The 57671-nt window shown below is 33.0% G+C and carries 55 protein-coding genes, 1 other RNA gene, 1 pseudogene, 1 riboswitch and 3 other annotated features (1 of these 61 running past the window's edge); of the genes and pseudogenes, 3 read left to right on the forward strand and 54 right to left on the reverse strand.

Annotated features, from left to right (window positions below; translation table 11 throughout):
• Nucleotides 1-127: 127 nt before the first annotated feature.
• Entirely contained in the window at nt 128-550 is a 423-nt protein-coding gene (gene cymR, locus CD127_RS06410; protein ID WP_103297199.1) for a cysteine metabolism transcriptional regulator CymR, read from the reverse strand.
• Between the two features lie 85 nt (nt 551-635).
• Between cymR and CD127_RS06415 the strand changes: the two genes are divergently transcribed.
• Nucleotides 636-1904, forward strand: a complete 1269-nt coding sequence (locus CD127_RS06415) for a replication-associated recombination protein A (protein ID WP_103366167.1) — start codon at nt 636-638, stop codon at nt 1902-1904.
• A gap of 60 nt (nt 1905-1964) precedes the next feature.
• Here CD127_RS06415 and CD127_RS06420 read toward each other — a convergent pair whose 3' ends face one another.
• From CD127_RS06420 to CD127_RS06535, 24 genes are all read right to left on the reverse strand, one after another.
• Nucleotides 1965-2741, reverse strand: a complete 777-nt coding sequence (locus CD127_RS06420; RefSeq protein ID WP_103297197.1) for a tRNA threonylcarbamoyladenosine dehydratase — start codon at nt 2739-2741, stop codon at nt 1965-1967.
• An 88-nt stretch (nt 2742-2829) separates the two neighbouring features.
• A non-coding RNA gene (gene ssrS, locus CD127_RS06425) (6S RNA) lies at nt 2830-3020 on the reverse strand.
• Nucleotides 3021-3252: 232 nt separating this feature from the next.
• A complete protein-coding gene (aspS, locus tag CD127_RS06430) occupies nt 3253-5019 on the reverse strand; it encodes an aspartate--tRNA ligase (RefSeq protein ID WP_103297196.1) in 1767 nt (588 codons plus the stop codon).
• A gap of 17 nt (nt 5020-5036) precedes the next feature.
• Nucleotides 5037-6299: a histidine--tRNA ligase gene (gene hisS / locus CD127_RS06435; RefSeq protein WP_103366168.1), complete on the reverse strand. Its 1263-nt coding sequence runs from the start codon at nt 6297-6299 to the stop codon at nt 5037-5039.
• Nucleotides 6300-6666: 367 nt separating this feature from the next.
• Entirely contained in the window at nt 6667-7542 is an 876-nt protein-coding gene (locus tag CD127_RS06440) for an N-acetylmuramoyl-L-alanine amidase (protein ID WP_103366169.1), read from the reverse strand.
• Nucleotides 7539-7991 (reverse strand): D-aminoacyl-tRNA deacylase, encoded by a 453-nt coding sequence (gene dtd / locus CD127_RS06445; protein ID WP_103297193.1) that lies wholly within the window; start codon nt 7989-7991, stop codon nt 7539-7541. Before dtd ends, CD127_RS06440 begins: the two co-directional genes overlap by 4 nt.
• Before the next feature lie 16 nt (nt 7992-8007).
• Nucleotides 8008-10197 carry a RelA/SpoT family protein gene (locus CD127_RS06450; protein ID WP_103297192.1) on the reverse strand — a complete coding sequence of 730 codons (2190 nt, stop codon included), beginning with the start codon at nt 10195-10197 and terminating at the stop codon, nt 8008-8010.
• Between the two features lie 381 nt (nt 10198-10578).
• Nucleotides 10579-11097 carry an adenine phosphoribosyltransferase gene (locus CD127_RS06455; protein WP_103297191.1) on the reverse strand — a complete coding sequence of 173 codons (519 nt, stop codon included), beginning with the start codon at nt 11095-11097 and terminating at the stop codon, nt 10579-10581.
• A gap of 21 nt (nt 11098-11118) precedes the next feature.
• Entirely contained in the window at nt 11119-13392 is a 2274-nt protein-coding gene (gene recJ / locus CD127_RS06460; protein WP_103366170.1) for a single-stranded-DNA-specific exonuclease RecJ, read from the reverse strand.
• A gap of 155 nt (nt 13393-13547) precedes the next feature.
• The gene (secDF, locus tag CD127_RS06465; protein ID WP_103366171.1) at nt 13548-15833 is read right to left on the reverse strand and encodes a protein translocase subunit SecDF; all 2286 of its coding nucleotides are present in this window, start codon (nt 15831-15833) and stop codon (nt 13548-13550) included.
• Nucleotides 15834-16458: 625 nt separating this feature from the next.
• Nucleotides 16459-16719, reverse strand: coding sequence for a preprotein translocase subunit YajC (yajC, locus tag CD127_RS06470; protein WP_103298268.1), 261 nt, complete (start codon nt 16717-16719; stop codon nt 16459-16461).
• Nucleotides 16720-16734: 15 nt separating this feature from the next.
• Nucleotides 16735-17874, reverse strand: coding sequence for a tRNA guanosine(34) transglycosylase Tgt (tgt, locus tag CD127_RS06475; RefSeq protein ID WP_103366172.1), 1140 nt, complete (start codon nt 17872-17874; stop codon nt 16735-16737).
• Between the two features lie 19 nt (nt 17875-17893).
• The gene (gene queA / locus CD127_RS06480; RefSeq protein WP_103366173.1) at nt 17894-18919 is read right to left on the reverse strand and encodes a tRNA preQ1(34) S-adenosylmethionine ribosyltransferase-isomerase QueA; all 1026 of its coding nucleotides are present in this window, start codon (nt 18917-18919) and stop codon (nt 17894-17896) included.
• A gap of 10 nt (nt 18920-18929) precedes the next feature.
• Complete coding sequence (gene ruvB, locus CD127_RS06485) at nt 18930-19925, reverse strand: Holliday junction branch migration DNA helicase RuvB (RefSeq protein ID WP_103328454.1); 996 nt, start codon at nt 19923-19925, stop codon at nt 18930-18932.
• Between the two features lie 57 nt (nt 19926-19982).
• A complete protein-coding gene (gene ruvA, locus CD127_RS06490; protein ID WP_103366174.1) occupies nt 19983-20588 on the reverse strand; it encodes a Holliday junction branch migration protein RuvA in 606 nt (201 codons plus the stop codon).
• 12 nt (nt 20589-20600) lie between these two features.
• Nucleotides 20601-21056 carry an ACT domain-containing protein gene (locus tag CD127_RS06495; protein ID WP_103328456.1) on the reverse strand — a complete coding sequence of 152 codons (456 nt, stop codon included), beginning with the start codon at nt 21054-21056 and terminating at the stop codon, nt 20601-20603.
• Nucleotides 21057-21067: 11 nt separating this feature from the next.
• On the reverse strand, nt 21068-22360 hold the full coding sequence (gene obgE, locus CD127_RS06500; protein ID WP_103366175.1) for a GTPase ObgE: 1293 nt from the start codon (nt 22358-22360) through the stop codon (nt 21068-21070).
• A gap of 138 nt (nt 22361-22498) precedes the next feature.
• Complete coding sequence (gene rpmA / locus CD127_RS06505) at nt 22499-22783, reverse strand: 50S ribosomal protein L27 (RefSeq protein ID WP_011275573.1); 285 nt, start codon at nt 22781-22783, stop codon at nt 22499-22501.
• 11 nt (nt 22784-22794) lie between these two features.
• The gene (locus tag CD127_RS06510; protein ID WP_103298261.1) at nt 22795-23115 is read right to left on the reverse strand and encodes a ribosomal-processing cysteine protease Prp; all 321 of its coding nucleotides are present in this window, start codon (nt 23113-23115) and stop codon (nt 22795-22797) included.
• Between the two features lie 5 nt (nt 23116-23120).
• Nucleotides 23121-23429, reverse strand: a complete 309-nt coding sequence (gene rplU, locus CD127_RS06515) for a 50S ribosomal protein L21 (protein WP_002448968.1) — start codon at nt 23427-23429, stop codon at nt 23121-23123.
• 12 nt (nt 23430-23441) lie between these two features.
• Nucleotides 23442-23520 (reverse strand) — a sequence feature (ribosomal protein L21 leader region).
• Nucleotides 23521-23553: 33 nt separating this feature from the next.
• Nucleotides 23554-24075 (reverse strand): rod shape-determining protein MreD, encoded by a 522-nt coding sequence (gene mreD / locus CD127_RS06520; RefSeq protein ID WP_103366176.1) that lies wholly within the window; start codon nt 24073-24075, stop codon nt 23554-23556.
• Between the two features lie 2 nt (nt 24076-24077).
• Nucleotides 24078-24911 (reverse strand): rod shape-determining protein MreC, encoded by an 834-nt coding sequence (gene mreC / locus CD127_RS06525; RefSeq protein WP_103366177.1) that lies wholly within the window; start codon nt 24909-24911, stop codon nt 24078-24080.
• A gap of 204 nt (nt 24912-25115) precedes the next feature.
• Nucleotides 25116-25247: a hypothetical protein gene (locus CD127_RS12920; RefSeq protein WP_103298258.1), complete on the reverse strand. Its 132-nt coding sequence runs from the start codon at nt 25245-25247 to the stop codon at nt 25116-25118.
• Between the two features lie 90 nt (nt 25248-25337).
• The gene (locus CD127_RS06535; RefSeq protein WP_103366178.1) at nt 25338-25808 is read right to left on the reverse strand and encodes a DUF4930 family protein; all 471 of its coding nucleotides are present in this window, start codon (nt 25806-25808) and stop codon (nt 25338-25340) included.
• Nucleotides 25809-25980: 172 nt separating this feature from the next.
• Here CD127_RS06535 and CD127_RS06540 point away from each other — a divergent pair, with 172 nt between their 5' ends.
• Nucleotides 25981-26160, forward strand: coding sequence for a hypothetical protein (locus CD127_RS06540; protein WP_103298256.1), 180 nt, complete (start codon nt 25981-25983; stop codon nt 26158-26160).
• A gap of 59 nt (nt 26161-26219) precedes the next feature.
• On the opposite strand, the gene CD127_RS06545 is transcribed toward CD127_RS06540, so the two are convergent.
• The 5 genes and pseudogenes from CD127_RS06545 to CD127_RS06565 all read right to left on the reverse strand — a co-directional run bounded on the left by CD127_RS06545 (nt 26220) and on the right by CD127_RS06565 (nt 32075).
• Nucleotides 26220-26501 carry a hypothetical protein gene (locus tag CD127_RS06545; RefSeq protein ID WP_103366179.1) on the reverse strand — a complete coding sequence of 94 codons (282 nt, stop codon included), beginning with the start codon at nt 26499-26501 and terminating at the stop codon, nt 26220-26222.
• A gap of 80 nt (nt 26502-26581) precedes the next feature.
• Nucleotides 26582-27259, reverse strand: a pseudogene (gene radC / locus CD127_RS06550) (RadC family protein).
• A gap of 13 nt (nt 27260-27272) precedes the next feature.
• A complete protein-coding gene (locus tag CD127_RS12970; protein ID WP_103366180.1) occupies nt 27273-27962 on the reverse strand; it encodes a prepilin peptidase in 690 nt (229 codons plus the stop codon).
• A 211-nt stretch (nt 27963-28173) separates the two neighbouring features.
• Complete coding sequence (locus CD127_RS06560; RefSeq protein ID WP_103366181.1) at nt 28174-29433, reverse strand: bifunctional folylpolyglutamate synthase/dihydrofolate synthase; 1260 nt, start codon at nt 29431-29433, stop codon at nt 28174-28176.
• 11 nt (nt 29434-29444) lie between these two features.
• Nucleotides 29445-32075, reverse strand: a complete 2631-nt coding sequence (locus CD127_RS06565) for a valine--tRNA ligase (RefSeq protein WP_103366182.1) — start codon at nt 32073-32075, stop codon at nt 29445-29447.
• A gap of 40 nt (nt 32076-32115) precedes the next feature.
• Nucleotides 32116-32344: a binding site (T-box leader), on the reverse strand.
• A gap of 61 nt (nt 32345-32405) precedes the next feature.
• On the opposite strand from CD127_RS06565, the gene CD127_RS06570 reads away from it, so the two are divergent.
• Nucleotides 32406-32966 carry a DNA-3-methyladenine glycosylase I gene (locus CD127_RS06570; RefSeq protein WP_103366183.1) on the forward strand — a complete coding sequence of 187 codons (561 nt, stop codon included), beginning with the start codon at nt 32406-32408 and terminating at the stop codon, nt 32964-32966.
• A gap of 34 nt (nt 32967-33000) precedes the next feature.
• Here the strand turns inward: CD127_RS06570 and CD127_RS06575 are convergent, their stop codons facing one another.
• From CD127_RS06575 to polA, 24 genes are all read right to left on the reverse strand, one after another.
• Complete coding sequence (locus tag CD127_RS06575) at nt 33001-34062, reverse strand: AbrB family transcriptional regulator (protein ID WP_103366184.1); 1062 nt, start codon at nt 34060-34062, stop codon at nt 33001-33003.
• Nucleotides 34063-34132: 70 nt separating this feature from the next.
• Complete coding sequence (gene hemL / locus CD127_RS06580) at nt 34133-35416, reverse strand: glutamate-1-semialdehyde 2,1-aminomutase (RefSeq protein WP_103298248.1); 1284 nt, start codon at nt 35414-35416, stop codon at nt 34133-34135.
• Nucleotides 35417-35442: 26 nt separating this feature from the next.
• On the reverse strand, nt 35443-36417 hold the full coding sequence (gene hemB / locus CD127_RS06585; protein WP_103366185.1) for a porphobilinogen synthase: 975 nt from the start codon (nt 36415-36417) through the stop codon (nt 35443-35445).
• The gene (locus tag CD127_RS06590; protein WP_103366186.1) at nt 36417-37088 is read right to left on the reverse strand and encodes a uroporphyrinogen-III synthase; all 672 of its coding nucleotides are present in this window, start codon (nt 37086-37088) and stop codon (nt 36417-36419) included. The genes hemB and CD127_RS06590 overlap by 1 nt, the downstream gene beginning before the upstream one ends.
• Before the next feature lie 49 nt (nt 37089-37137).
• Nucleotides 37138-38070, reverse strand: coding sequence for a hydroxymethylbilane synthase (hemC, locus tag CD127_RS06595; RefSeq protein WP_103298245.1), 933 nt, complete (start codon nt 38068-38070; stop codon nt 37138-37140).
• 29 nt (nt 38071-38099) lie between these two features.
• The gene (gene ccsA / locus CD127_RS06600) at nt 38100-38912 is read right to left on the reverse strand and encodes a cytochrome c biogenesis protein (protein WP_103366187.1); all 813 of its coding nucleotides are present in this window, start codon (nt 38910-38912) and stop codon (nt 38100-38102) included.
• A 21-nt stretch (nt 38913-38933) separates the two neighbouring features.
• Nucleotides 38934-40280, reverse strand: a complete 1347-nt coding sequence (gene hemA, locus CD127_RS06605) for a glutamyl-tRNA reductase (RefSeq protein WP_103366188.1) — start codon at nt 40278-40280, stop codon at nt 38934-38936.
• 172 nt (nt 40281-40452) lie between these two features.
• A complete protein-coding gene (yihA, locus tag CD127_RS06610) occupies nt 40453-41040 on the reverse strand; it encodes a ribosome biogenesis GTP-binding protein YihA/YsxC (RefSeq protein ID WP_103329347.1) in 588 nt (195 codons plus the stop codon).
• A gap of 161 nt (nt 41041-41201) precedes the next feature.
• A complete protein-coding gene (clpX, locus tag CD127_RS06615; protein ID WP_103298703.1) occupies nt 41202-42464 on the reverse strand; it encodes an ATP-dependent Clp protease ATP-binding subunit ClpX in 1263 nt (420 codons plus the stop codon).
• A 154-nt stretch (nt 42465-42618) separates the two neighbouring features.
• Nucleotides 42619-43923, reverse strand: coding sequence for a trigger factor (tig, locus tag CD127_RS06620; RefSeq protein WP_103298704.1), 1305 nt, complete (start codon nt 43921-43923; stop codon nt 42619-42621).
• A gap of 163 nt (nt 43924-44086) precedes the next feature.
• Nucleotides 44087-45010 (reverse strand): hypothetical protein, encoded by a 924-nt coding sequence (locus tag CD127_RS06625; RefSeq protein WP_103366189.1) that lies wholly within the window; start codon nt 45008-45010, stop codon nt 44087-44089.
• A 14-nt stretch (nt 45011-45024) separates the two neighbouring features.
• On the reverse strand, nt 45025-45633 hold the full coding sequence (locus CD127_RS06630) for an NUDIX domain-containing protein (protein WP_103298706.1): 609 nt from the start codon (nt 45631-45633) through the stop codon (nt 45025-45027).
• A gap of 222 nt (nt 45634-45855) precedes the next feature.
• Entirely contained in the window at nt 45856-46212 is a 357-nt protein-coding gene (gene rplT / locus CD127_RS06635; RefSeq protein WP_103298707.1) for a 50S ribosomal protein L20, read from the reverse strand.
• A 56-nt stretch (nt 46213-46268) separates the two neighbouring features.
• Entirely contained in the window at nt 46269-46469 is a 201-nt protein-coding gene (gene rpmI / locus CD127_RS06640) for a 50S ribosomal protein L35 (RefSeq protein WP_002448990.1), read from the reverse strand.
• A gap of 27 nt (nt 46470-46496) precedes the next feature.
• Entirely contained in the window at nt 46497-47024 is a 528-nt protein-coding gene (gene infC, locus CD127_RS06645; protein ID WP_103298717.1) for a translation initiation factor IF-3, read from the reverse strand.
• 22 nt (nt 47025-47046) lie between these two features.
• Nucleotides 47047-47174 (reverse strand) — a sequence feature (ribosomal protein L20 leader region).
• A 62-nt stretch (nt 47175-47236) separates the two neighbouring features.
• Nucleotides 47237-48730: an amino acid permease gene (locus CD127_RS06650; protein WP_103366190.1), complete on the reverse strand. Its 1494-nt coding sequence runs from the start codon at nt 48728-48730 to the stop codon at nt 47237-47239.
• A 163-nt stretch (nt 48731-48893) separates the two neighbouring features.
• Nucleotides 48894-49069: riboswitch (Lysine riboswitch) on the reverse strand.
• Between the two features lie 50 nt (nt 49070-49119).
• The gene (gene thrS, locus CD127_RS06655) at nt 49120-51057 is read right to left on the reverse strand and encodes a threonine--tRNA ligase (protein WP_103366191.1); all 1938 of its coding nucleotides are present in this window, start codon (nt 51055-51057) and stop codon (nt 49120-49122) included.
• A 307-nt stretch (nt 51058-51364) separates the two neighbouring features.
• On the reverse strand, nt 51365-52285 hold the full coding sequence (gene dnaI, locus CD127_RS06660; RefSeq protein WP_103366192.1) for a primosomal protein DnaI: 921 nt from the start codon (nt 52283-52285) through the stop codon (nt 51365-51367).
• On the reverse strand, nt 52286-53677 hold the full coding sequence (locus CD127_RS06665; RefSeq protein ID WP_103366193.1) for a replication initiation and membrane attachment family protein: 1392 nt from the start codon (nt 53675-53677) through the stop codon (nt 52286-52288). It abuts the gene before it with no gap.
• Nucleotides 53678-54148, reverse strand: coding sequence for a transcriptional regulator NrdR (gene nrdR, locus CD127_RS06670; RefSeq protein WP_103298712.1), 471 nt, complete (start codon nt 54146-54148; stop codon nt 53678-53680). It lies immediately after the preceding gene.
• Between the two features lie 631 nt (nt 54149-54779).
• Nucleotides 54780-55805 carry a type I glyceraldehyde-3-phosphate dehydrogenase gene (gene gap, locus CD127_RS06675; RefSeq protein ID WP_103298713.1) on the reverse strand — a complete coding sequence of 342 codons (1026 nt, stop codon included), beginning with the start codon at nt 55803-55805 and terminating at the stop codon, nt 54780-54782.
• A gap of 211 nt (nt 55806-56016) precedes the next feature.
• Complete coding sequence (coaE, locus tag CD127_RS06680; protein WP_103366194.1) at nt 56017-56622, reverse strand: dephospho-CoA kinase; 606 nt, start codon at nt 56620-56622, stop codon at nt 56017-56019.
• Nucleotides 56623-56640: 18 nt separating this feature from the next.
• Nucleotides 56641-57513 (reverse strand): bifunctional DNA-formamidopyrimidine glycosylase/DNA-(apurinic or apyrimidinic site) lyase, encoded by an 873-nt coding sequence (gene mutM / locus CD127_RS06685; RefSeq protein ID WP_103366195.1) that lies wholly within the window; start codon nt 57511-57513, stop codon nt 56641-56643.
• A 15-nt stretch (nt 57514-57528) separates the two neighbouring features.
• On the reverse strand, nt 57529-57671 hold the 3' portion of the coding sequence (gene polA, locus CD127_RS06690; RefSeq protein WP_103366196.1) for a DNA polymerase I. The gene runs 2491 nt beyond the window's last position; 143 of the gene's 2634 nt are visible here — the last part of the coding sequence; its start codon lies beyond the right edge, outside the window; it ends in the stop codon at nt 57529-57531.

The following is a 57671-nucleotide window of genomic DNA, read 5'->3' on the forward strand; positions in this document are numbered from 1 at the left end:
TAATTTAATTTAATAACTAATTTATGTTTAATCTACGATAACTAAAATATAACCAAACATTATCGATTGGATGTATTATATAGATACCACGCTTATTTTATAAATAAACGCATTTAACCAAAAAAATTTAAATATAAAACATATATCCATCTAATTTATCATCAGTTTCGATATAATCTGCTAAATATTTTAAAGTTGTATTATCTAATACTTCACGTACGGCATCTCTCATACGAAGCCATAGTTGTTTTTGAGCAGGTGGTTCTGATTCAATACTTTCTACAATTGTTATAGGACCTTCTAATAAACGAATGATATCGCCTGCTGTAATTTCGTCAGCTGGTACTCTTAGTTGATAGCCACCTTTAGCACCACGAACACTTCGAATTAAACCAGCATTTCTTAAAGGGCCTACGAGTTGTTCAAGATATAAGTCGCTCAGACTATTTTCTTCTGCGATTGTTTTTAATGATACACACCCTTGTCCTTCCCTTTTGGCTAGGGATATCATTAAAGTTAACCCATATCTCCCTTTCGTTGATATTTTCATAACATTACCTCTCTTAATTCGAATAATATATATTCCCATTCTAGCATTTTTTCAGTTAAGATAGTAATAGAAAGGTGTGAAAATCATGAGTACTGAACCATTAGCTTCAAGGATGCGCCCTACTAATATAGATGAAATTATTTCGCAACAACATTTAGTAGGACCTAAAGGTATCATTAGACGTATGGTTGAAACCAAACGTTTATCCTCAATGATTTTTTATGGACCTCCTGGAATTGGTAAAACAAGTATCGCTAAAGCTATTTCAGGAAGTACTGAATATAAATTTAGACAACTCAATGCAGTAACTAATACAAAAAAAGATATGCAACTAGTTGTTGAAGAAGCAAAAATGTCTGGTCAAGTCATTTTACTATTAGATGAAATTCATCGTTTAGATAAAGCAAAACAGGATTTTTTATTACCACATCTTGAGAACGGAAAAATTGTATTAATTGGAGCAACTACTTCTAATCCGTATCATGCAATCAATCCTGCTATACGTTCTAGAGCTCAAATATTTGAGTTATATGCTTTAGATGAGAATGACGTTCGTGTAGCCCTTGATAGAGCATTGTCAGATGAAGAACGTGGCTTAAAATTATATAACCCTATTGTTAACGAAGATGCACTTGAATACTTTTCAACTCAAAGTCATGGAGACGTTAGAAGTGCATTAAACGCTTTAGAATTAGCAGTATTAAGTGCTGAAGTAAAAGATAAAGAGCGTCATGTAACGTTATCTGATGCGAAAGATTGCTTACAAAAAGGTGCTTTCGTTAGTGACAAAGATGGGGATATGCACTATGATGTGATGAGTGCTTTTCAAAAATCTATTAGAGGCAGTGATGTGAACGCGGCGTTACATTATTTAGCAAGATTAATTGAAGCTGGAGATTTACCAACGATTGTCAGACGTTTATTAGTCATTAGTTATGAAGATATAGGTCTTGCTTCGCCAAGTGCTGGTCAACGAACACTTGCAGCTATACAAGCAGCTGAACGTTTAGGTTTCCCTGAAGCACGCATACCTCTTAGCCAAGCGGTGATAGAACTTTCATTATCACCAAAGTCTAATTCAGCTATTACATCAATTGATAGCGCCTTAAGTGATATACGTAAAGGCCAAGTTGGTCAAATTCCTGACCATTTAAGAGATGGCCACTATCAAGGTGCGAAAGAATTAGGACGAGCTATTGGCTATAAATATCCTCATAATTATGAAAATGGTTATGTAGTTCAACAATATTTACCAGATAAATTAAAAAACAAAATTTATTACGAACCAAAGACGACATCAAAAAGTGAACAACAATTTAAAGCAGTATACGATAATCTTCGTAATAAAAGATAAAGTAAAAGACTATGAAATATTGAGTGGTGCGATACCTCTCAATTTCATAGTCTTTTTTAATTAAAAATTACCTTTATCTTTAATGCGGCGCACTGGTACATCTTTAAGGATATCGTTTACTACATAACTAGCGCATATTAAACCTACTGTGCTAGGTACAAATGCATTTGAAGATGGAGGCATTTGTCCTTTACGGTTACTAGCATTCGGATCCCCTACTGTTGCTTTTACATCTTCACGTATTACGATAGGACTTTCATCTGAAAATACTACAGGAATACCTTTTTTAATACCCTGACGTTTTAATTTATTTCTAATAATTTTAGCCATAGGATCCATATACGTTTTAGAGATGTCTGCAATTTTGAAACGTGTAGGATCAGTCTTATTCGCAGCGCCCATACTTGAAATGACTTTAATGCCACGTTCTAAACATTCTTTCATTAAATGAACTTTATAAATAATCGTATCACTAGCATCTATAAAGTAATCAATATCATAATTGTTAAATAAGTCTTCGTAAGTTTCTTCAGTATAGAACATATGTAAAGGCGTTACTTTACAATCGGGATTAATTAATTTAATTCTTTCTTCCATAAGCGTTACTTTGCTTTGGCCAATAGTTGTAGTTAAAGCATGAATTTGACGATTGACATTTGTAATATCGACGTCATCTTTATCTATAAGAATAATATGACCAATATTTGTTCGAGCAAGCGCCTCAGCTGCAAATGAACCAACGCCCCCTACTCCTAACACGGCCACTGTTTTATTCTTTAATAAGTCTAAACCTTCTTTACCATATGCTAATTCGTTTCTTGAAAATTGATGTTTCATTTTGAACTCCTTTATCAAACATTACGTTACCATAATATTAACAGAAAAAGACAAATAAAAATACGCAAGACAAAAGTCTTGCGTACCGATAGAGTCCGTAATTGCCGTAGTTATAAAAAGCTTGATCATTCGGCCTGCTATATACAGGTGGGTGCCCTGTTTCTTGTTTTGCAAGTCCTCCTATTGAGGCGTGTGCGCTGCAAGAAAACCTATTGGGCTCCCTGATCAAAAAGTGTTAGGCCCAAATAAAAAGCAAACATACGTACAATACAGATGACTATCTTATATAGATATAATAGCACAAAGCTCAAAATAAAGAAATCCTTAAGAATTGTCAGAAATTCAAACTTATGATAGAAAAATTATTTAAATATTATAAGTTGACATAATATAATTATAGTTGCTTAAAAAAGTAGTAGTTCCTTCTTTTTCTTAATAAAAAAAGACTGCTAATAAAGTATTGAGCTACTCTATTAACAGCCACGTCAAACTTAATATTTAATTATTTAAATTAATGACGAATTCTTAATGATAATTCTTCAAGCTGTTTATCAGAAACTTCTCCAGGTGCGTCTGTAAGCAGACATGTAGCTGAAGCAGTTTTAGGGAATGCAATTGTATCACGTAAGTTAGTGCGATTAGTTAATAACATTACTAAACGGTCTAAACCTAATGCGATACCACCGTGTGGCGGTGCACCATATTTGAATGCATCTAATAAGAAGCCAAATTGTTCTCTAGCTTGTTCTTTAGTAAATCCTAGAACTTCGAACATTTTTTCTTGTAATTGGCTATCTGAGATTCTGATAGATCCCCCACCTAATTCATAACCATTAAGCACGATGTCATAAGCGTTTGCTTCAACGTTTTCAGGTTCTGAATCTAATTTAGCAATATCTTCTTGTTTAGGTGATGTGAATGGATGATGGGCTGCTACATAACGTTTAGCATCTTCATCATATTCTAATAATGGCCAATCAGTTACCCATAAGAAGTTTAATTTAGTTTCGTCAATTAAACCAAGCTCTTTAGCAAGTTTCACACGTAATGCGCCTAAACTTTGAGCAACAACACTTGGTTTATCTGCAACGAACATTACTAAGTCGCCTGCTTTAGCGCCAGTTAATTCTTTTAATGTTGCTACATTTTGGTCTTCGAAGAAACGAGCGATTGGGCCGCTTAAACCGTCTTCTACAACTTTAACCCAAGCTAATCCTTTAGCACCATAAATGTTTACAAACTCAGTTAAACCGTCCATATCTTTACGAGTGTAGTTATCTGCAGCGCCTTCAGCAACAATTGCTTTAACTTCACCATTATTTTCAACAGTATCTTTAAATACTTTGAAATCCATTTCTTTACCTAATTGAGATACATCAATTAATTCCATACCAAAGCGTGTATCCGGTTTATCTGAACCATAACGACGCATTGCTTCAGCGTAAGTCATACGTGGGAATTCGCCTTCTAATTCAATACCTTTAACGTCTTTAACTACTTTACGTAGCATTTCTTCGCCCATTTGAATAATATCTTCTTGATCTACAAAGCTCATTTCGATATCGACTTGAGTAAATTCTGGTTGACGGTCAGCACGTAAGTCTTCGTCACGGAAACATTTAACGATTTGATAGTATTTATCGAAACCACTAATCATTAATAATTGTTTAAATAATTGTGGTGATTGTGGTAACGCGTAAAATTCACCTTCATGTACACGAGATGGTACTAAATAGTCACGAGCACCTTCTGGAGTAGATTTAGTTAATACTGGTGTTTCAATATCAAAGAAACCACTATTATCTAAATATTCACGAATAGAACGTGTTGTTTGATGTCTCATTTTAAATGTTTGAGCTAATTCCGGACGTCTTAAGTCTAAATAACGATATTTTAAACGAATGTTTTCATCAACATTTTGATTTTCTTCGTTAATTGAGAATGGAGGTGTTTCTGCTTTATTAATAATAGTAATATTTGAAACTTGTACTTCTACTTGTCCAGTTTTAATTTTAGGGTTTACAGTTTCTGGGTCACGTTTCGTTACTGTACCTTCAACTTCAACTACATATTCAGAACGTACTGTTTCAGCAACACTTAGTGCTTCTGCAGAGAAATCAGGGTTGAATACGATTTGAACGATACCTTCTCTATCACGTAAGTCAACAAAGATTAATCCACCTAAGTCACGACGATTGTGTACCCATCCTTTTAAAGTTACTTTTTGATCTAATAATTCTTCTGTAACTAATCCACAATAAGTTGTTCTCTTACTCATTTTTTTACTCTCCTTTATTATTTTTCAAAAAAGTTAACAAGTTCATCTAATTTAACAGTTTCTGAGTCACCTGTTGCCATATTTTTTACATCTATTTGATTATTTTCAAGTTCTTGATCGCCTATTACTACTGTATATTTAGCATTTAAACGATCGGCTTGTTTCATTTGACCTTTAATTTTACGGTTTAAATAATCTTTATCAGCTTTAACGCCGTGTTTTCTTAAATTATTTAATAGTTTCACACTATAGCGTTCAGCTTCTTCTCCCATAGTCACTATGAATAAATCAAAATCATCTTCAACATCTAATTCAATGCCTTCTTCTTCGAGTGCTAAAAGTAATCTTTCAATACTTAAAGCGAAACCAATACCAGTTTGACTTGGGCCATCCAATAACTCTAGTAAGCCATTATAGCGACCGCCACCACATAATGTAGTGATTGCACCATCATAGTTAGGATTATCCATCATAAGTTCAAAAGCTGTATGAGTGTAGTAATCAAGACCACGAACTAAGTTAGGATCTTCTACATAGTTAATACCTAACTCATTTAAGTAACCTTTAACTTCTTCATAATAAGCTTTTGATTCGCTGTTTAAATAATCTGTAATACGAGGTGCATTTTTAATCGCTTCTTTATCACGGTCAACTTTACAATCTAAGATACGCATTGGATTACTATGCAAACGTGATTGGCAATCTGAACAGAACGTATCAATCACTGGTTCAAAGTGTTTCACTAACGCTTCGTTGTATTCTTTACGAGAATCAGCATCACCAATACTGTTGATGACAAGTTTTAAATGTTTAAGTCCGAATGACTCATAAATGTGCATTACCATTGCTAGTACTTCAGCATCGATACTTGGATTTTCAGCACCAATAGCTTCTACACCAAATTGATTGAATTGACGGTAACGCCCTTTTTGTTTACGTTCATATCTAAACATTGGTCCGTTGTAATATAACTTAATCGGTTGATTTGGATTACCTTGCATTTTATTCTCAATATATGAACGCACAACAGCAGCAGTACCCTCTGGTCTTAACGTAATACTTCTATCGCCTTTATCTTTAAACGTATACATTTCTTTTTGTACTACGTCAGTTGAATCACCAACGCCACGTGCAAATAAATCTGTACTTTCAAAGATAGGTGTACGAATTTCTTTATAGTTATATAGTGTCATCAGTTCATCTAGCTTATTTTCAATATAACGCCATTGACTAGACGCTTCAGGTAAAATATCTTGAGTCCCTCTAGGAATTCTAATCACCTAATCACTCCTTCATCTATCTATTACTTTGATAACTTAACATCCTCTAATAAAAAAAGTCCCTTATATAGCATTAAACTATATAAGGGACGAATCGCCGTGTTGCCACCCTAATTGAGAATAAAATAGACTATCTTACTCTCCACTCAAAACGTTTAACGTACGTAAACCGGCTTTATTTATTAAAGCACCTCTTCTTGTGTTCAAAAGTAAAACTACTCAGTATAATCTTTCAGCCTAGGATTATATCTCTACACAATCATCAATAACATTGCTACCTATTTCATTTAACTTTCCAAGAATACTAGCGGTATTGTTTATAAAGTTCACTCATTATGATAACGACTTTAGCTTCACTTTGCAAGACTTATGACGCAAAATATTGTTTCAATCCATCAACAACCGCTTCTTCAACAACTTGTCTATGCAATGGATCTCTAATCATCATTTCATCTGTGGGGTTACTTATATAACCTAATTCTAACAATACAGCCGGTTTATTAGTTTGTCTCAATACTTGGAAATTCTCTTGGCGTGTGCCTCTATTATATAACAAAGATTTCTTTTGGATATTCGCATTTAACGTTTCCGCTAGCGATTCCTGACTATCTTGATACCAATATACAGTAGCCCCATTAGCATTCGCACTATCTAATGAATCATTATGTATGCTGATATAGGCATCGCCATCTACCTTACGATCATCCAAGCTCACATATGTATCATCAGAACGCGTTAACTTTACTTTAGCTCCTGCTTTTTCAAGTGCACGTTTCAATTCTTTCGCTGTTTGTAATGTATAATTCTTTTCTAAACTTTTATTAGCAGTATTACTAGAGGCCCCTTGGTCACTGCCTCCATGGCCAGGATCTAAGACAATGACCTTATTCTTCAAAGGGTTCTCTTTTTTATTAACATCCTCTGGAATATTCAAACTTGTATGCCAACCAGCAATCCAGCCTTTTTTAGTAGCATTGTGATTCTCCACTTCAATCCATTTACCTAACTTATCTACCTTTTTAAAACTCTCACCTTTATCTACTTGATAAATCACTGGATAAGCTGCATTAGGACCTGTACGTAATTCTGCATCTTCTGTGACCGTTATACGGTTACTACCTTGATCATCATGATTCATAAACATAAATAATAAGATTAAAAATAGGATGAACAGAATAACCACAATAAGCGTACGACCATTTTTTAGACCATGTTTTGTTAACCATGCATCTATTTTACTCATATCACTTTGCCATCCTGACTTTCATAAATGATTGTCACTGGGCCATCGTTGATAATTTCCACTTCCATGTCTGTACCAAATTCTCCAGTTTCTACTTCTATACCATAATTTCTTAATGCAGTATTAAATTTTTCATAAAGTTGTTCCGCTTCTTCTGGATTTTTTGAATTTGAAAATCCAGGACGATTACCTTTTTTCACATCTGCATATAGCGTAAATTGAGAAACTGAAAGTATTTGGCCTTCTACTTGTTGAATATTTAAATTTAATTTACCATTCTCATCTTCAAATAAGCGGGCATTCACTATCTTCTTAGCTACTGCTTCTACATCCGCTTCAGTAGAATCTTTACCTACGCCTACTAATAAACAATATCCTTTATCAATTTGATTATGAATATTTTCATTTTTTACTGAAGCTCGTTTCACTCTCTGTACAACTATTCTCATCTCTTTTGCACCTCAATTAATTCCATACTCTTGAAACAGTATATATATCACTTAATTGTTTTAGTTTTTCAACGACTCTATAAACATCATTTACATTTTTAACCATAACACTAATTGTAATCACTGCATTCTTATCAGTGTCTGAACGACCGTTAATTTTAATAATGCTACCTACCGTCGAATTGACCGCTTGTATCACTTCATTTAATAAACCATTGCGATCATAGGCATTGACCTCTAAATCAACTTGATAGCGTTGTGTAGAGTCTTTAGATTTTACCCACTCTACAGCAATTAAACGATCGTCTTCATTTTTTATGTTAGGACAATCTGTTCTATGGACTTTAATACCATGTCCTTTAGTTATATACCCAACGATATCATCCCCTGGGATTGGGTTACAACATTTAGAAAGTTTTATTAAGACATTTTCAATACCTTCTACATAAACCCCACTATCAGTAATGATATCCTCTTTGATAGGTAATGACTTAATGATTTCTTGTGCTTCATTAAGTGCTTTTTGCTTATCTTGGATACGTTGACGCTCGGTAAGTTTATTTACCACTTGTAACGCCGTCACGCCACCAAAGCCTACTGCAGCATATAAATCGTCGTCATTAGCAAAATTATATTTCTCATTCACTACTTCTATATTCTTTTCAGTTAATATATCATCGACTCTAAAGCCTTGTTCCTTAATTTCCGCTTCAACCATAAATTTACCTTTTTCAATATTGGATGAGCGATCTTGTTTTTTGAAAAAGCTTTTTATCTTACTCTTGGCACTGGAAGACTTAACAATTTTTAACCAGTCTCTACTTGGGCCGTAAGAATGTTTACTAGTTCTAATTTCGATAATGTCTCCTGTTTGAAGGACATAATCAATTGGAACGATTTTACCATTTACTTTAGCGCCTATCATTTTATTTCCTACTTCACTATGAATCGCATAAGCGAAATCAATAGGTACTGCGCCATACGGTAATTCAATAACATCACTAGCAGGTGTAAAGGCATAAACCTTATCGCTTTGTAAGTCATATTTTAACGACTCCATAAATTCTTGGGCATCAGAAGACGTATGGTCCGCTTCAGCTAATTCTTTTAACCAATTTAGCTTGTTTTGGAAGTCTTGTGTTTTTTCATTTACCGTTTTACCTTCTTTATACGCCCAGTGTGCTGCTACCCCGTGTTCAGCAATTTCATGCATTTCAAATGTTCTAATTTGAATTTCTAGTGGATCGCCATTTGGACCTACAACAGTTGTATGTAAAGATTGGTACATATTTTGTTTAGGCATCGCAATATAATCTTTGAAGCGACCTGGCATTGGCTTCCATAACGTATGCACTAAACCTAAAATTGCGTAACAGTCATTAATCGAGTTAACGATGACACGAATAGCTAATAAATCAAATATTTGATCAAATTGCTTTTTTTGTTTCATCATTTTGCGATAGATACTATAGATGTGTTTAGGACGTCCACTGATTTCTCCAGTGATGTTCATATTGTCCATTTCTTCTTGAATTTTCTCGATAGCATTATCTATATAAGCTTCACGTTCACTACGTTTTTTCTTCATCAAATTAACAATACGGAAGTATTGCACACTATCAATGTAACGTAAGGCAGTATCTTCAAGTTCCCACTTTATTGTATTAATCCCTAATCTGTGAGCAAGAGGCGCATAAATTTCTAACGTTTCTTTAGAGATACGGACTTGTTTTTCTCGAGCCATAGCTTTTAGCGTTCTCATATTATGCAGTCTATCTGCAAGTTTAACTAAGATAACGCGTACATCTTTGGCAATCGCAATGAATAACTTTCTGTGGTTCTCTGCTTGTTGTTCTTCTTTAGAACGGTATTTCACCTTTTTCAACTTCGTAACACCATCTACAATACGCGCAACTTCTTCATTAAACATTTCTTTTACATCATCAAATGTATAAGGTGTATCTTCAATTACGTCATGTAAGAACCCTGCTACGATAGTTGGACCGTCTAAACGCATCTCTGTCAATATACCTGCAACTTGAATAGGATGCATAATATAAGGCAGACCATTCTTTCGAAATTGACCTTGATGTGCTTCATACGCAATATGATAACTTTTTAAAACATATTGGTATTCATTTGCTGATAAATAGGATTTCGCTTTATGTAGTACCTCGTCAGCACTATATGGATATTCATTATTCAATATATGACACCCCAACTCTCTTATATTCCAAATACTCTGCCCGTTAATTGACTTTTTTAAAATTAAGCTACAAACTCTTTAGTGTCTTTTAATTTGTATAAAAATAACATTTCCAAAGTCATAGAAATGCGAGTATTACTTTTAGTGTATCAAATGTTTAATACACTATAAAAGGTTTAACTTTTTTATAAATAATAGTTTTATGATACTACAAGTTTTTAAATAAATAAATGCTGTTAAATTAAATTTAAACATCTAGAAACATATGCTTCATTAAGAAAAAAGAAGCGGTAGAGAAAGTCATTTCAATCAATGATTTCTTTCTTCCGCTTCTATATGAGTAGTTATAATACATTTGAATCGAGCATTTTATATTAACGCTTATTCATCGTAAGAGATTAAACTCATTACATCATAATCTTTAATTTTTTCAATACCATTTAAATATTTTAATTCAATAATAAATGCAATACCTACAACGATACCGCCAAGTTTTTCAACTAATTTAATTGCCGCTTCAATTGTACCACCAGTAGCTAATAAATCATCTGTGATTAACACACGTTGACCTGGTTTGATAGCATCTTTATGCATCGTTAAAACGTTTGTACCGTATTCTAAGTCATATTCATAACGAATGACTTCACGAGGTAATTTACCTTCTTTTCTAACTGGAGCAAAGCCAATACCCATTGAATAAGCGACTGGACATCCGATAATAAATCCTCTTGCTTCAGGTCCTACAACAATATCCACATCTCGTTCTTTAGCATATTCAACAATTTGGTCAGTAGCATAACCATATGCTTCCCCATTATCCATGATTGTTGTAATATCTTTGAAACTTACACCAGCTTTCGGCCAGTCTTCAACCTCTGAAACATACTGCTTTAAATCCATTTATCTATTTCCTCCTATTATTTAACCCTTTTGATTTTTAATCCATTTTTTAAGTTGTGAAAAGTCATCATAGAGTAGAAGTTGCTCAACTTCGATTCTTGCTTGTCTAGCTTGATAAATGCGACTTGATTCAATCGCTTGTTTGTTAGGATTATTGTTTATTTTAATTATACCATTTTCATCAGTGATAAAGCCTAAGTCAAGAAACACTTTCAACATAAATTTAAGTACGTTAGGTTTAATTCTTAAATACTGACATAATTGCATGCCTTCTTGCGCTAAATTCATTTCTTGTTTATTCATTAATGCCTTATAGCAATTTTTGAATAACGTTGCGTTTGGCATACCTTCGAAATATATCGACTGACTGTGTTGTAAGATTAAATATAATTGCGAATAAGTTAAACCTTGTAAACTTTGTTGAATGCTTTCAAGATTTGGCGGTAAATCACGAAATACAATTATATCATGAGTTGGGTCTATCTCTTCACCATAAAAGTAATAATTGTCATCTAATTTTTCTTTTTTTGGATGGATAACAAATGCATACTGATGATTAGTAGGATCTATATCCAATTGTTTACGTTTACTTCTATAATCTAATATTTGTTCATCGTTGGTTGCTAAGTCTTGAATGATAAGTTGTGGTGATTGATTACCATTCCATTCATTAATTTGTAAATGACCTAACAGATTAATAGGTTGTCCTATTTCGAGCTGTGTAGCTAGTTGCCCATTTTTCCAGAAAAGATTTTGAAGCTGTTGTTCGCCGGCTACTAGTTTTAAATGAGCCTTATCTTTACCAATCGCTTTAACATCTGTTACATCAATATCATCAATTTCAAATAACGGTTTCTCAAAATCTGTACCGAAAGGACTTAATTTTTGAATATCATTAATATTACCAACCGTAATATCTTTTTCTTCGAGTTTTACAGTAACATGTTTAGTAGGTTCTAATGAAGTATGTTCTGTTAACTGTGCCATCCATTCATTTAAGCCTTGCTCTAATGGTTCAATGTTCTCAATTTCCATAGTCATTCCTGCAGCCATGTGGTGACCACCGAATTTAGAGATTAAGTCCTGATGCGCACTCAATATTTCAAACATTGACACTTGTTCAATACTTCTCGCCGAACCTTTAGCATGATTTTGTTCTAAATCTATATTTAAAATGAGGGTGGGTAGTGAATAAGTTTCAACAATTTTAGATGCTACTATTCCTAATACACCTTCATGCCAATCTTCTTTGGCGAGTAATAAAAATTGATGACCAGCGTTCACTTTTTCTTCTGCCATCACTAAGGCTTCTTCAGTAATTTGAGCAACAATATCTTTACGCTCAATATTAAAATGTTCGACTTGTTCAGCTAAAAACTCGGCCTCTTCCTCATCTTCTGACATAAGCAATTCTGCAGCTAATGAAGCATCTTCAAGACGACCTACTGCATTCAGTCTTGGTCCAATAATAAAACCAATTGTTTCTTCATTTATCGTGTCATTAAAACCAGCTTGATTTAAAATAGCTTTAATTTGTGGTGGACAATGCTCATTTAAGTGAGCCAATCCATTTTTTACAATGGTGCGGTTCTCATCTGTTAATGACACTAAATCGGCAATTGTTCCAATAGCAGCTAAGCTCTCAAAATAATTAGGAGGATTGTCTAATAGCACTTGAGATAATTTAAAAGCTACACCTGCGCCACATAAGTAATGAAACGGATAATCAAATTCTGGATGCATAGGATGCACGATAGCATAAGCTTCTGGAAGTGTACGGCCAATTTCATGGTGGTCTGTAACAATAACGTCTACGCCTAATTCCTGCACCATTTTTATTTCATTGTGACCCTGTATCCCATTATCAACTGTAATAATAAGTGAAACACCTTCATCGTAAGCATTTCTAAATGCAAGTTCATTAGGACCATAGCCTTCAGTGAAGCGGTTAGGAATATACCATCCTACTTCAGCACCTAGCATTCTTAAAGTATTGACTAGAATTGTGGTAGATGTAACACCGTCGGCATCATAATCGCCATACACTAATATACGCTCATTTTTATCAATCGCTTGATTGATTCTTTCGATTGCTTTATCCATGTCACTTAATAAGCGAGGATCATGACTAACCGTTGAACCAGATAGTAAAGCGTTGATATCACTGTCTTTAGTGATAGCTTTACTTTCCAATACTTTTTTAATTATAGGTGTTAATTTATATGCTTTAGCTACATCATCTGCTATATATTCAGTTGGAGGTTCATAAAGCCATTTATATTTAGATTTAATCATACAACTATCCTTCCTTTTTCCAAGAGCCATTATACCTAAAATTATATTAAATAAAAAGTAACACCTTAGTAAATAAATAAAACTAGATTATTTGAAAAATAAAAAAAGAACTATCGATAAACCGAAGTTCATCAATAGTTCTAATAAATCAAATATTAAACTAAGATTTTTTCATCATTAGATTTTTTCTCTTTATACACTACAAGTTTTCCATTTTCTGATTTCTTCAATTGACGTTTCTTCATGATGCCCCAAAGTGGAACAGCGATAAAGACTGAAGAGAATACCCCAGAAATTAAACCAATTAATAGTGCAAGTGAGAAGTTAAATAGACTTGCTGCACCAAAGATTAATATCGCAATTACAACAACTACAACAGTTAATACTGTATTAATAGAACGTGTCATTGTTTGTCTAATTGAACGGTTAACAATATCATCAATTTGTGCAGGATCAGTAATCACTTTAATCTTATGCAAGTTCTCCCTTACACGGTCGAACGTAACAATTGTATCGTTGATTGAATAACCTACGATAGTTAAAATTGCAGCAATGAATGTAATGTCTACTTCTAATCTGAATAAACTAAATAACGCAACAATAATAAATACGTCGTGAAGTAAAGCTAATACAGATGAAAGACCCATTCTCCATTCGAATCTTAATGATACATAAATGATGATACCAATAGCTGCAAATATAAGAGCTTTCATAGCATTTTTAGCTAACTCTTGACCAATCATTGGAGACACAGTATTTACAGTTGGTTTATGGCCATATGCATCATTCATTTTCTCATTCACTTTAATAACTTCATTTTTAGATAAAGCTTTTTTAAATTGAACAGTAGCTTGTTTATTGTCTTCACCATTAATTTGAATTTGGTCTGGCGTTAAACCTAAATCTTTAACAGTACGTTCAACTTGAGGTTGCGTCAATTTAGTATAAGAGTTGATATCTACACGCGTACCTGCAGAGAAATCAATACCTAAGTTTAATTTGAAAATACTTAAAATAATAATACCAACGACTAAAATAAGTATACTTAAACTAATTAATGGTTTAGCTAATTTAACAAAATTCCATTTTTCAAATGAAGTTTTTAAGTCGTGTACATCTACGCCTTCATTAATATCATGACGGTCTTTCTTCTTAACACCAAATAACCAATATTTCTTTTTGAAATAATTAGATGATACAAGTAATGAAAGTAACCATCTTGATAAGAATACTGCCGTTACGAAGATCATTAAAATACCTAGTAATAACATCGTAGCGAAACCTTTAACTGAACTTTCACCGAAGAAGAATAATACGCCGGCTGCAATCACAGTTGTTAAGTTAGAGTCAAAGATAGTTAAGAATGAACTTTTATTCGCCTTGCTATAAGCTTGTTTAAGCGTTCGTCCAATCCTCAATTCATCTTTTATCCGTTCATACATTATGATGTTTGCATCGACTGCCATACCTACACCGAGCACTAAGGCAGCTAAACCTGGAAGTGTAAGCACCCCAGAAATAAAGTTAAATGCTACTAAAGTTAAGTAGATGTATACAGTTAATGCGATAATCGCAACTAAACCTGGTAATCTGTAGAAACCTACCATGAATAAGTAAATTACAGCAATACCAATTGCAGATGCAAAAATTGTTTTATCAAGCGCATCTTGACCAAATTGAGCACCTACAGAGTTTGAATAAATTTCTTTTAAATCAACTGGTAATGACCCAGCGTTAAGTAATTCTGCAATTTGTTTAGCTCTTTCCACGCCATCTTGACCATGGAAACCACCAGAAATTTCTACACTGTCTGAATTGATTGGTTGATTAACAGAAGCGGCTGAAACGTATTTACGTTTATTCTCAGGCTTCTCTAATTCTTTGTGATAGCTATCACCTTTCTTATAATCTAACCAAACTACCATCATGTTTTCTTGCTTCTTAGAAATCTCTTCCGTTACTTTTTTAAATTTAGCACGGTCTTTCAATTTAAAAGTAACAGCTGGTTCATTCGTACCTTGTTTAAATTCTTGTTTTGCTGAACCTTGTACAATATCCTTACCAGTTAATTTAACTTTATCGTCTGCATCGCGAATGGTTAAATTAGCTTGAGAAGACAAGATTTTTCGAGCTTCGTCAGGATCTTTAACACCAGCTAACTGAACTCTGATACGATCAGGGTCTTCTACTTGAATATGTGGCTCTGATACACCCAATACGTTAACACGATTTTCTAACGTACGAGCCGTAGATTGTAAAGCATTATCATCAATCTTTTTGCCACCTTCAAGCGGTTTAACTTGGTAAAGCACCTCGAAACCACCCTGTAAATCAAGACCAAGATTTACGTTTTTAACTACTTTCTTATACGTAAGTCCCATTCCCACAAAGAGGAGGACTACAATTAATAAGAAAGCAATTATCCTACTAATTTTTTTCACATGAACACCTCATTGTTTACTTATGTAATTAGAATAATCTTTTAATTAACCACGTGCAAGTTAATAAAAGATTACATTGTTATAACATGACTTAACTATATTAACATAACACAACCTTTAGTGAAATTCAGACCCATGTCCAATTTTTTAAATTTTAAAAATGTAGCATTACATTCCTCGTTAAATTTTTAACTTACATTAAGATGGTTTATATATACCTTCTTATAAAAAATAAATAACGAAACGTTGTTGAGTGCGGGGCCCCAGCAAAGAGACTTTCATATAGAAAGTCTACAAACAAAGCAAGCTGGGGAAGGAACTTAAGTGTTTACACACTTAAGTAAGTAGTTCTAATGATTAAAATCAAAGAACGACTTTATAAGACTACAGGCTTGAGCCTTTCCCGCAAGAAAGCGTCGCAACAAAATGAGTAACCTTTATCTAAGAACTTCTTTACAAGACCAAGGCTCGACCCAGCCCCCTAAGCAAGCATCTCAACTTAAGTGAGTAAATATCTATCTAAGAACACCTTTAATGAAAACATATACAAAAAAATGCCCACAAAGTTTTTAACTTCGTGGGCACTCCAAGTTTCAAAGTAATGCTACTTTTCAACTTATATAAATTATGATGGGTCTACTTGTTTAATGGCTGGTTTTTCGAAAGTCATTTCTGTACCATGACCATTTACAGTAATTACTACAGTAGTTTCATCTACAGCTTTAACTGTACCTTTTAAACCACCAATTGTAGTAACACGTTGACCTGATTCAATTCGACTAATCATTTCACGATGCTCTTTCGCACGTTTTTGTTGAGGTCGAATTAAAAAGAAATAAAACACAATAATTAAAATTATTGGTAAAATCAATGCTGAAACATTCATTATGTTTTCTCCTTACTAAAAGTTTTTAGGGTTCTCTACATTAAGTCCATATTGTTCGAAGAATTCTTCTTTGAAATCTAATAATCTATCTTCTCTAATGGCCTGTCTAATATCTTCCATTAATTTTAGCAGAAAATGTAAATTATGAATAGTAGTAAGACGGATACCAAAAGTTTCCTCAGCTTTAATTAAATGTCTAATATAAGCACGTGTATAATTCTTACATGTATAACAATCACAATTTTCATCAAGTGGTCTGAAATCTTCTGTAAATTTAGCATTTTTAATGACTAATCTACCATTAGACGTCATACAAGTACCATTTCGAGCAATACGCGTTGGTAATACACAGTCAAACATATCCATTCCACGAATACTACATTCGATTAATGCATCTGGAGAGCCAACGCCCATTAAATAGCGTGGTTTATCCTCAGGCATATATTGAACGGTATGTTCTACCATGTCATACATAACAGGTTTCGGTTCTCCTACTGATAAACCGCCAATCGCATATCCAGGGAAATCAAGCTTAACAAGGTCTTTAGCACTTTGTTCTCTTAAGTCCTTATATTCTCCACCTTGGATAATGCCAAATAACGCTTGATCTTCAGGACGTTTATGCGCTTTAAGACAACGCTCTGCCCATCTTGTAGTACGTTCAATAGAATCTTTAACATATTTATATTCAGATGGCATAGGTGGACATTCATCGAACGCCATCATAATATCTGAACCTAAATCGTTTTGAATTTCCATAGACTTTTCAGGGCTCAAGAATAATTTAGAACCATTTGTATGGTGTCTAAATTCTACACCCTCTTCAGTAATTTTTCTTAAATTACTTAAACTAAATACTTGGAAACCACCTGAATCAGTAAGAATCGGCCCATTCCAATTCATGAACTTATGCAAGCCCCCAGCTTGTTTGATGATATCATTTCCAGGTTGTAACCACAAATGATATGTGTTTCCTAGAATGATTTTAGCTTCTATTTCACGTAACTCTTCAGGACTCATTGTTTTTACAGTCGCTTTTGTTCCAACTGGCATAAACATAGGCGTTTCAAACGAACCATGTGGCGTATGCACAATGCCTAAACGTGCGCCGGATTGCTTACAAGTTTTAATATGTTCATAAGTAACTGCTGGCATTAGCTTTACCTCTCATTCATTATATAATTAACATTGCATCACCAAAGCTAAAGAATCTATATTCTAATTCCACAGCTTTATTGTATGCATTTAAAATATTTTTCTTACTACTAAATGCTGATACAAGCATAACTAGCGTTGACTTAGGTAGATGGAAGTTAGTAATCAAACCATCTATTGCTTTATATTCGAAACCAGGATAGATAAAAATATCTGTCCAACCGCTAACTGCTACAAATTGATCGTAGTCACGACGAATTGTTTCTAATGTTCTAGTAGATGTAGTACCAACTGAAATAATACGATGACCTTTTGCTTTAGTCTCATTTAATAAATCAGCTGTTTCTTGTGTCATTTGATAATATTCACTATGCATTTCGTGATCGTCAATATTTTCAACACTAACTGGTCTAAATGTACCTAATCCTACATGTAAAGTAATAAAAGTAATATTAACACCTTTTGCTTTTATCTTTTCTAATAATTCATCAGTGAAATGTAAGCCCGCAGTCGGTGCAGCAGCAGAGCCACTTTCTCTCGCATAAACCGTTTGGTAACGATCTGGATCATCTAAGCGTTCTTTAATGTATGGTGGTAGTGGCATTTCACCTAGTTCATCTAAACGCTCTTCTAAGATACCATCGTAATGTAAGCGCATAATACGTCCGCCTTGGTCTAACTCTTTAATACACTCAGCGACAATTTTTCCTTCACCGAAAGATAATTTATTTCCGACTTTGATTCGTTTAGCTGGTTTTAATAATACTTCCCAATCGTTATCTTCAATGCGCGTAAGCATTAACATTTCTACTTTAGCGCCCGTTTCTTCTTTTAGGCCAAATAAACGAGCTGGCATAACACGCGTATCATTTAAAACAAGCGTATCTCCCGCTTCAAAGTAATCAATGACATCTGTAAAATGTTTATGTTCCATTTCTCCAGATTCGCGCCCTAGTACTAATAAACGACTATGGTCTCTATCTTTTAATGGCGTTTGAGCAATTAACGATTCCGGCAAGTGATAATCAAATTCCTCAACATTCATTTAAATTCCCTCATTCTTTTATATTTTTAAAATGTTCATACGCAAACGCCGTAGCTTTTCTTCCTCTAGGCGTACGTTCAATAAATCCTTTTTGTATTAAAAATGGTTCATAAACATCTTCAATAGTTATACGTTCTTCACCAATTGACACTGCAATCGTATCAAGCCCTACAGGACCTCCATTATATTGATTAATAATACAGTTCATCATTTTATGATCAATATAGTCTAAACCTTCATCATCCACTTGTAAAAGCTGTAATGCTTGTTTAGTTGTCTCAATATAAATTTGTTCATCCTCATTCACTTGTTGGAAATCTCTGACCCTTTTCAAAAGACGATTCGCAACACGAGGAGTCCCACGAGAACGTTTAGCTAGTTCAATTGCACTTTCATCATCAATCTTGGTTCCTAAAACATCTGCAGTACGTATAATAATTTCTTTTAAATCATTCTCATTATAATATTCAAGTCTGAGATGAACGCCGAAACGATCTCGTAAAGGACCGGTTAAACTTCCTGCACGTGTAGTAGCACCTACTAAAGTAAATGGAGGTAAATCAATACGTATGCTACGTGCTTCATCACCTTTACCAATAATAATGTCTAAGAAGAAATCTTCCATAGCAGAGTATAGAACTTCTTCTACAACACTACTTAAACGGTGTATCTCATCGATAAATAATACATCACCTGGTTGTAAGCCTGATAATATAGCTGCTAAGTCTCCAGGTCTCTCTAATGAAGGTCCTGAAACAGTACGAATGTTGACTTCCATTTCATTAGCAATAATATTAGATAGCGTCGTTTTACCTAATCCTGGGGGTCCAAATAACAACACATGATCAAGCGGTTCTTCACGTAATTTAGCCGCCTTAATAAAGACTTCTAAGTTACTTTTAATAGAAGATTGGCCAATATATTGTTTTAATCTTGTTGGTCTTAATGAATATTCAAAAGATGACTCATCATTGTGTAAAGATTGATCAACCATTCTATCATCCATACTTAAATCCCCCCAGCTATTTTAAAATTATTATACAAAGCTAATTAACCTTGTAATTTAAGATACTAAAGTTCTTAAACCTATCTTAACCGCTTCATCCACGGATTCTACATTTTCTTTATTAAGCACTTTTTCAACTTTCGCTAATTCTCTCTTAGAATAGCCTAATGCTTCAAGCGCTAATAAAGCTTCTTTAATTACATTTTCATTCACTGATGCTTGACCATCCATTTGGAATAGCGTTTCACTCGTTTCCTCAGTGATTTGAACTTTGCCTTTTAAGTCCAACACAATTTGGCGTGCCGTTTTCTTTCCAATACCAGGAAATTTAGTTAGATACGCATCGTTTTCATTTTCAATAGCGCGTTTGACTTCATTTGGTGTACTTGTAGCTAAAATAGCTAATGCTGATTTAGGCCCTATACCCGTAACTTTAATCAAACTTAAGAACATATCTTTTTCTTCTTCACTAATAAAGCCATATAACAATTGAGCATCTTCTCTAACGATTAATGAAGTATAGATAGTCGCTTCTTTGTTTAAATATTTTTGAAAACGATAGGAATTAGGCGTTTGTATTTCATAACCAATTCCACTAGTTGTTTCTATGACAACATGTGTAGGAAATAGTTGTGTTAATTGTCCTTTAATATAAGCGTACATTTTTGACCTTCCTTACATACTCATACTGATTAGTTCTACTTTAGAAACGTGTTCAATATCTCGTAGTGCGATAATAATTTCATCGATAGATTTCGCAGTATCTTTCGCACTTAATGACAATGTGATAGTCGCTTTATCTTCCATAGGCACACTTTGATGAATAGTGAGCACAGACAATTCTAATTTAGAAACTGTATTTAACACTTGTGCAAGCATCCCTACAATATCATTCACGTATAAGATAAGCGTAAATTCACGATGTTCGAGCATTTTCTCGTCTACTGGAAAAATAGTTTCTCGGTATTTGTAAAATGCACTTCGTGATAAATCAAATTGCTTAACTGCTTCAAAAATGGACAAGTTCGGATTATTTTTTAAAGCATCTTTAATTTTTAAAGTTTTCACAACAGATTCTGGTAACACATCTTCGCGTATTAAATAAAACTTTTTATAATCTTTATTGTCCACTTAAAGCACTCCTATTCTATAAATTCAAACTCTCCGCCTAAGATTCTTACGATATCGCCATTGCTACATCCACGTTCTCTTAAGGCATCATCAATACCCATTGAACGCATTTGTCTTGCAAATCGTCTTACGGCTGGATCACTGTTAAAGTCTGTCATCTTGAACATACGTTCAATTGCATTACCACTTACTACATAAGCACCATCATCGTCTCTAGTAATCGTAAATTTATCTTGAGATGGTGTATGTTTATAAAGTACGCGGTTAATGCCAGCATCTTCATCTTCATCAACACTAAAGTCGATGTCTTTAACTTCTTCTAATTTATCAGCAATTGTATATAATAATTGATCGATATTATTTCTAGTAATAGTAGAAACAGGAACAATTGTCACGTCTTCTCCAACTTCTTCTTTGAAAAGCGCTAAATTATCTTCTGCCTCAGGTATATCCATTTTATTAGCTACAATAATTTGAGGTCTGTCTTCTAATCTCTGCTTATAATTAACCAATTCTTTATTAATAATTTGATAGTCATCATAAGGATCACGGCCTTCTGAACCACTCATATCTATCATATGAACAATTACTTTTGTACGTTCTACATGTCTTAAAAATTGGTGACCTAAGCCCACACCATCAGATGCACCTTCAATTAAACCAGGTAAATCAGCCATGACAAAACTTCTACTGTCTGGTGTAGAAACCACACCTAAATTAGGCTTGATTGTAGTAAAATGATAAGCACCAATTTTTGGTTTGGCTTTAGAAACGATTGATAATAGTGTAGATTTACCAACACTTGGGAAACCAACTAAGCCGACGTCTGCTAATAATTTAAGTTCTAAAGTAACATCTAATTCTTCACCTGGTTCACCATTCTCACTGAAATCTGGTGCAGGGTTTCTAGGCGTTGCGAAACGTGAATTTCCACGTCCACCTCTACCACCTTTAGCAATCACTGCTCTTTGTTTATCTTCAACCAAGTCTGCTAAAACTTCGTCAGTGTCTACGCTTTTAATAATTGTACCAGGTGGCACTTTTAAGACTAAGGCTTCAGCATTTTTACCATGCATATTACTACTTTGTCCGTTTTCACCTTTTTTCGCTTTAAAATGGCGTTGGTATCTGAAGTCTAATAACGTTCTTAAACCTTCATCCACTTCAAATACTACAGAAGCACCTTTACCTCCATCGCCACCTGCTGGACCTCCAAAAGGTACATATTTCTCTCTACGATATGCTGTGATACCATTACCTCCATCACCAGCTTTAAGAGATATTTTAACTTGATCGACAAACATATATCTCACCTCTTTTACTTTTAATTCATCAATGACAATATTATATCATTAAGTATAAAATTTATATAAATAAACAAATTGTATTTTAAACAAAATAAAACACCAGAAGCATTCACTTCTGGTGTTAACTAGACAAAATTATTCAGCAACTGCGTATACAGAAACTTGTTTTTTGTCGCGACCTTTACGTTCGAAACGAACTACGCCGTCGATTTTAGCGAATAATGTATCATCGCCACCACGACCTACATTTTCACCAGGATAAATTTTAGTACCACGTTGACGATATAAGATTGAACCGCCAGTAACGTATTGACCGTCAGCACGTTTAGCACCTAAACGTTTTGATTCTGAGTCACGTCCGTTTTTTGTAGAACTTACCCCTTTTTTAGATGCGAAGAATTGTAAGTTTAATTTTAACATCGGGATACACCTCACTTGTAATTTAATCTGATATTTTCATTATATTCATCTTCAATAGTTTGTAAAGAAACTAACATCGCTTGAAGGATGAGTTGTGCTTGTTCATTATTCGTATCTACACTTCTAATATGAAAATGACCACCGTCATCATCATAATCAATGTCAGGCTTTTCCGAAGTTAAACCTAAGATAGCATTAACGCTACCAAATAACACTGCTGAAGCACCTGCACAAACAATGTCATGGCCATATTCGCCATGATTAGCATGTCCATCCATTATAACATCTGTTACCTTACCATCTTCATTTATTGAAACATCAACTGTAATCATAAGGATTAAGCGTTGATTTTATCAATAGTTAATTTAGTGTAAGGTTGACGATGTCCTTTTTTACGTTTAGAGTCTTTACGACGTTTATAAGTGAAAACAGTAATTTTTTTACCGCGTCCTTGTTTATTAACTGTAGCAGTTACAGTAGCACCTTCAACTGTTGGCGCACCAACTTTAACTGAATCGCCACCTACAAATAAAACTTTATCAAATGTGAATGAATCACCTTCATTAACATCTAATTTTTCAACGAAGATTTCTTGACCTTCTTCTACTTTAATTTGTTTACCGCCTGTTTCGATAATAGCAAACATACTTTGCACCTCCTATATTATAAGTCACGCCATATACAGGTGACTCGTTAAATAAGTACTTAAACCTGTATGCGAGCGGTTGTATGTAGCTATAAAACTACTCAACTACTGCATCTTACCATTCCTATATCTTACTGTCAATCTTGTTTTGCGTTTTTTTGAAAATTTTAATTAAGATTGGATAAAGTATGATGAGTAATATGCTATTAAGTATTATTGTTGGGATTAAACGCAATAATAAGAAATGTACAATATCAAATTGAACAAATCCAATAATTGTATAAATAAGAGCAACATAAATTTCAAATAATATCACAGCACATATATTGAATATAAATATCATTGTATAATCGCGATAAAAAACTTTGATAAATTTATCAAAAAGTAATGTTATACCAATATATCCAAACATATACAGTCCATATATACTACCTAAATAAATATCTGTAATAATACCTAGAAATGCGCCAAGTAATAAAGCAACGCCTAAACCACGATAAATAGTTAATAATAATATGAACATTAGCGTTAAATGTGGCACAAATATTAATTCCACATTCCCTATATGCATTGGAATGACTAGGCCAATGACAGTATCTAAATAGAAGAGTACAACGCTAATAATTAAATAAGATATCACTCTCATTATTACTCCCTACTTTCTTCAGGGACAGTTTTAGCATCTCTCTTAGCAATATACACATGATTAATTTGAGATAAATTAGCGCCTGTTTTAACTCTTACTTCTTTAGCTAAACCATATTCATCATTTTCTACCTTCGTAACTTCACCTATGTATAAATCACTTGGTAATTGATCAGCCAATCCACTAGTAACGACCTTATCGCCTTTAGAAATTTTTTCTTTGTTATTGATGTTACTAATAATAAGTTCTTGGCTCTTTTTATCAAAGTGATCAATTAAACCAAATACGTTACTTGAGCCATGTTGAATATTAACTGATAATTTACCTGTTCTCGTATTAGTAGATATTAAGTCTACTTGTGAAGAAAATTGATTAACTTTAGTTACTCTGCCGATTAATCCATCAGCTGTCATTACAGCCATGTTATTTCCTACACCAGCTTTTTTACCCTTATCTATAATTACTGTATTCATCCATTGATCAGGATTACGAGCAATAACGGCTCCTGATATTGCATCATATTTAGAAACGTCACTCATATGTAATTCTTTCTTCAAGTCTTTATTTTCCGCTTCTAATTTTTCATTCTTAGCTTCTAATTCTTTAATTGTTTTGTTGTCAGTTGTTTTAGATGAGCTAAAAATATTATTTATTGCTCCAGTCACAAAATTAACGGGATAACTAATAACTCTTTGTCCAAATGAAACAGAATCCCCCACATATTGCTCCGGAGGTGATTGAGTTTGCGATCGAATGGACAAACCAATCAGTGCAATAAAAACTATAATTGCACAAAAAACAACAATCAACTTGTTATTTTTGAAAAACTTTTGCACTCACAACACCTCTACCAATTGTTATTTAAATTGTCCTTTACTATTTTATATTACTCTATAACCTAAATAAAGCACTAAATACTTCCCTTTTAAGCTTTCTTCCTATAAATATAAAAAAGAGGTTTGATACCTTATGCTTAAAACACCTACAAATCAGTGTATGAAGCACTTCAATTTCAAACCTCAATACTCATTATCAAATTATTATTTTTCTTTATCAGTATTTTCCTTTTTTTCATCTTCGCTATAAAGTGTTTCATCTTTTCTCCACTTAGCGAATAAGTTTTGTGCTTTGGCTTGTTCATTAGCTTGTTTTTCTTTAGATTGTTCTGACATTAATCACACCAACCTTTGTTTTTTATCTATAATAAAACTGTAACGTATTTAATTTTTCTTTTCAAATAGTTAAATTATGAGCTCTATCGATTAATAAGCACTAGGTGGCTTAAGCTCAATACTTTGTCCCATGCGATTTAAATCTTGTTCCATTTCAATTTCAGTACTATAGACCCTCATTGAATCACTACCAAATTTATAAAGGATAAACTTATCTTCTCTTTGGCCTGCAATATAATTGTCATTGTACCCCATTCTTCCAAGACCTGAGACTGCCATAAATTCATTTTTATCAATTAATTTAAATACATTTCTCACTTGACTAGATGGAATATTTTCTAACAAGTCGTTGTCCTCTAATACATAATGTTTACCATTCGTAGGATATTGATTATCTATTTGATTATAACTCTCACTTACAGGTGCATTACTAGGAGGATGATTCATAGGATTCCATTCTTGTTCTCTTAGAAAAGGAGCATATTTTAATGCAATATAGACAACACAAATAATGGCTATAATTGCAACAATATTTTTGATAAGACTTAGAATAAATCGCATTACTTTCCCTCCTATTTGAATCCTAATTATTATAAATAAATCTCAATTATTGTTCATCAGTCTTAGGTACTAGAAGGCCTATTACCTAAAGTATGATAGGTTTTTGTGCTAAAATGAATTACAATAATATTATGTTGTAATTGACAAACTTTTTTAAGTGAGGAGTGTGAATATGCATATTCTTACAATTATATTAATTGCATTATTAATTATCTTATTATTTAAAGTAGGCTTTGCTATTTTAAGATTTCTCATCTCAGCCGCTTTAGTCATTTTATGTCTTTATTTAGGTTATCAGGGTATTCTTTGGATTCTCGAAAACTTCCAAACACTCTCAGCCTATATTCGATAAAATAGAAATGCTAGCTATGTATCTAATGTTTAATTTTAGACTACTTAGCTAGCATTTATTTATTTTTTAAAAGTATGAGTTAAATAATTATAGAGTTTATATGTACCTGCCAAGAGTAATCCCCAAATGATTCCAGTAACAATCGCTCCAACTAATAATGTAAAGATATTTACCTTCTGGTGACTAATAAATACTCCTAAAATTGAAAATACTACAAAACCTATGACAGATAACCCTACTGTTATTAATACTTCTCTAAATTTAATCGTTTGTTGTTTAACATTTAATCTAATTACATAAATAATTGGCAGTAATATACCAATAATTAAAAAGATTGTCATAGTACACCTCTTAACCTCTTATTAAAACCTTATTATACAAAAAGTTCATCAGTCATACTATAACGAATTTCAATTAGTTTTTATTCAAAATATCCTTCTTCTACTAAGCTAGTAAATTTTTGGTCCCCAATAATAATATGATCTAATAAATCTATACCGAGAATATGACCGCATTCTTTCAATCTAATAGTCGTTGCAATGTCTTCTTTAGATGGTGTTACATCACCAGAGGGATGATTATGTACGACAATAATTGCATTACTAGAAGCTCTAATTGCTGCATTGAAGACTTCTCTAGGATGTATCACAGATGAATTCAATGTTCCTTTATAGATGACTTCTTCCTTCATAACAACGTTTTTTGAATTCAAAAATAGTGCTATGAAATGTTCTTGGGTTAAATCTTTCATTTTGGCCATCATCATATCAGCTACATCTTTAGGAGATTTAATTTTAACTTTTTCATGAGGACTTCTTGTATTCATTCTTTCCCCTAACTCAAATGCCGCTTTTAACGTAGTTGCTTTATAAGTACCTATTCCTTTTATTTTTACTAAATCATCAATAGACAATTGCTTTAGTTCTTTTAAATTGGGATATTTGTTCATAATGTCGTTTGCTATATCAATACTAGAGTAACCTTGTCATCCAGTGTTAATTAAAATTGCGAGTAATTCACTATTAGATAAACTTTTTGCGCCTTGTTGAATAAGTCGTTCTCTAGGTAATTCACTTGTTGCCATGTCCTTAATTTTCAAAAAATCAACCTTTCTATAAATAAATTAAAATATAGGGATAGAAATAACTTGCTAAAAGATAACCAAGAAGAATAAAAGGAATAAATGGAATATTCGAGGATTTCTTTATTAAAATTATGAAGAGTGCTAATGGCGTTGCAGTTAATAATGCAAATAGAAGAAAGATGCAAAAGAAATTGTAGGGATAAAATAGTGATAGCATGCTTAATAAGAGGATATCACCATAGCCAATTTGATTTGGCATAATGAAAAAACAAACGTGTAATATTATGGAAAAAATTAAAAAAGTGAAGACATAAATATGCGCTACAAATAGAGAGAGAATGGTTAGTATAACTATGAGATTCATATTAACGGTCATAGTATCAATATCATAAAGCGCCATAGTTAATAGAAATAAAAATGTGGTCAAAAATAATGGGAAATATATTGTAGCATGAAAGTAAGTTGAAAATGGAATGATGAGAAAAGCTAAAAGTTCACCTATAAAATAATTAATATTGAGCTTATTGCCACAACAGTTAGACCGCCCTTTTAAGCAAATAAAACTAATCAAAGGTAAAAGTTCAAACCATTTCAGAGGTCGATGACAATTGTCACACTTGGAACGTAGTTTAAAGTAACTGAAAGAGAGTTTATTAATTGAGCTCAGTTGATATAAGTAGCTAAAGAGGACACTACATAAGTATGAAAGTATATACATGAAACATCTCCTTTCTCTTATTGTAGCAAAAATTTTGTAAAAGTAAACTGTATAATTTTGTTAATATATAGTTTTGTTATAAAATTTCATAAATTCCTTACTTTAAACTTCTAAATTTTAATTTCTGCAAATAAGCACAATAAAAAACCACTTAATCAACGACTATGTTTGAAATAGTACGTTATTAAGTGGTTAATTAGCTTTATGAAATTTAAAATTGTGTTTTAGCTTTCACTTCACTAATGAAATATAAACTACCAGTAATTAATAATCCTTCACCTTCATACTGATTAATAAACTCAACATAATCGTCGATGAATTGAATATTATCAGTATTAATGCTTTCAGCAAGATCTTCTTTACTAAGCGCTTTAGGGAAATCAAATTCTGTGAAATAAATTGTATTGGCTACTTCCGATAACTTATTTAACATACCTGAAATTGGTTTACCTTTAATAGCTGAGAATAGAATATCCATTTTAGTGCCGTAATAATTTTTAATAGTATCTATTAAAGCTTCTACACTTTCATTATTGTGTGCACCATCAATAATAATTAAAGGATTTTCTTTAACTTTTTCAATTCGTCCAGTCCACGTTACGCTTTCAATGGCATCAATCATTTTGTTGAAATCTAATTCAATTACATTTTCTTCGTTAAGTTCGATTAATGCAGTAATAGCTAACGCAGCATTTTCTTTTTGATGTTCGCCTAGCATATTTAAGATAATCGTTTCTAATTCATAGTCTTTATAGCGATAAGTAAATTCATCATCTTGAGAAACTACTACAATTTCACGATCCAATTCCATAGGCTTAGCATCATTACTTTCAGCTAAGTCGCGAATATATTTAAGCGCTTCTTCATTTTTAACCGCATAAATTACGGGTGTATTAGGTTTAATAATCGCACCTTTATCTTTAGCGATATCTAAGTAAGTATTGCCTAAAATATCCGTATGATCTAATCCAATACTTGTTAAAATAGAAAGAATTGGTTTGAATACATTTGTAGAATCATTTTTAATTCCAAGACCAGCTTCAACTACTACGAAATCGACTGGATGTATTTCTCCAAAGTATAAAAACATCATAGTCGTAATAATTTCAAATTCTGTAGCGCCACCTAATTCTGTTTCTAGTTCTAATGCCTCACTCACAGGTTTGACACGTTCGACTAATTCAACTATTTCATCATTCGTAATGGGATGACCATTTAAACTTATTCTTTCATTAAATGTTTCAATAAATGGTGAAGTAAATGTACCTACTTCATAGCCATTTTCAACAAGAGCGGCTCTTAAATAAGCAACTGTAGAGCCTTTACCATTTGTACCACCAACATGAATGCCTCGAATATTTAATTGAGGGTTGTTCAAACGATCTAGCATCCATTCCATTCTCTTCACACCGGGTTTGATACCAAATTTTGTTCGTTCATGTATCCAATACAAACTATCTAGGTAATTCATTGGCGATTCTCCTATGCTTTTAATTGTTCAATTCTAGTTTTAACACCATCATATTTTTCTTGATAACGTTGTTGTTTTTCTCTTTCTTCGTTAATAACTTTTTCAGGCGCTTTATTTACAAAGTTCTCATTAGATAATTTTTTGTCTACTCTATCTAATTCTTTTTGTAATTTATCTAATTCTTTTTCAAGACGAGCGATTTCTTTATCCATATCGATTAAGCCTTCTAAAGGAAGAACGACTTTACCCGCTTCAATGACTGATGTCATTGCTTTTTCTGGAATATCAATATTTGTATCAATAATTAACTCGCTTGGGTTACAGAATTTATGAAGATAATCTGCATTTTCATTAAGTGTCGCTTTTACATCTTCATCTTTTGCTTGGATGAAAATTGGTATAGATTTAGAAAGCGGTGTATTAACTTCAACACGAGATTGTCTAACTGATTTAATAATTTCAACAAGTTGTTGCATTGTTTGTTTACTATCTTCAAAACTCAATTCTTCTTTAACAGTTGGCCAAGATGCTTTTACAATTGTTTCTCCTTCATGAGGAAGACTTTGCCAAATCTTTTCAGTGACAAATGGCATGAATGGATGTAACATACGCATAATTTGGTCTAATGTGTAACTTAATACTGAACGTGTTGTTTGTTTTTGCGCTTCATCGTCACCATTCATTGGGATTTTACTCATTTCGATATACCAATCACAGAATTCGTCCCAAATAAAGTTATATAATGCTCGGCCTACTTCACCAAACTCATATTTATCACTTAAGTGAGTTACTGTTTCAATTGTTTCATTTAAACGCGTTAAAATCCATTTATCTGCTAGAGATAAATTGCCAGATAAATCAATATCGTTGTAGTTAAAGTCATCACCAATGTTCATTAAACTGAAACGTGCACCGTTCCAAATTTTATTGATGAAGTTCCATACTGATTCAACTTTTTCAGTAGAATAACGTAAATCATGACCTGGAGATGAACCAGTTGCTAGGAAGTAACGTAAGCTGTCTGCACCGTATTCTTCGATAACATCCATTGGGTCAACACCATTACCTAATGATTTACTCATCTTACGACCATCTTCAGCACGAACTAAACCGTGTAATAATACGTCGTTAAATGGACGGCGATCAGTGAATTCTAATCCTTGGAAAATCATTCTCGCTACCCAGAAGAAGATAATGTCATATCCTGTTACAAGCGCATTTGTAGGATAATAACGTTTAAAGTCTTCTGCTTCTTCATTTGGCCAACCAAGTGTTGAGAATGGCCATAATGCACTTGAGAACCAAGTATCTAATACATCTTCATCTTGTTCCCAATTTTCAATGTCTTGTGGTGCTTCTTCGCCAACATATAGTTCGCCTGTTTCTTTATGATACCAAGCTGGAATTTGATGGCCCCACCATAATTGACGAGAAATCGTCCAGTCTCTAATTTCCTCCATCCAGCGATTGAAAGTATTCTCAAAGCGAGGTGGATAGAAATCAATACGATCATCTGTTTTTTGATTATCTAATGCTCTTTGAGCAAGTGGTTTCATTTTAACGAACCATTGTGTAGATAAATATGGTTCAACTACAGCACCCGTACGTTCTGAGTGACCTACTGAATGCATGTGTTCTTCAATTTTGATAACTAAATCTTGTGCTTTTAAATCTTCAACTAATTGTTTACGGCATTCGAAGCGGTCTAAACCAGCATATTTATCAGCTTTATCGTTCATTTTACCGTTTTCATCCATAACGATAATATTTTCTAAGTCATGACGTTGTCCAATTTCAAAGTCATTTGGATCGTGTGCAGGCGTTACTTTCATTGCACCACTACCGAATTCAATATCAACATATTCATCTGCTAAAATTGGTAATTCACGGCCAACGATAGGTAAAATAACTTTTTTACCAATAACATCTTTATAACGTTCATCATTAGGGTTAACAACAATTGCTGTATCACCTAACATTGTTTCAGGACGTGTAGTAGCAATTTCGATATATCCTTCGCCATCAGCATATGGATATTTGAAATGATAGAAGTGGCCTTGAACATCTTCATGGATTACTTCAATATCTGATAATGCCGTTCTCGCTTCTGGATCCCAGTTGATAATACGCTCTCCACGATAAATAATACCTTTATTGTATAAGTCAACAAATACTTTTCTAACAGCTTGGCTTAAGCCATCATCTAAAGTAAATCGTTCTCTGCTATAGTCTAAACCTAAACCTAATTTAGCCCATTGTTGACGAATAAATGAAGCATATTCTTCTTTCCAAGACCATGCATGTTCTAAGAATTTCTCACGGCCAATATCATGACGAGAAATACCTTGCTCTTTTAATTTCGCATCTACTTTAGCTTGTGTTGCAATGCCGGCATGGTCCATACCTGGAAGATATAGCGTGTCATAGCCTTGCATTCTTTTCATACGTGTAATAATATCTTGTAACGTTGTATCCCATGCGTGACCAAGATGTAATTTACCAGTTACATTTGGTGGAGGAATAACAATCGTATAAGTTTCTTTTGATTTATCTTCTGAGGGTTTGAAATACCCGTTTTTTACCCATTCTTCGTAACGACCCGCTTCAACTTCACGCGGGTTATACTTAGGTTCCATGTTCATAGAAAAAACCTCCTAATTATAAAAAAACACCCCTCCTAAAAAATAGGACGGATGTTCCGTGGTACCACCTAAATTCAAGACTAAAATTCTCAATTGAAAACTTTAACCTTGCACTTAATTATGATTAACGCTCAAACACGCTTTTATTTACTCTATATATGTTCAATAAAAGTTCAAGTGGGCTACCTTCAGTAAGAACGCTATACATATTTCCACCAACCATATGCTCTCTTTGCTACCATTCAAACTTACTCTTCCCATAAATATATTTAATTACTTATTTATAGTATAATGGAAAGCCTAATAAGTCAATCTCTTGGAGGTATATTTATGAACGAATGTGCGTTCGGCACGAAGGATCCTATTTATCTTGATTACCATGACCACGTTTGGGGACAGCCACTATATGATAGTAAAGCGCTGTTCAAATTATTGGCGTTAGAGTCTCAACATGCTGGCTTGTCTTGGTTAACGATTTTAAAGAAAAAGGCCTCCTATGAAGAAGCTTTTTATAATTTTGAACCAAAAAAAGTAGCACGTATGACGGACGAGGATATTGATAAATTAATGGAATTTCCTAACATAGTGCATAATCGTAAAAAATTAGAAGCTATCGTATCTCAAGCAAAAGGCTATTTTGAAATCGAAAAAGACTATAGTAGTTTTAGCGATTACTTATGGTCATATGTGGATCATCAACCAATCGACTTACATTATCAACACGCATCTGACAGAATTACTGTTGATGAGCGTGCTACACAATTATCTAAAGACTTAAAGAAATATGGTTTTAAATTTTTAGGTCCAGTGACTGTTTTTTCATTTTTAGAAGCAGCTGGATTATATGACGCACACTTAGAAAGTTGCCCTTATAAGCCTAAACATAAATAAAAAAATAGCGAATGCTCGTAAAATCGAGTGTTCGCTATTTTTTTAAATTCTTTTTCATGAAAAATCCAATTATCGGAGCGACGAAAAATAATATAAAGAAAATCCTAAATATATGGAAACTTGAAATCATCGCTACATCTGCACCTGTGGCTATAGCAACTAGTACAATTTGACTCATTCCTCCAGGCGCGCCCCCTAGAAATAACTCATTCATTGAATTATGAGTGAATAAATGTACGATAAATACCATTACAAATGCGCTAAGAATTAAAAGGACATTTTGATAAATTATCGCTATGGCAAGACGCCCTTTCAAATCTCCTAATAATTTAGCAATTTGGAGTCCAATTCTAATCATATATATCAACTGTGCTGATGCAAGAATGCCATTGTCTAGCGTGAATGTAGCATGTGTAGTTAAATTCCAAACTACTAAGACAGCTATTGGCGCTAATAATTGTTTAGTTGGAAAATGGATCTTCGCCATTATAAAGTACACAATGCCAATTGTAATAGCTAAAAATAGAATTTGCGAAATATTTAAAGTTTCAGTTAACGGTGGCGCCTTACTTACAGTTTGATTGTTACCCTGTCCATTACTGAAAAAATATGAGATAAATGGAACTAAGACAACCACAAATATAACGCGAGATGTTTGTGTTAAACTCACCACAAGAATGTTGGCCCTTTTATTTTCCTCGGCCATAATTAGCATTTGACTAAGCGCACCTGGAATAACACTTAATATTGCTGTTTCCGTATTGACTTGAGCTATTTTTTTGAAAAAGTATGCAATTAATAAAGAAAGCAATATCAGTAATATTGTGACAACTACTATCGTTGACCAATCATTTTTTATATCATTGATAACTTTCTTTGTAAAAGTAGAACCTATTTGGACCCCTAGTAAAATTAAACCAATCTGACTAAACCAAAATGGCCATTGTACTCTCAACTTAAACACTTTCACTACTAATATAGCAGCAATAATGGGGCCAAACATGAACGGTAAAAGGATATGAGCAAAATATAAAATTAAACTCATAACGACTGCGGTAACAAATAAAATTAAATTATTACGCCATAATACCCACATTAACGCTCACTTCTTTCATTAAAAAGAAGGTTAAGACTATAGTCTTAACCTTCCATCATTTTATATTAAATTATACAATGCGACTTAATGCAGTATCAAATGCTTGAATTGTTTTTTCAATATCTTCTTTAGTGTGGGCTGTAGATAAGAATGTACCTTCAAATTGTGATGGTGGTAAGAAGATACCTTCTTTAGCCATTTCACGATACATATTGCTAAAGAGTTCTAAGTCACTCTTATTCGCTTCGTCAAAGTTAGTTACTGGGCCTTCATTTAAGAAGTAACCAATCATTGAGCCCGCTCTATTAACTGTAATAGGCACATTATGTTTCGCAAAGACTTCTTTTAAACCTTTTTCTAAAATATCTCCAAGTTCTTGGAAATACTCGTAAGATTCTGGAGTTAATTGACTAAGTGTTTCATATCCACTAGTCATAGCTAAGGGGTTACCTGATAACGTACCAGCTTGATAAATGTTACCTACAGGTGCAATGCTATCCATAATTTCTTTTTTACCACCAAAGGCACCTACTGGTAAGCCACCGCCAATTACTTTTCCTAAACAAGTAATATCAGGTGTTACACCAAAGTAACCTTGCGCACAATTATAGCCTACACGGAAACCAGTCATTACTTCGTCAAAGATAAGTAATGAACCATATTCAGAAGTAATATCTCTAAGTCCTTGTAAGAAACCTTCTAAAGGTGGCACTACGCCCATGTTACCTGCAACAGGTTCTACAATTACACCTGCAATATCGTCGCCATAATTTTCAAAAGCAACTTTAATTGCATCTAAATCATTGTAAGGTACAGTAATTGTGTTTTTGGCAGTACCTTCTGGCACACCTGGAGAGTCAGGTAAACCTAATGTCGCTACGCCAGAACCCGCTTTAATAAGCAATGAGTCACTATGTCCATGATAGCAACCTTCAAATTTAACGATTTTGTTTCTACCTGTGTAACCACGTGCAAGTCTTAACGCAGCTAATGTAGCTTCAGTTCCTGATGACACCATACGTACTTTTTCAATAGATGGTACGCGGTCAATAACTAATTCAGCTAATCGATTCTCTTCAAGTGTAGAAGCACCAAAGCTTGTACCTTTATCTACCGCTTCATGTAACTTCTCAATCACTTGTTTATTTTTGTGTCCTAAGATTAAAGGACCCCAACTTAATACGTAATCGATATATTCATTACCATCGATATCATAGATTCTAGAACCTTCCGCATGATCCATAAAAATCGCTGGTGTATCTACAGATTTAAATGCTCTTACTGGGCTATTCACCCCACCAGGCATTAAATTTTCCGCAATTTTCATTGCTTCTTGTGATTTCTCGTAACCCATATTTAGTCCTCCTTTTCAAAAAATAATTATTTATCTAAATAACGGCAAATATCTTTCGCAAAGTAAGTGATAATCATATCAGCGCCTGCACGTTTCATTGAAACCATTTGTTCCATTACTACGCGTTCTTCGTCAATCCAACCATTGAGTGAAGCGGCTTTAGTCATTGCATATTCACCACTAACATTATATGCAACAACAGGAATATTTGTATTATTTTTAACATCTCTAACGATATCTAGGTAACTTAACGCAGGTTTAACGATCATCATATCTGCGCCCTCTTTCAAGTCACTTTCTAATTCTCTTAAAGCTTCTAAGCGATTGGCAGGATCCATTTGATATGTTTTTCTATCTCCAAATGAAGGGGCAGAATCTGCAGCATCTCTAAATGGACCGAAGAAGCTTGAAGCATATTTAATACCATAACTCATAATAGGAACATTATAATAGCCCGCTTCATCTAAACCTTGACGAATTTCAGTTACGAAGCCATCCATCATGTTACTTGGAGCGATAATATCAGCACCAGCTTCAACTTGTGAAACAGCCGTTTTCACTAATAATGGTAATGATTTATCATTATCAACGTCGTGTGTGTGATCATCAATTAAACCACAGTGACCGTGGTCAGTGTATTCACATAGGCAAGTATCTGCTACGATGAGTAAATCCTCATGTAATGATTTAGCTTTACGAGTTGCTTCTTGAACAATTCCGTTATGATCGTAAGCACCTGAGCCAACTTCATCTTTCTCGTTTGGTACACCAAAGAACATAATAGCTCTAATACCTAAATCGTAGGCTTCGTTAATTTCGTCATCTAAAAGGTTTAGACTAATTTGATATACGCCAGGTAAAGATTTAATTTCACTTTTAACATTGTCTTTTTCTACTACAAAGATAGGGTAAATTAAATCTTCTTTTCTCACATGGTTTTCTCTAACTAAACTACGCATTGACTCTGAAGAGCGTAATCTTCTGTGTCTATCAAATTTCATTATTTATTCCTACTTTCTATAACTTTATTAATAAGTGCTTCTGCCGTCTGTTTATCAGCTATATATGGTTCGATACTATACTCCCTTAATGTATCTGCAGTTTGATGACCGATTGCATAATATTGATTAAAGTCAGACGGAAGTCCTTCATTAAAATAATAACGCACTACCGACGAACTTGAAAACGTAAGTGCTTCAATTTCATTATTATTTATCATATTTATGACATCATGAATATTCTTCTTGTGAGGAATAGGCTTGTATAAGTCAATCTTCACTACATCATTATTGATGGTTAATTGTTGTTGTAATTTAGGACGCGCTTGTGCACTGCTTGGTATCAAGACTTTCTGGCCTTGTATTTTTAAATCATTTAATAAGCCTTCTTGAGAAAAATCTTCTGGTACAAAGTCTACATTAATATTTAAATCACGGCATAGTTGCGCAGTTTTAGTTCCTATTACAGCAATATGTTTAACTTGAAGTTTATCCATATATGGTTGGAATAAACTCACTGCATTTTTTGACGTAAAAATAAGCCAGTCATAGTTATTCTGCAATAGTCGAGCATCAATCTCAAGTGGTTGTATTTGGATAAAAGGCTTATGCACAATTTCCACTAAATCACTTTGTATTTTACTCGTTTGCGTCATTACTATAACTGGTTTCATTTGTTTTTACACCTCTAAATTTTGTATTAATGTTTAAATACATTAACTATTAGTGTGGTTGTTCTTCATTTAGCTTTCTAATAATTTCATATGCACCTTGTTCGATAAGCACATCACTAACTTTTTTACCTAATGCTACTGGATCTGTACCTACTACAGTGTGCTCATATCTCTCTGTGCCATCTGGTGTCATAATTAAGCCAGTGAATTCAATTTCTCCATTTGAATTATTAGTAGCATAACCACCAATAGGCACTTGGCAACTGCCATCCATAGCTGCTAGGAATGTACGTTCAGCTGTAACACAATCTGCCACTTGCTTGTTATGAACTTTTTGTAGTAATTCTAATAACTCTTTATCGTCACTACGACATTCAATACCTAATGCGCCTTGGCCAATTGCAGGTAAAAGAACATCTTTATCAAGATAAGTAGTTACAATGTCATCAGACCAGCCCATACGACGTAAACCTGCAGCAGCTAAAATGATTGCATCATAATCTTCAGTTTCTAATTTATGAAGTCGAGTATCAATATTTCCACGAATCCATTTTATTTTTAAATTAGGATATTTAGATAATATTTGTGCGCCTCGTCTTAATGAACTAGTACCAATTATACTGCCATCAGGTAATTCATTTAAAGGCGTGTGGTTTTTAGAAATATACGCATCAAAAGGCACTTCTCTATCGGGGATACAACCTAATGTAAGGCCTTCTGGAATAATACTTGGAACATCTTTTAAGGAATGAATTGCCATATCAATGTCTTTATTAAACAACTCATGTTGAATTTCTTTAACGAAAAGACCTTTACCCCCAACTTTTGATAGTTGTTTATCTACAATTCGGTCCCCTTTAGTGACAATTTCCTTTATTTCTATATCTAAAGTCGGATCCACTTCTTTAAGTTTATCAATAAATTGTTGACTTTGCGTTAAAGCAAGTTTGCTTCTTCGCGAACCTACAACTAATTTGCGCATACGTGCTGCCTCCTATTGCTTTTCAAAAATTAAGTGAAATGAGCTGTAAAAAATAAATTAATCATACATAAGCAAAATAACACAATATTAAAGTAAATTAAATGAATTGATTTGAGCCACTGATTAAGTCGGATAATAATAAAAATACTATAAAGGATTGTTATGATCGTAGATAGAATCACTTTAGGGTCTGTAAAGATGCTTTCTCCTACTGCATAAAAGCCCCATTGTGCTCCTAATATAATACTAAAAATTAAAATTATTAGACCACCTAATGATGAATAAAACACAATCTTTTCTAAAGTAGCTACGCTTCCAATTCTAAAATACTTCTGGTCAAATTTTTTCTCTCTTAGATTACGATATTGGATGATATATAACAATGCATTAACAAATGCTAAGGCAAAAAATGCATAACTAAGGACAGCTAAACCAATATGAATTAAGAGTAACTCATTAATTATTGTAACTCTTTGGCCATTCGTAGAATAATGTTCTGGTTGGAAAGTATTCATCATTAATAGGACGAATCCTATCACGTTTAAAAAGAATACGGAAAAGCTTAATACTTTCACAACATTTAATATTAACGAAATAGATATAATAATCCATGCCAAAAAGAAAAATACATCAAAAAGAGAGTTGAGTGGTATGTGACTATGGGAAGTCATATAAATAGACAAAGAGATTGTTTGTAATATCCAAACAATCCCTAGTGTGTATATACCTAACTCTCTTATTTTATAGCTTTTTCTAACGAAATCTATAAAGTAACAAAGAATACTTATTAAATATATGACTAATATAATTTCATGAAATCTAATAAACAGGGTTTCTTGCATATTATCACCATATTAATATGCTTATTCAAAACTTAAGATATGTCGGACTGAAAGCTCCTTTTCTCTTTCTGCTTTACGCGCTTTAACTTGTTCGTAAGGATTTTCAGCTTCAATATCAAAGATATTTTGAAATAGCTCTAATTTTTCATTGCTTTTCTTATCATTACTTAATTCTTTAGCCTGTTTAATTGGATCTTTTAGCATTTGGTTAATAATACTTTTAGTGTGCTTAGAAATAACGGTGCGTTCTCTATCTGATAAATTAGGAAGCTTTCTATCAATACTTTCCATTGTTTCAGTTTGGATTGTCATAGCTTTTTCACGTAATGCTCTGATAACTGGCACTACGCCTAACATGTTAACCCAGTCATTATGATTTTGAATTTCATTAGGTATTTGATCTGCAATCATTTCTGCAGCCATTTGACGCTCACGTAAGTTGGCATCAACTAATCCTTTCAAATCATCTACATCATAACTAAACACATTATCACTAAAGTTAATACCCGGCTCAATATCTCTAGGTACCGCAATATCAATTAACAATAATGATGTAGCTTTTCTAAGCGCTACCGCTTCTTCCATCATGCTTTTTGTAATAATAAAATCTGGTGAACTAGTTGAACTAATCACAATATCAGCAGAAGCCAATAAAGTAGGTAAAGAATTAAGTGTATCATATTTAACATTATGTTTTTGTGCTAACAATCTTGCATTTTCTTCAGTTCTATTAACGACAGTAATGTTCGAAATACCTGAACCTAATAAGTTAAGTAGTGATAATTCACTCATTTCCCCTGCACCAATAATGACAGCTTGTTTACTTTTAAGTTTACCGAATACCTTTTTAGCTAATTCAACAGCTGCATAAGAAACACTCACTGCATTATCTGCAATATCAGTTTCACTATGCGCTTTTTTAGCGAAAGTAATTGCTTGTTTAAATAAATGATTAAAAATAGTTCCAGTTGTATTTGTTTCTTGAGCTAAGAAGAATGCGTCTCTCATTTGTCCAAGAATTTGAGTTTCACCTAATACAATTGAATCTAAGCCAGAAGTGACACGCAATAAATGTTCTACTGCTTCGTCCCCCACTTTAACTTCTGACATTGCTTTTATATCATCTACTTCAAATCCAAATGAACGTGCTAAAAATCTTTGAATATAGTAACGTCCAGTATGAATTTGGTCTACAACAGCATATACTTCTGTACGATTACATGTAGATAAAATGACGTTTTCTAAAATAGATTTAGTTTCAAATAAATCTTCATGGGCTAATCGTAAGGCATCATTTCTAAAAGCAACTTGCTCTCTAAGTGCTACATCGGCTGTACGATGATTTATACTTAAAGCAATAAAATGCATTTATAACGCCCTCCATATACTAACAATACCATTAGTATAACATATATACCTTTGATTTTAAGTTGATTGCTCAAATAAATTAGAAAGATTCTAATTTAAAGTCATATTTTTGTCATTAATTGACATACTTTTATAATATTGGAATATTTAACTTTAGTAGTAATTATAATTATTATAAATAAGAAGCAATTAAATCCCAAATTTGTTGTTGTTTTGTATTTTGAATTGATGAATAACTAATAATTGTATCTTCAGGATCTAAGTCTAATTTTTCTTTTATGTTTTTAATATGCTTTTGTACTTTACCTTTAGCTATTTTATCTTCTTTCGTACAGATCACTAATGTAGGAATTTCAAAGTGCTTTAGATAATCATACATTAACACATCATCTTCTGTAGGATTATGGCGCAAGTCAACAAGTTGTATAACTAATTTTAAGCTTTCTCTCTTAGTTAAATATTCTTCAATCATTTTTCCAAACTTTTCTCGTTGAGACTTACTTACTTTCGCATAACCATATCCAGGTACATCTACAAAGATTAATTGATCATCAATATTAAAGAAGTTAAGTGTTTGTGTCTTACCTGGCTGTTGTGATGTACGAGCCATATTTTTTCTACCAATCATACTATTAATAAATGAAGATTTACCTACATTTGAACGACCACTTAATGCCACTTCGGCTAAGCCAGTTTCTGGATATTGTGCTTCCTGAACTGCACTGATAATTAAATCTATATTATTAGGATTAATATTCATATGTTATCCTCTCTCTTTAAAGTTTATTATAACTGTTTTATTATAATATATTTTGCCCTAAACCTAAAAGACTATATGATTTCTCAACCGTCTTCTTTTAGGCTAAAAAAGAAAAAACCCAAATCTCAAAGAGCGATTTGGGTTTAAATTATGATTATATATTAAGCAGATGTTTTACTATCGTTTAATAAATTACCTTCTGAATCATATAATTCCGGTTCAATTTCATCTTGAATCGTTTTAGCAGTAATAACTACTTTAGCCACATCATCAGATGAAGGTACATCATACATAATGTCGATTAAAGCTTCTTCAATGATTGAACGTAAACCACGAGCACCAGTTTTACGTTCAATTGCTTTTTCACTTACAGCTGCTAAAGCATCTTCAGTGAATTCTAACTCAACATTATCAAGTTCAAGCATTTTAGTATATTGTTTAACTAATGCATTTTTCGGTTGAGTTAAAATATTTTTTAATGCTTCAACATCTAAAGTTTCTAAATTAGCAACAATTGGAACACGACCAATAAATTCAGGAATTAAACCATATGATTGTAAATCCTCTGGACGAATTTGTTCAAGTAAAGCTTCTTCATCGTATTTATCAGCTTCATTGCTGGCAAATCCAATAATTTTTTCACCTAAACGACGTTTGATTACTTCGTCAATACCATCAAATGCGCCACCTAAGATAAATAAGATATTTGTTGTATCAATTTGGATAAGTTCTTGGTTAGGGTGTTTACGTCCACCTTGTGGAGGCACACTAGCAGTTGTACCTTCTAAAATTTTAAGCAAGGCTTGTTGTACACCTTCACCTGAAACGTCACGTGTAATTGATGTGTTTTCAGATTTACGTGCGATTTTATCAATCTCATCGACGTAAATAATACCTTTTTCAGCTTTATCAATATCAAAATCAGCAGCTTGGATTAAACGTAATAAAATGTTTTCAACATCGTCACCTACATAACCAGCTTCTGTAAGACTTGTAGCATCAGCAATTGCGAATGGCACATTTAATGTTTTAGCAAGTGTTTGTGCTAGTAATGTTTTACCACTACCTGTAGGGCCGATTAAAGCGATGTTACTTTTTTGTAATTCAACATCATCTTCATTTGGTCCTAGTTGTTGAATACGTTTGTAATGATTATATACTGCTACAGCTAAAGACTTTTTGGCTTTCTCTTGACCAATAACATATTCGTTAAGGTGGTCCATAATTTCTTTAGGTGTAGGTAATTCAGTAAATTCTTCAGAACTAGATTGTGCTAATTCTTCTTCTACTATTTCAGAACATAATTCAATACATTCATTACAGATATATACACCACTACCTGCAACTAATTTTTTAACTTGATCTTGGTCCTTACCACAAAAAGAACATTTTAAATTTTCTTCATCTTCATTGAATTTAAACATTCATTTACACCTCTATTCTTAAACGACTATACTAGATAGCATTCTACAATGCAAATTTATGGTAAACAACTATAATGCTTAAAATATAGAGTAGCAGATACATATATTGATGCACCTGCTACTTAAATTTTAATATATTAATTTAGAAAATTAATTATTTATCTTCTTTAGTTGTTTCAACGTATTTAGCATTGTCTCTTAATAAGTCGATAACTTTTTGAATACGTACGTCATTTTTAATGATGTCTGTATTACCTAAAGTATTTTTAATATCTTCAACTGAAATGTTGAATTGTTTGCTCATTTTTTCTAACTCTTTATCGATGTCTTCATCAGTAGCTTCGATATTTTCTTTATCAGCGATTGCAGATAAAGTTAAGTTAGTTTTAATACGTTGCTCAGCGTCGTCTTTCATTTGTTCTCTTAATTGAGATTCATCTTGACCTGAGATTTGGAAGTAAGTTTGTAAATCTAAACCTTGTTGTTGAATTCTTTGACCGAATTCTTGAACCATACGGTCTAATTCAGTATCAATCATAGCTTGTGGAATGTCGATTGTTGTGTTTTCAGTTGCTTTGTTGATAGCTTCTTCTTTTTCAACATTTTCAGCTTCTGTAGCTTTTTGTTCAGATAAACGTTTACGTAAGTTTTCTTTATATTCATCAACTGAGTTAGCTTCTGAATCTAATTCATTAGCAACTTCGTCGTCTAATTCTGGAACATCTTTATATTTAATTTCGTTTACTTTAGTTTTGAAAGTAGCTTCTTTACCAGCTAATTCTTCAGCATGGTATTCTTCTGGGAAAGTAACAACTACGTCTTTTTCTTCGCCAGTTTTTAGTCCTACTAATTGATCTTCGAAGCCAGGGATGAATGCGCCTGAACCGATTTCTAAGTCGTAACCATCAGCTTGGCCACCTTCAAATTGTTCACCGTCAACATAACCATCGAAGTCAATGTTAACTGTATCGCCGTTTTCAACAGCGCCGTCTTCTTTAACTACCATATCAGCTAAGTGACCTAAACTATGGTCAATTGCTTCTTGTAAGTCTTCATCTGTTAATTCAGAATCTTGTTTTTCAATTTCTAAACCTTTGTAATCACCTAATTGAACTTCAGGTTCAACTGTTACAGTAGCTTCAAATTCGAAGTCTTTACCTTTTTCGATTTGAGTCACATTGATTTCTGGTTGTGCTACTGGATTAATTCCAGTTTCATCGATAGCTTCACCATAAGCTTCTGGTAAAAGAATATCTACTGCATCTTGATATAATGCTTCAACGCCGAAACGTTGTTCAAAAATTGGACGAGGCACTTTACCTTTACGGAAACCAGGCACGTTAATTTGTTTAACTACTTTTTTAAATGCTTGATCTAATGCTTTGTCTACTTTTTCTGCTGGAACTGTAACTTTTAATAATCCTTCGTTACCTTCCTTTTTTTCCCAAGTTGCTGTCATGTATAATACCTCCATGATTACATTTTTATTTTTTCAACTTCCCTATTATATCACACGTCCAATACGGACACAAACATTGTTTTATAGGGCTTTTCTCACTCTTATTTAAGAAAATCAATAACCTTACTTTAACGAAGATTGGATATAAATTAAACTAATTTGCTCAATTTTGACCATCTAAAATATAAATAAATTGTAATACCTCTGAATTAGCCTCATTTGTTTCCAAACCTATCATAGATTTAAAATAATCTTCATATGTTTTTACCCACTCTAGTTCACTATATAACTCAAAAATATTTAAAGGATAAAGTAATATAGAATGATTATTCATGATATGATGTGCTTCATTAGAAATATTGAGGGCACCTTCACTAAGTAATTCAGTCACTTTAGGTATAACATTATTCTTCATCTCAGTATGTTCAAGACCTTTTAATTCTGAAGGTTTGATCCTAATAGAATAACCATATTTATTTATCGAAATTAATTCTTCATATCCAGCAAATCGTAAATACTCTAACATTATACTTTTTAAATTATTAGCTTTCACTTCATTTGTAAGTAAAAAAGCTACAGTTTCTTTAAATTCATAATGACCATTATCAATTAATTTCATTATCAATTTGATTTGTTCATTTAAATTTAAAGTATTGAATTGAGACAATAATTGACTCGTTAAATGTTTATCTTCATTTAATTGTGATTGGGCATATTCTTTGATAGGAAATAAAGCCATTCTTGTTTTATGATCTTTTACTTCATCGATGATTTGATTGATAACTTCAATAGCTTCATAGTATTGTCCTAAGCCATTTAACGCTTTGATATAATAAATCATCAGTTCATCATAATAAGGTAAACCTTTTTTCAATAGAACTATGGCCTCTTCGCGCAGTTCTAAAAATGAATTAAGTTGATACAACATATCACATTTAATTAAAGATAATTTGTCATCTAATTCATATTGCGCTTCGTAATCCTCGAACAACTGATATAACTTATCGTAATTTTGGCGATTATCCGTCTCGATTATATCGTTATATAGTTTATTTTGTGCTTTCGGAAAAGGGATAATATCTGACACAATTTTGCCCCCTTTTATAAATCTTTTAAAATTAACGCACTCCAAGTTTCGAAGTTATCATAATCATCGATTTTACCTTGTTCCACCCATTCAATTTTTAAAGTATCTGTTTCTTTAACTTCTATATCTTGAGAATTGACTTTGATTTTGAAAACGACTCCGATATGAACTTTACCAACTTCATTAGTATCATCATTGATAAAACCTATATAATCCATATTTTGTGAATTCTGTTCTGACAAGCCAACTTCCTCTTCTAATTCACGTTGCGCATTGACACGTAAGATTTCATTAATAGACTGTGCGCCTACTACATCATTCATATGGCCTCCTACGCCAATTGAAGATTGCCCATGTAATCGTTCTTCTCCTCCACCACTTAAACGTTTATAAACAAGTAATTCATTATTTTCATTTTCAAGTAAACAATAAGAAATCAATTGTTTATATGAAGGATCTTCTTCCATATCTCCACGACGTTTTACTTCGTAGTGAGGTAAAGCCTTAAATATACTATCGCCTTGAGGATCATTTTTAGATAAAAATCCATTAAAAGCATTTGTTTCATCTTCGAAAATTGTTTTTCTTGGGACTACTATAATTTGTTCATCGTATTTAGACATACTGTTCTCCTTATTTAATGTATTCTTGTTATGTATTTTATCAAACTCATCTATCGAACCACAATTAAAGCAGTTACTATTTTGTTCATTGCGCTTTAACCTTTTAATAACGGCAGTCTGTTTGTGATAGTTAATTGAGTAAATAAGCTATAAAAAAATGTCGACAAAGATAGCCACCTTTGTCGACAGTATGAGAAGACTTGGAAAATCTTCTGTTTTATATTATTTTAAAGCTTCTTTAGCTTTTGATACTAATTCAGCAAATGCTTTGTCGTCTGAAATAGCTACTTCAGAAAGCATTTTACGGTTGATGTTGATGTCAGCTTTTTTCAAACCGTTCATTAATCTTGAATAGCTGATATCGTGTTTACGTGCAGCTGCATTGATACGTGTAATCCATAATTTACGGAAGTCACGTTTACGTTGACGACGGTCACGGAATGCATATTGACCTGATTTCATAACTTGTTGTTTTGCTACTTTATATAATGTATGTTTTGAACCGAAGTAACCTTTAGCTAATTTAATAGTTTTTTTACGACGGGCTCTTGTTACTGTTCCACCTTTAACTCGTGGCATATTAAATTCCTCCTTAGATATAACTATTTATTATCGTTCTTATTTAACGTCTACAATTATTTTTTGTAAGCTAATAATTGTTTTACGCGTTTCATATCGCTCTTAGAAACTAATTTAGCTTTACGTAATTTACGTTTTTGTTTAGTGTTTTTGTTTGCGAATAAGTGAGATGTGAAAGCTCTTGAACGTTTTAATTGACCTGAACCAGTTCTTTTAACACGTTTAGCTGCTCCACGGTGAGTTTTCATTTTTGGCATGATTCATTTCCTCCTACTAATTATGAATTATTTTTCGTTTACAGGCGCTAACATGATAAACATTTGACGCCCTTCCATTTTAGGTTTTTGTTCAACAGTTGCAATATCTTTACATTCGTCAGCAAATTTTTCTAATACACGTTGACCAATTTCTTTATGCGTAATCGCACGACCTCTGAAACGAATAGAAACTTTACATTTATCGCCTTTAGTTAAGAATTTACGTCCATTTTTCAATTTAGTTTGGAAATCGTGTTCCTCAATTGTTGGACTTAAACGAATTTCTTTAACATTGATAACTTTTTGTTTCTTTTTCATTTCTTTTTCTTTTTTCTGTTGTTCGAATTTGTATTTACCGTAATCCATAATTCTTGCAACAGGTGGTTTAGCGTTTGGAGCTACTACCACTAAGTCTAATTCTACACGTTCAGCCATTTCTAAAGCTTCACGTTTAGATTTAACACCAATTTGGTCTCCATTTTGGCCAATTACACGTAATTCTTTTGCACGAATTTTTTCGTTAACTTGCGTTTGATCTTTTGCTATGGTTGACACCTCCCAAAATTTTACGAAATGTTCCAAGTAAAAAGAGCGGGCGTAAAACGCCCGCTCTTCACTCATACACATTAAATGTGTGACATGATTAACCTGCCAACTGCTTAAAGCGTCGCTACAGGTGAGAAACGGGTGTTTCTACTTGGTTCGTTTCGTATTCAACGTTAATTATCATATCAGCATTTATCATGTAAGTCAACAATTATTTTAATTTAATGATGTTTAATATCATCCATTTTAACATCTTGACGTAAATCCACTTTTTCAAGAGGTATTACTTTAGTTTTATATCTTATCTTATGATAGATGAAAAATGCTAAGAATACAGGAATACCCATGTAAGTAATAACAAAGCGATTTAAATCAAAGTGCCCTGTTTTAATGAAATCTACGTCTTGTCCTATGATAACAATCACACATAAAATTCCTGCAAATATCGGACCAAATGGGAACCATTTAGCTTTATATTTTAATTCACTCTTATGGTGATGTTGTTTATCAAAGGCTCTTCTAAATCTATAATGACTGATGGCAATACCAACCCATGCAATAAATCCAGTCATTCCACTTGCTGCAACGATGTATTCATATGCACCGCCACTAAATTTTTGAACTAAGAAAATAACAATGACTAAGACACCTGTAGCAATTAATGCTAGATAAGGCACACCGTATTTATTCGTTTTGCCAAAAGTATCAAACGCTAATTTATCTTTACTCATTGAATATAACATACGTGTTGAAGCGTACATTCCTGAGTTACCAGCAGATAATACTGAAGTTAAAATAACTGCGTTCATGAATGAAGCGGCAAAAGCTAAACCAGCATTTTTAAATACAAGTGTAAATGGAGAAGTCGCGATACTATCATCTCCACCCATTAAAGCATTGCTATCATAAGGAATTAACATACCAATTACAAAAATGGCTAAGATGTAGAATAATAAAATTCTCCAGAATACTTGTTTAATTGCCTTAGGAACAGCACGTTCTGGATTCTCAGATTCACCAGCAGTAATACCAATTAATTCAGTACCTTGGAAAGAGAAACCTGCTACAAGGAATACACCTAAAATAGATAACAAGCTACCTCCAAGATTGCCTCCTAAGATAGGGCCATCACCTTTCGTGAATGTTTCAAATCCAACAAACTTACCGCCCATAATACCTAAAATAGTTAGTAAGCCTATAATGATAAATATAATAACGGTTACTACTTTAATTAAAGCAAACCAATATTCACTTTCACCATAAACTCTTACTGATAAAGAGTTAAGGGCGAAAATAATAACTAAAAAGATACAACTCCATACCCATGCAGGAATACCAGCCATAGGTGTCCAATATTGAATAACTTGGGCAGCTATTGTGACGTCTGCTGCTACTGTAATTACCCAGTTAAACCAATAATTCCATCCTAAAGCAAATCCTAAAGATGGATCTACAAATCGAGTAGCATAGGTACTGAATGATCCTGATACAGGAAGATAAGTTGCCATTTCACCTAATGAAGTCATTAAGAAAAATACCATGGCCCCAATAATAGCATATGCGATTAACGCACCTAGTGCGCCTGCATCATGAATAGCGCCTCCAGATGTCATAAATAAACCTGTACCTATACATCCTCCCATCGCTATCATGGATATATGACGGTCTTTCAAACCACGTTTGATACCCTCATCTTGATTTTCGACTTTACTCATAGAAGCTTCCTTTCCTTCTGTAGAGGCTAGCTAGAAACATTTTATTTGCTATGTGTTGATAATTAACTTATCAAATTTATATTTTACTTATTAACTATGTAAAATTAAAAATCGAAATAAAAAAGGTTGCATACCTTAGAGATATGCAACCTTTTGCTTAATCTATATCGGTAGCACATCACAAATTGTGACAGTACAGTTTCTATTCGATAACTGTCCCAACAAATGATAATTATGGTTATCATTCATTTCGGCAACTTTACCTTTCACTCTTTCAACATACGTTCCATAACAACTTCTGAAGAGTTACTAATCAAAGTTGCAACCTCTAACTCATTTTTTATTTTAACTACTTTGTAATATACATTAAGCGACCATTTTTATCAAGATTATCTACGTTTTTTTAAACGAATTTCATCAACTAAGTTCCAGATAAATTCATCTTTTTCAATAGTTTCTTGATCTTGTGAACCGTATTTACGCACGTTTACTTCATTATTTTCAACTTCTTTATCCCCTACAACGATTTGATAAGGAATTTTTTGCATTTGTGCTTCACGGATTTTGTATCCCATTTTTTCATTACGGTCATCGATTTCTACACGAACACCTTGAGATTTTAATTCGTCTTGAAGATTTTTCGCATAGTCATAGTGTAAATCAACGTTTACAGGAATGATTTCAACTTGTTTTGGTGCTAACCAAGTTGGGAAGGCACCTTTAGTTTCCTCAGTTAAGAAAGCTACGAAACGTTCCATAGTTGATACAACACCGCGGTGAATAACTACTGGACGATGGTTTTCACCGTCACTACCAATATAATTTAATTCAAAACGTTCTGGTAATAAGAAGTCAATTTGAGCAGTTGATAAAGTTTCTTCTTTACCCATTGCTGTTTTAACTTGAACGTCTAGTTTAGGACCGTAGAATGCCGCTTCACCAATTGCTTCAACATATGGTAAGCCCATTTCATCAACCGCTTCTTTAAGCATTGATTCAGCTTTATTCCACATTTCATCGTCGTCCATGTATTTTTCTTTATCTTCTGGATCTCTATAACTTAAGCGGAAAGTATAATCTTCAAATCCGAAGTCTTTATATACGTCTTGAATCATGTGTACAACACGTTTGAATTCATCTTTAATTTGGTCTGGACGAACAAAGATATGAGAATCGTTTAAAGTCATACCTCTTACACGTTGTAAACCTGATACAGCACCACTTGCTTCATAACGGTGCATAGTACCTAATTCAGCGATACGAATTGGTAATTCACGATATGAATGTGGTCTATTATTATAAACCATCATATGATGAGGACAGTTCATTGGACGCAATACCATTTCTTCTGTTTCATCTAATTTCATTGGTGGGAACATATCATCTCTATAGTGATCCCAGTGACCTGAAGTTTTGTATAACTCAACGTTCGCTAATACTGGAGTGTAAACGTGGTCGTAACCCATACTTACTTCTTTGTCTACAATGTAACGTTCGATTTCACGACGAATAGTAGCACCATTAGGTAACCATAAAGGTAAACCAGCACCTACTAATTGGTTATTAGTAAATAACTCTAAATCTTTACCGATACGACGGTGATCACGTTCACGACGTTCTTCTAACATTTCTAAATGCGCTTTTAATTCTTTTTTATCGAAAAATGCAGTACCGTAGATACGTTGTAACATTTTATTATTGCTATCGCCACGCCAATAAGCGCCAGCAGTAGATAATAATTTGAATTCTTTAATTTTTGAAGTAGATGGTACATGTACACCTCTACATAAATCTGTAAATTCACCTTGAGAATATAATGTTACGTTTTCATCTTCAGGAATTGCATCAATTAATTCTAATTTATAAAGATCATCTTTAAAGAAGTCTTTCGCTTCTTCTCTAGAAACAACTTTACGTTCAATTTTATGATTTTCATCAACAATTTGTTTCATAGTTTTTTCGATTTTTTCAAAATCATCAGATGAAACTTTTTCATCCATATCAAAATCGTAGTAGAATCCACCTTCAATAACTGGACCTACACCAAATTTCACATCACCATATAAACGTTTTAAAGCTTGTGCCATTAAATGAGCAGTAGAATGACGTAAAACTTCTAAAGCTTCTTCACTTCCAGGTGTAACGATTTCAATTTCACCATCTTCTTCTAATGGTCTTGTTAAATCAACCATTTGTCCATTGAATTTACCAGCTACAGCTTTTTTTCTTAATCCAGGACTAATTGATTGCGCGATATCTTCAGTAGTAGTTCCTTTATCAAACGCTTTTGAATTACCATCTGGGAATTGAATATTAATTTGATCCATTATATAACCCTCCAATTATAAATTCTATCATCGTTGAAAATAAAAAAACTCGCCCCCCTAAAAAAGGGACGAGTTTGTCGCGGTACCACCCTAGTTATTTAGCAAACGCTAAATATCTCTGCATAAGATAACGGTCTTGAGCCGGGCACTGATTACCAGCACCTTAAAATGAAGGAGTAATAATTTAATATATTAGCTAAATTCACACCATACATTAGCTCTCTGTATAATAGGAATTAAATTATCATATCTTCATTAATTTCAACGATTTAGATTTAAGTTTATTATACATCACTTATTGTAAATTTCAATTGTTTCGTAAATTTTCTCCGTCTAAATAATACGCATTCGTTAAACTCTTAATTCTTTCGACAATTCTAGCTGCTTTTGTTTGCTCGGCACCCTCACGCGTATTAGCTAAATGATGCTCTAATTCATCCAAATTTAAATTTGAAGAAAAGAACGTTGGTAGTTCATGCACCATGCGATAATGAAGTAAAGGTCCAATAACTTCATCTCTCACCCATGGCGTCACTTCTTCAGCACCAATATCATCTAACATTAAGATGTTAGCTTCTCTAATGCGCTGCAATTTCTTCTCATAGCTTCCGTCTTTAAATCCGCTTTTTAATGTACGAATATATTCCGGAAGATAGACAATTGTAGATGGAACGTTTTTAGATTTTAATTGGTTAGCTATCGCACCTAATATAAATGATTTACCAGTACCAAATGGCCCATGGATGTAAAGTCCTTTAACATTTTCTTTATTCACTAATTTTTTACAAATATCATTTACCGCCATTGCAATGTCTAAACGATGACGCCCATTTGTATAGATATCTTTAACCTTCGCGTTTAAAGTATCACGTTGCATATGATGAGCAGTAATGAGTTGAGAATTAAAACGCGCTTCATCATGTTTAATTTTACATGGACATTGTTTATATTTTATTTTAATACGTTCATTTTCAATATAGAGTTCAGGTATATGACCTTTAACAAAATTTGGACAATGTTCATAATCATGACCATCATAATGTTTTTGCTGATCTTTATACTCTTGTAAAATGTTCAAATCATTATCAATCATTTTATTTGTTAGTTCTGATTGATGCTGTGTTAAAAATTGTTTAACATCTTCATCATTTAAAACTTGTTGCTTTATCTTAGCAATTCGCTGTTCTAAATCATTGTTTGATCCAATAATACTACTAAACGATTTCATCTAATCCTCCTCCCAGTCTTGAGCTAATTGAGCACGAAACGCTTCTCTATCTTTCTCAAGTTGTTCATCTTTTTCATCCTTATTAGTTGATGATTGTTGTCCTCTATTTTGTAACCATTTTGGCGTTTTCTCTCTAGAAACAATTTCTCGATGTTTTGAATAACGTCGACGTGATTGATTTGAATTATAACTTTTAGAAGAAGAACTATCTTCTTTTGTTTTTAAAGCATAGTTATATGCTTGTTGTGCTGTTTTAATACCCAACTTTTTCCAATTTGAGGCAATTTCAAATATATATGTTTTAGGTAGTTTCATATCATTTTTAAGCATGACAAATTGTAACAAAATATTAATGACACCAAATGACAATTTTTCACGTTCTATTAATTCTTCAATCATTCTTTTTTGTTGTAAAGTTGGTTCTGATTCTGACCATGAAGAAAGCATATCAATCGGACTCGTTTGTTCTAGCAAATCAAACCATTCATCAGTGGATGTTTTATTATCTTCTTGCTCATGCTCATTTTGACTTACAGATGATGATTGTTTACTTTCATTTGTCTTCACTTGTAATTCAGGAAGTTGTTGATTATGTTCTATTAAATAATATGAACGCGCATGCTTTCTCATATCTTCAAAAGAAAGTTGTTGATCACTTGTAATCGAGTTTAAAATAATGCGTTTCATTGAATCAGGCGTTAAGCCATATAACGTCGCTAACTGAATAATTAATTGGCGTGCTTCTTTCGTAAGAATTTCACTGCTAATAAAATGAGTTTGCAACATTTCTTTTAACATATCAAAATCAAATGTTTCATTCGATAAATCAATACCTGAATAAGTAGATTCTTTTATAATTGGAGATGAATCTACACTTATGTTATTTTGAGGCACTTTAAAGACGTCAGTAAATTTACGAGTTACTTGTTGAAATCCTGCTAAATTAGGTTCATTCTTTTCAAAATAAGCCTTTAAACGCTTATATCGCTTATTATCTACTTCATTGTATAAATAAACAGATAACATAGGATCATTAAAGAATTGATATGCTGTTGGCGGTTGGATAATTTCATAAATGAAGAAAGATTGTTCATGACTATGTTTAACGTAGGTCTTGATTAAACCAATTGCTTCTAAAGCGTCCATGGATTTCCTAAATTCTATTAAATTCACCTTTAATTCATTCATAATAGTATAATGTGTTAGCGTTTCACTTACTGATTCATTTACAAATTGATTCATATAGTGATAAACACCAATCGCTTGCGTGCCAATTAGCGACACATATAAACGATTGAGTATATCTAAATGATTATGATTAAAGAAAAAATAACGATAAACTGCAAACCCATCGTGAGGACTTAAACCATATTCATAGGACTGCAAACTCATTTATGAATCACTCCGTTTATTATCATTCAATATACCTTGCATTGAGGCAAGTAATTGGTCTACGTCCTTAAACTCTTTATATACAGACGCAAAACGTACATAAGATACTTGATCCACATGCATTAGTAAATTCATTACATGCTCCCCTATATCTCTAGATGAAATTTCAGTATGACCTGTATCACGCAATTGCCATTCAACTTTATTGGTAATATCTTCTAATTGCTGATAGCGTACAGGTCTTTTTTCACATGATCTTACAAGTCCATTTAATATTTTTTCTCTTAAAAATTGTTCACGTGTGCCGTCTTTCTTCACAACGATGAGCGGACTAACTTCTATATGTTCAAATGTCGTAAAACGAGTTCCACAATTTTCACATTCACGTCTTCTACGAATTGCATTAGCTTCATCAGCATGACGTGAATCAACGACACGTGAATGCGTTGAATTACATTTTGGGCATTTCATATATTTCACCCTCTTGAATAGATTATGCTTCATTATACTATAAATGTAATTGAGACAAAAGAAGTCGACTTGTAAGCTAAAATACCAAATATGTATTTATTTCAACTAAAATTGATTTTATGTACATTAAAACTATTTATTCTAACCATACTGCACATCATTACACTCTAAATATTGAAAATAAAAAATATACCCTCCCTTAATAATCCTATTCAATTCATCTTTATATTCCAGATAAATTATTTTACTTAAATAGTTTACATAATAATTTTAAAATAAACTTTTATTTATTAGTGAAATACGCTTGTGTAAGTAGTTCTAAGATGAATAACGAATGACGTTGCGCGACTCTTGACGTTTTTTATATTGAACACAAGTGCGCGTGCATTTGCGTAAGGCGTTCTAAGATAGATTACGAAGTGTAGTTGTGAAGACTCCTAGGGGAGCAGTGCTAGTCGAAGACTACAGGCTGAGACAGCACCCCAGGAAAGCGACACAACTTAAACGAGTAAACATCTATCTTAGAACTTCAACTACAAACCTAAAAATAAAAACTGCCGGCAAAGATATATTCTTTGTCGACAGTCTAATTCATTTCCCTATGGATATGGCTTAAATTTATTATTATTGATTAGTTAGCAGGTACTGCATTTTCAGAAGCAATTAAATTACCAATTTGTTCAGCAACTTCAACCACTCTGTTTGAATAACCCCATTCATTATCATACCAAGCAATAACTTTAACTTTGTTATCGCCCATAACAATAGTGTTTTGTGCATCAACAACAGCTGAGTTAGGATTAGTATTGAAATCAACAGATACTAATGGCGCATCCTCAACATCTAAGATACCTTCTAAGCCAGCATTACGGAATGCATCATTAACTTCTTCCGCTGTAACGTTTTGTTCTAAATCAACTACTAAGTCCACTAAAGAAACATTTTTAGTTGGAACACGTAATGCAAGACCATGTAATTTACCTTCTACTTCAGGTAAAACTTCTTTTAATGCTTTTGCTGCACCTGTAGAAGTTGGAATGATACTTTCATTACATGAACGCGCACGACGTAAGTCTTTATGAGGGTTATCAATGTTATTTTGGTCATTTGTAATAGCGTGAACTGTTGTCATTAAACCATTCACAATACCAAATTTATCATTTAATACTTTGGCTACTGGACCAATACAGTTTGTTGTACAAGAAGCATTACTGAAAATGTCATATTCTTGAACATCTAATTTATCGTCATTTACCCCTTTAACAATCATTTGAACGTGGCCACCTTTTGAAGGACCAGTTAACAATACTTTTTTAGCACCCGCTTTAATATGAGCGATTGCTTTGTCTCCATGATTGAATTTACCTGTAGCTTCAATGACGATATCAATATCTAAATCTTTCCAAGGTAAGTTTTCTGGATTACGATCTGACACTAATTTAATATCATGACCATCTACACGGATACCATTTTCAATTGGTTCTACTTTTTTATCGTATCTACCGTGAGTTGTATCATAATTAATTAGATGTGCAATTGTTTCTGGTGGGTAGCTAGCATTGATTGCTACTACGTTTAAGTTATCGTTATGTAAGGCAATTCTTAATACCATTCTACCGATTCTACCCATACCATTAATTGCTATATTTGTTGACATTTAAAGCACCCCTTGATTGTTTGTTTATATGTTATACTTTATAAAATTAGTGTAACATAATTATCAAAATTTGAAAGCGTTTTCCACTAATTTAAATATTTTATTTTTATATAACTTTAATAAGTTTTAGTTATTAAAAAAATCTTAGCGAAAAAAGTCATTGTTTATAACTTCTATTTCGCTAAGATTCGCTAAGATTCATTGATTAAAATTATTCTTTATTTAAAAATCCTTGTTCAGATAATAAACGTTCAAGGTTTTGTTTTAATTCAAGTTTGTCACCAAGGTTATCAATGACATGATCGGCCATTCTGCTTTTTTTATCAATTGAAATTTGACTATATACTCTTGCTTTAGCATCTTCAGCAGTCAAATTATTACGCTCCATTAAACGCTCAATTTGAACACTTTCTGAAGTATATACTAACCAAACTTCATCTACAGTATCTTGTAAGTCATTTTCAAAAAGAAGCGGAATATCCATAATCACATTATGGCCTTGTTGTAAATATTCACGTTTTTCTTCTTCCATAATTTCTCTAACAATTGGATGCACGATTTTATTTAGTTCAAGGCGTTTTTCAGGATGATTAAACACGAGTTCCCCCATGTATTTACGATCCATTTCACCTTCTTCAGTAATCGCTTCCTCCCCGAATTGCGCTCTAACTTGTTCTAGGCCTTTCGAACCTTTAGCTACAGCTTTACGCGCTGCTATATCCGCATCTACAATTTTGAAACCATATACACTTAAAAGTTCAGAAACTGTAGATTTACCTGTTGCTATACCGCCTGTTAATCCAATTACTTTAGGCATAATTATCACCACTCATTTCTATTTCTGACACTGTGGACAAAAATGACTATTTCTAGTTGCGACTACTTTTTGTTCTATGTCGTGCCCACATACTTTACATTTATTTTGTTTATATACGTTTAAATGAAGTTGCATTTCTCCAGTTTTACCATCAGCATGACGGTAATCTGAAATGCTAGTACCTCCATTGTTAATACCCTCTTTTAAAACTTCTTGAACATAATAGAAGAGCATTTGACGTTCTTGTTCAGATGTATCTTTAACTTTTCGAGAAGGATGAATGCCTGCTCTAAACAATGCTTCGCACGCATAAATATTGCCACAACCCGCAACAATTTTATGGTCTAATAACATCTGTTTAATTGGCTTATTCTGCACTTTCTTTTGATCTAAATAAGCTTTGAAGTGTTCGAACGCTTCTTCTTCAAATGGCTCCGGTGCTATTTCAAGGAATGAAGGATAATCATTAAAAGAAGCTAAATTACGGATTTCTCCAAATCGACGTATGTCTGAGTAGACAAGTTTTTTACCATTATCTAAGTGAAAAATAACGTGCCAATGTTTTCTATAATTAGGCGTAGTTATTTCAGATAATTGATTAACGATGAAGAACCCGCCTGCCATACCTAAATGGCTTAATAAAATACGTTCATTATTATTTTTTTCAATAATAAATACGATATATTTACTACGACGTTCAATGTTTTTAAATGTGTAACCTTCGCTATTTAAACGGAAACCATCTAAATTAATACCTTTAATGATGGTTTCTTTACCTTGACGTTTTCCTTCAATAACTTTTTTTGAAAAGGTTACACTTTTAATCGTAGTATTTTTAATATAAGGTTCTATACCTCTTTTAACATGTTCAACTTCTGGTAATTCTGGCATTTTGATTTCCTTTCTCTATTTCGCATCATACCAAGTAGAGCCATAGTTTGAATCTACTTTTAAAGGTACATCTAAATCTAGTGCATGTTCCATTATATCTTCTACAAACGCACTAAAATCTTCAATTTCATCTTTAGGCACTTCAAATATCAATTCAT

Origin of the sequence: Staphylococcus petrasii (genome assembly GCF_002902565.1) — a bacterium.
GTDB classification, from domain to species: Bacteria; Bacillota; Bacilli; order Staphylococcales; family Staphylococcaceae; genus Staphylococcus; species Staphylococcus petrasii.

What these genes read in the sequence shown, in the direction of transcription:
- ruvB (WP_103328454.1), bottom strand. Translation starts at nt 19,925, where the DNA reads ATGGATGATAGAATGGTTGATCAATCTTTACACAATGATGAGTCATCT.
- ruvA (WP_103366174.1), bottom strand. Translation starts at nt 20,588, where the DNA reads ATGTACGCTTATATTAAAGGACAATTAACACAACTATTTCCTACACAT.
- hemL (WP_103298248.1), bottom strand. Translation starts at nt 35,416, where the DNA reads ATGGGTTACGAGAAATCACAAGAAGCAATGAAAATTGCGGAAAATTTA.
- tgt (WP_103366172.1), bottom strand. Translation starts at nt 17,874, where the DNA reads ATGCCAGCAGTTACTTATGAACATATTAAAACTTGTAAGCAATCCGGC.
- cymR (WP_103297199.1), bottom strand. Translation starts at nt 550, where the DNA reads ATGAAAATATCAACGAAAGGGAGATATGGGTTAACTTTAATGATATCC.
- CD127_RS06575 (WP_103366184.1), bottom strand. Translation starts at nt 34,062, where the DNA reads ATGTGGGTATTATGGCGTAATAATTTAATTTTATTTGTTACCGCAGTC.
- CD127_RS06630 (WP_103298706.1), bottom strand. Translation starts at nt 45,633, where the DNA reads ATGTCTAAATACGATGAACAAATTATAGTAGTCCCAAGAAAAACAATT.
- hemA (WP_103366188.1), bottom strand. Translation starts at nt 40,280, where the DNA reads ATGCATTTTATTGCTTTAAGTATAAATCATCGTACAGCCGATGTAGCA.
- tig (WP_103298704.1), bottom strand. Translation starts at nt 43,923, where the DNA reads ATGACAGCAACTTGGGAAAAAAAGGAAGGTAACGAAGGATTATTAAAA.
- CD127_RS06540 (WP_103298256.1), top strand. Translation starts at nt 25,981, where the DNA reads ATGCATATTCTTACAATTATATTAATTGCATTATTAATTATCTTATTA.
- nrdR (WP_103298712.1), bottom strand. Translation starts at nt 54,148, where the DNA reads ATGAAATGCCCAAAATGTAATTCAACGCATTCACGTGTCGTTGATTCA.
- mutM (WP_103366195.1), bottom strand. Translation starts at nt 57,513, where the DNA reads ATGCCAGAATTACCAGAAGTTGAACATGTTAAAAGAGGTATAGAACCT.
- ccsA (WP_103366187.1), bottom strand. Translation starts at nt 38,912, where the DNA reads ATGCAAGAAACCCTGTTTATTAGATTTCATGAAATTATATTAGTCATA.
- rplT (WP_103298707.1), bottom strand. Translation starts at nt 46,212, where the DNA reads ATGCCACGAGTTAAAGGTGGAACAGTAACAAGAGCCCGTCGTAAAAAA.
- recJ (WP_103366170.1), bottom strand. Translation starts at nt 13,392, where the DNA reads ATGATTAAATCTAAATATAAATGGCTTTATGAACCTCCAACTGAATAT.
- CD127_RS12970 (WP_103366180.1), bottom strand. Translation starts at nt 27,962, where the DNA reads ATGTATATACTTTCATACTTATGTAGTGTCCTCTTTAGCTACTTATAT.
- CD127_RS06565 (WP_103366182.1), bottom strand. Translation starts at nt 32,075, where the DNA reads ATGAACATGGAACCTAAGTATAACCCGCGTGAAGTTGAAGCGGGTCGT.
- CD127_RS06560 (WP_103366181.1), bottom strand. Translation starts at nt 29,433, where the DNA reads ATGAATTACCTAGATAGTTTGTATTGGATACATGAACGAACAAAATTT.
- rpmI (WP_002448990.1), bottom strand. Translation starts at nt 46,469, where the DNA reads ATGCCAAAAATGAAAACTCACCGTGGAGCAGCTAAACGTGTTAAAAGA.
- CD127_RS06570 (WP_103366183.1), top strand. Translation starts at nt 32,406, where the DNA reads ATGAACGAATGTGCGTTCGGCACGAAGGATCCTATTTATCTTGATTAC.
- CD127_RS06545 (WP_103366179.1), bottom strand. Translation starts at nt 26,501, where the DNA reads ATGACAATCTTTTTAATTATTGGTATATTACTGCCAATTATTTATGTA.
- obgE (WP_103366175.1), bottom strand. Translation starts at nt 22,360, where the DNA reads ATGTTTGTCGATCAAGTTAAAATATCTCTTAAAGCTGGTGATGGAGGT.
- rpmA (WP_011275573.1), bottom strand. Translation starts at nt 22,783, where the DNA reads ATGTTAAAATTAAACTTACAATTCTTCGCATCTAAAAAAGGGGTAAGT.
- CD127_RS06535 (WP_103366178.1), bottom strand. Translation starts at nt 25,808, where the DNA reads ATGCGATTTATTCTAAGTCTTATCAAAAATATTGTTGCAATTATAGCC.
- CD127_RS06650 (WP_103366190.1), bottom strand. Translation starts at nt 48,730, where the DNA reads ATGAGTAAAGTCGAAAATCAAGATGAGGGTATCAAACGTGGTTTGAAA.
- gap (WP_103298713.1), bottom strand. Translation starts at nt 55,805, where the DNA reads ATGTCAACAAATATAGCAATTAATGGTATGGGTAGAATCGGTAGAATG.
- hemB (WP_103366185.1), bottom strand. Translation starts at nt 36,417, where the DNA reads ATGAAATTTGATAGACACAGAAGATTACGCTCTTCAGAGTCAATGCGT.
- hemC (WP_103298245.1), bottom strand. Translation starts at nt 38,070, where the DNA reads ATGCGCAAATTAGTTGTAGGTTCGCGAAGAAGCAAACTTGCTTTAACG.
- CD127_RS06420 (WP_103297197.1), bottom strand. Translation starts at nt 2,741, where the DNA reads ATGAAACATCAATTTTCAAGAAACGAATTAGCATATGGTAAAGAAGGT.
- CD127_RS06415 (WP_103366167.1), top strand. Translation starts at nt 636, where the DNA reads ATGAGTACTGAACCATTAGCTTCAAGGATGCGCCCTACTAATATAGAT.
- CD127_RS06510 (WP_103298261.1), bottom strand. Translation starts at nt 23,115, where the DNA reads ATGATTACAGTTGATGTTTCAATAAATGAAGATGGTAAGGTAACAGAT.
- yihA (WP_103329347.1), bottom strand. Translation starts at nt 41,040, where the DNA reads ATGAATATTAATCCTAATAATATAGATTTAATTATCAGTGCAGTTCAG.
- dnaI (WP_103366192.1), bottom strand. Translation starts at nt 52,285, where the DNA reads ATGAAATCGTTTAGTAGTATTATTGGATCAAACAATGATTTAGAACAG.
- CD127_RS06455 (WP_103297191.1), bottom strand. Translation starts at nt 11,097, where the DNA reads ATGGATTTAAAGCAGTATGTTTCAGAGGTTGAAGACTGGCCGAAAGCT.
- thrS (WP_103366191.1), bottom strand. Translation starts at nt 51,057, where the DNA reads ATGGATCAAATTAATATTCAATTCCCAGATGGTAATTCAAAAGCGTTT.
- CD127_RS12920 (WP_103298258.1), bottom strand. Translation starts at nt 25,247, where the DNA reads ATGTCAGAACAATCTAAAGAAAAACAAGCTAATGAACAAGCCAAAGCA.
- queA (WP_103366173.1), bottom strand. Translation starts at nt 18,919, where the DNA reads ATGAATGTTGAGGAATTTGATTATCACTTGCCGGAATCGTTAATTGCT.
- CD127_RS06590 (WP_103366186.1), bottom strand. Translation starts at nt 37,088, where the DNA reads ATGAAACCAGTTATAGTAATGACGCAAACGAGTAAAATACAAAGTGAT.
- clpX (WP_103298703.1), bottom strand. Translation starts at nt 42,464, where the DNA reads ATGTTTAAATTCAATGAAGATGAAGAAAATTTAAAATGTTCTTTTTGT.
- aspS (WP_103297196.1), bottom strand. Translation starts at nt 5,019, where the DNA reads ATGAGTAAGAGAACAACTTATTGTGGATTAGTTACAGAAGAATTATTA.
- yajC (WP_103298268.1), bottom strand. Translation starts at nt 16,719, where the DNA reads ATGAATGTTTCAGCATTGATTTTACCAATAATTTTAATTATTGTGTTT.
- coaE (WP_103366194.1), bottom strand. Translation starts at nt 56,622, where the DNA reads ATGCCTAAAGTAATTGGATTAACAGGCGGTATAGCAACAGGTAAATCT.
- rplU (WP_002448968.1), bottom strand. Translation starts at nt 23,429, where the DNA reads ATGTTTGCTATTATCGAAACAGGCGGTAAACAAATTAAAGTAGAAGAA.
- CD127_RS06665 (WP_103366193.1), bottom strand. Translation starts at nt 53,677, where the DNA reads ATGAGTTTGCAGTCCTATGAATATGGTTTAAGTCCTCACGATGGGTTT.
- CD127_RS06440 (WP_103366169.1), bottom strand. Translation starts at nt 7,542, where the DNA reads ATGAGTAAAATAGATGCATGGTTAACAAAACATGGTCTAAAAAATGGT.
- dtd (WP_103297193.1), bottom strand. Translation starts at nt 7,991, where the DNA reads ATGAGAATAGTTGTACAGAGAGTGAAACGAGCTTCAGTAAAAAATGAA.
- mreD (WP_103366176.1), bottom strand. Translation starts at nt 24,075, where the DNA reads ATGAGAGTGATATCTTATTTAATTATTAGCGTTGTACTCTTCTATTTA.